This window comes from Paraburkholderia domus (assembly GCF_905220705.1).
GTDB lineage: Bacteria > Pseudomonadota > Gammaproteobacteria > Burkholderiales > Burkholderiaceae > Paraburkholderia > Paraburkholderia domus.
Genome location: NZ_CAJNAT010000024.1, coordinates 1 through 56,430 on the forward strand (window position 1 = coordinate 1; position 56,430 = coordinate 56,430).

Below are 56,430 nucleotides of genomic sequence, written 5' to 3' on the forward strand. Positions count from 1 at the left end.
CCACCCGTCGTGAACGTCTGATCCGTGCGCATGATGCTCTCTCCTTTGAACAGGACTCGACACGCTGATTTTACGTATCAGTTCGTCGACGTCCCCTGCTCATAGGATCTGCCCGCCTTTCACAGCTCAGCCTGTTACAGATCAGATGCGGTGTTCGTCCACCGCAACAGGCAGCGAACGCCCCTCAACGACCCACTGCCGCCGGTCGAACCTTCGTCCCTCAAGGGCAACTTACTGGATGACAACGGTCATCCATGTCGGCGCATTGGCCGACAGGTACGCTCGAGGGTGGCTCGACGTGCACCCGTTGCGCGGGGTGGTGACCACGCAGGACGAATCCGGGACCATCCATTATCCACTGGAACAATAATTTTCTTGCGGCCTGGCGCGTTACCTCTACTCTGGAAAGGTGTGTTATTTGCTCATGGCCGCCAAACCATTCGCAAAGAGAGTTGTGACGAAATAAGGGGTGAGCATTTCAGAGTTGTCGGGATAAATCTCATCCGTTGTTGGAGCAACTGCCCGATGAGATGTGGATCGGAGGAATTCATGGCGTTGGTCAAATGCAAGGAATTCGGGAGCGAGGCTCGCAGCAAGCCGACGAAGTGCGTCAAGTATGGCGCGCCCGGGGTAAAGCAGCAGACCGGCGCGGGAAAGATAAGGGGCGGCTTAGGGATTCTTATAGTCGGATCGTTGATCAGCGGGTGTTGTGTTTCGACCTATGGCGCCAAAGATGGCCACGACCCGATGAATCAAGCCCAGTCGTGCTGCAAGGACGACCTCCAATGTCTCGCAGAGAAAGCGATCGTTGCGGCCGACACCTATTGCAAGGATCCGATCGAGCGACTTGCGACGCACGCTGTGAGATGGACTGAGGCACCCAACGAGATGAAATTCAGTTACTTTCGCTGGACCGATCAGCCGGGCGGTGCGATCACATACGTTGGCGATAAGGCCGAGTTCCGGAACGACGTCGGCACCTATACGCCGATCATTTACCAATGCGACCTTGCCAGTGATGGTCAGACAGTGCTTGCCGTCGGTGCGACCGCTGGCAGGTTGCCGCGCTGACGACGTCCGGATCCAACCAGCGAATTGAATCATCCCACTCGGTCGTACGTACACGCTTAACATCGTTCACTGCTGCGGAAAGCGCTATCGGGAACTGGATTAAGTATTGACTTGAATCGGTCATCCCGCATTCCGTACTCCCGGACGACACCACGGGCATAGTCAGAGCGCGAAGGTCCGCTTTCTCGTTCCGAATTGATAATCATCTGAAAGGCCTCCTGGCCGCCCCAGAGAAAGTGGTCGCACTGAGTCGGATGACGACCGACCCAGGTCGACCCACAACCGTCACTGGAACCGGCACTAGGTCAATGGCCGCTTCCGCGGTCCAACGGCCTTTCCATTTCCGTTTCTTCGGGCAGGTCCCCTTCAGGTTTATTCAACGCCTGCCCGCACGCGCCGTCGCGCGCCGCCGAACCAGCGGACATGGGGTGGCGTCGAACAAACCTCAAGACAACGTGCCGGCTACCGCAAACGTGCGGATGGCTTTGGCAGAGTATTGCGGAGCTACGAGCGGTCATGCTGCCGGGTGTCTGGAACATTGTTGGCGTTATGCTGACGGGCCGAAGAATAACTAAGCGATCTTGTTTTGCTATTTCGGTCAGGTATGGGCAGCGCGGAATCTCTCTTGAACTCACGCGCTTCCCGATTGGTAGCGCGCCGCGTTTTGAGCGCGTACGGTTATCCCGGCTTCAGATTAAACCTCGCGCAAGAGCTCCGCTATAGGACTTTGGTCTCATATGCCCACGGGCAGCGGGATCATTTGGCCCGTCACCCGTCGGCTACGCCCCACATATCGGCCTCGACCAGCCTGTGTCGCAGTCCTGGTTCGGTCGCGGCAATTCTCGACACCTTCTTGAATACATCGGAGCTAACGAATCTGACATTTAGTCTTCGTATTTAATCGCATGGCATGTTGGCACGCGGCAACAACGTGCTGTTTGTATTGTTCGTTTGAATTGGAAAGGGTCAATAATTGATTGCATCTTGAGATGAATAAAACGGTGAGCAGTTGGAGACGAATTTACGAAACAATTAAGGGTGCGAATCTATATGTGTACGAGTTCGAGGGAATGAATTGCACGACTATTTACTGGAGTTCGGTCATGAAAAAAACCCTTATCGCTGCTGCATTGGCGGGCGTGCTTGCAAGTACTGCACACGCGCAGAGCAGCGTCACGTTATACGGCCTGATCGATGTCGGCATTACCTACACGAACAGCCAGCTCACAAGCAAAGGCGGTCACAGCAACGTGCAGCTGACGAGCGGCTCGGTGGATGGCAGCCGTTGGGGCTTGCGCGGAGCTGAAGACCTGGGCGGCGGCCTCAAGGCAATTTTCACTTTGGAGAACGGCTTTAACGTGAACGACGGAACGCTGGGACAGGGTGGTCGTGAGTTTGGCCGTCAGGCTTTTGTCGGCCTGTCGAGCGTCGATTTTGGTACTGTCACGTTGGGCCGGCAGTACGACAGCATGGTGGATTATGTAGGGCCGCTGGCGCTGACTGGCACGCAGTATGGCGGGACGCACTTCGCCCACCCGTTCAATAACGACGATCTGAACAACAACTCTTTCTCCATCAACAATTCGATCAAGTACCAAAGTGCGAACTACGCTGGGTTCCAATTCGGGGGTCTGTACGGATTTTCCAATGACGCGGGCGCATTCGCAAATAACCGTGCATACAGTGTGGGCGCTTCCTACAGCTGGGGCCCCCTTAATTTTGCCGCCGGGTACCTGCATCTGAACAACAGCGCGGTTTCGCGACTATCGCCGAACTTCAATGCCAATGGAGCCGTGACGGATGACCAGCCGTTGGTCGCCGCCCGGCAGCAAACGTGGGGTGGTGGCGTGAACTATGCATTCGGCCCGGCAGTCGTCGGTTTCGTGTACACGCAGACCAACCTCACGGAGGTCTTCCAGACCGGGGTAGGCACACATTTCCAGAACTTTGAAGGCAACGCGCGTTATGCGTTGACACCGGCACTCACTTTGGCTGGCGCTTATACGTACTCGCGGGGAGGGAGTAGCGCCGGGAGCGGCACTCCGCACTGGAATCAGGTGAACCTGATGACCGATTACAACCTGTCCAAACGCACTGACGTATATCTGCAGGGCGTCTACCAGAATGTCAGTACGAGCCAAAACTCCGTTCTCGGCGTGGCTTTCATCAACGGACTCAGTGCGCCGTCATCCACCAACAACCAGGTCGAAGTAACGGTGGGGTTGCGACACCGCTTCTAAAGCCAGAAGCAAAAAAACCAACCGCCGAGCCTGCAAAGAGCCACTAATTCGACAGCGACAAATATGGCGAACTGAGCGGAGTCGGCGGAAACGGCTGCAAGACTGTCCGCTTGCTAAAGCTATACCTCACATACACCGTGACGAGCCACTCGCGGGGCACGTCAAAGTCATTCAGAATTGAAGTTGATGTGATTCGCGCCGCTCGCGTTTAGGTATGGGGGTCTTCGGGGGAAACATTTCGAGACGCGTCCGGTACGTGTGACCACACGTCACGTCGTCACATTGAAAGTCGATCATCCAAGACATGGCTGACTCTTTTTCCATCGCGCGAGCGATGCCGCGCGCGCCACAGTGCGGGCAGGCAATAGTGAACCTCACGCCGCGCTCGCCCGTGTCATCGTCGTGCGCGCGTTGACTGCGTCGCCAAGCGTCAGCGACGGCCGCACTTCGAGGCTCAACGAAGCGTTTGACTTCGTCCCACAGCGAGACCGGAAGATACCGGCTGACACGCGCGTAAGTAATTTTCGTTGGGCGACCGCGACGACGCGACGATGCGGCTGCGACCGTTTTCAAACGTCCTGAATGTGCGCGTTGCGTCCGCGTCGCGCGGCAGCCAGAAGTGTTCTTCGAGTGCTTTACGTGCAACCGCGCCGTCGACCTCGCGCCCGCTGATCGACAGCATGAAAATCACAACGCGTCCGTCCGGCGAGACGGCGGTTTCTGATCCAGCCAAGACCCGAACGGCCAGCTTCTTGCGCTCACTCCCAGGCAGCTCCGCTGCCGCGCCAGATGATCGACTCATGCACGCACCACGACTGAAAAAATGGGCTGCCATTATCGACCATCGCGACTTCATCCGGCGCCGCGCGTGTGACCCTCAACTGAACCACGCCGAGATTTGTCGTGCCCTTGTTCCAGCCTCAATCCCACCTCCAAACGGTCAGAAATGCGGAACACCGGCCGTCTCGCGGGGGCCTGACCGGCGCGGCCATGATGCTGGGACGCCCCCCCCAGAGCGCAACACAAGGTGCGAGGACGCCATGCTGCGACAGATTGTCACCCATTGCTTACCCAGTAATGCCCGAATCTGCTGCTGTTTTTGATTCCCGAACGGCTCGATGATCAATGCAACCCAGATCAACCGGAGCCGAACCATGGAATTCCTTCGCCTCACTCGCATCGTTCTTTCAAGCTTCTTCGGTGTGCGCAAGCGCGCATCGCATGAAGCCGACTTTGCCAATATCAACATTGTCCTACTGCCGTTTGTGGCCGTATTCCTGGCGGCCTGCATTGGCGCGATCATCTTCGGCGTGGTGCACCTCGTCGCGCATTCGGCCAGCACGATGCAAGGCCTCTGAACGCGGGAGCGCACTGTGTACGAATACGACAACATTGATCGGACGCTCGTTCTTGAGCGCGTCGAGCAGTTCCGCGATCAGGTCGCTCGGCGGATGTCCGGGGAGCTGAGCGAAGAAGAATTCTTGCCACTGCGTCTGCAGAATGGCCTCTACATGCAGAAGCACGCGTACATGCTGCGCGTCGCCATTCCCTATGGCACGCTGTCGGCCAATCAGCTCCGCAAGCTCGCCCACATCGCACGCACGTATGACAGAGGGTACGGCCACTTCACGACCCGGCAGAACATCCAGTTCAACTGGATCAAGCTCAAGGAGACGCCGACGATCCTCGAAGAGCTGGCGACGGTTAACATGCACGCGATCCAGACGTCCGGCAATTGCGTGCGCAACATTACCACCGAGCAGTTCGCCGGTGTCGCGGCTGACGAGATTCTCGACCCCCGGCCGCTCGCCGAAATCCTGCGACAGTGGTCAACGCTGAATCCCGAATTCGCCTACCTGCCACGCAAGTTCAAGATTGCGATTTCGTCATCCGCGAAGGACCGGGCCGCCGTGCGTATGCACGATATCGGCATCTATGTGTACCGTGACGCCGATGGTCAATTGATGCTGCGCGTTTTCGCCGGCGGTGGACTCGGGCGCACGCCAATCCTCAATTCGTTGCTGCGCGAAGACCTGCCGTGGCAGCACATGCTTACCTACGTCGAGTCGGTCCTGCGCGTGTACAACCGCTACGGCCGCCGCGACAACAAGTACAAGGCCCGCATCAAGATTCTCGTGCGCGAACTCGGTATTGAGCGCTTTGCGAGCGAGGTCGAAGAAGAATGGGCGCATGTCAAGGATGGGCCCGGCACACTGACGGTCGCGGAATACGAGCGCGTCACCACCCATTTCCGCGCGCCGGCATACGATCCGGAGGCAGGACGTGACGACTTGTTTCTCGACCATGTGTTGTCCACCGAGCCCGAGTTCGCACGATGGGCACGCCGCAATGTTCGGCCACACAAGGTCCCCGGCTATGCGTCCGTTGTCATCTCAACGAAGCCGGGACTTGCCATGCCACCGGGCGATGTCACGGCTGACCAGATGGACGTTATCGCGAACTGCTCGGAATGGTTCGGCCACCAGGAGGTCCGCGTCGCGCATGAACAGAACCTCATCCTGCCTGATGTGGAGATGTCGGATCTGTACCAGCTATGGCTCGCGCTCGATACCGTCGGGCTTGCAACACCGAACATCGGCCTGATCACCGACATCGTTTCGTGTCCCGGCGGCGACTACTGCTCGCTCGCGAATGCGAAATCCATTCCGATCGCGCAGGCGATCCAGCAGCGTTTTGACGACTTCGATTTCGTGCATGATCTCGGCGAGATCTCGTTGAATATTTCAGGCTGTATTAACGCTTGCGGCCACCACCACATGGGCAATATCGGCGTCCTCGGCGTCGACAAGCAGGGCGAGGAGTGGTATCAGGTGACGCTAGGCGGGGCACAGGGCAAGGATGCCGCAATCGGAACCGTGATCGGCCCGTCCTTCAAAGGCGAACAGATGCCAGACGTCGTGGAACGTATTGTCGAGGTCTTCCAGCACGCGCGCCACGCTGACGAATCGTTCAGTGAGGTAATCGCGCGCCTCGGCATCACACCGTTCAAGGAGCGCGTTTATGCAGACCACTGAAGTTACCGACTTCACGCGGCCTCGCGTCATTCACCTGTCCGGAAACACGCCGGTCGTCGTCGACGATCTGTGGACGATTGTGCGAGACGAGGCCGACGCACGGCAACGCATCCAGACGCGCGGCGAGGCATTGAAGCACGTGGTGCTGCCGGTGAATGTCTACCTGGAAGCCCAGCAGTTCGACGCCAGCACGCTCGCCGCGACCGGCGCATGGATTCCGCCGCACGCCGACTTCGAACTGTGGGCCCCCAACCTCCAGGGTGCGCCCATGATTGCGGTCGACTTCCCTTCGTTCCGGGACGGTCGCGGTTTCAGTATTGCCGTGATGCTCCGGACGCGCTATGGCTACCGCGGCGAACTCCGTGCGATCGGCGACGTGTTGCGCGACCAGCTTGAATACATGCGGCGCTGCGGATTCAATGCGTTTGGGGTGCGTCCAGACAAGAGCATCACTGATGCCCTTAAAGGCTTCAGCGAGATCACCGTGCGCTACCAGGGCGACGCTAACGATCCAACGCCGCTGTTCCGGCGCCGGTAACCGGACCGGTTGGCCTCGAGCTCGGCAGCCCTCCGCCAACGTCGCTTTTACGGTTGGCGACAGGTGGCCGGCTGGAGGATCAGATGCCGCCGCGCACGGCCGGGTCGTCGAGAATCTCGGCGAGAGCTCGTATGGCGTCATCAATCTGGACACTCCATGGATGCCCAAAGTTGATACGGACGCAATTCTGGAACGCGTGCGTGGCGGAGAAAATCGGGCCGGGCGCGATGCTGATGCCGTGACTGATCGCGAGCCGGTGAAGGGCCATCGCGTCGACGGCGTCAGGCAATTGCAGCCAGAGAAAGTAGCCGCCGGCTGGCGTCACCCAACGGACCTCACGCGGCAAGTGACGTCTGAGCGCCACTTCCATGGATGCCAGTTGGGTCTGCATCGCCGCCCGCAGTTTCCGCAAGTGGCGATCGTAGCCGCCGTGCTCAAGATAGTCCGCGATGCCTGCCTGCGCAGGACTGCTGGCCGACAGTGTGGTCATCAGCTTGAGCCGCTGCACGCGATCAGCGTACCGGCCCGCCGTCGCCCAGCCGATGCGGTACCCTGGCGCCAGCGTCTTCGAAAACGAACTGCAGTGCATAACCAGACCTTTCTTGTCGAAAGCCTTCGCTGGCAGGGGGCGGTCACGGCTGAAGTGCAACTCCTGATAGACGTCGTCCTCGATCAGCGGCACATCGCGTTCAGCGAGCATGTCGACGAGCGCCTTCTTTTTCTCGTTGGAAAGCGATACGCCGGTCGGATTCTGGAAGTTCGTCATGAACCAGCAGGCGCGGATCGGATGCTTGTCGAGCGCTGCGGCCAGCGCGTCGAGGTCGAGGCCTGTGACCGGGTGGACCGGAATCTCGACCGCCCGCAGATCGAGACGCTCGATTGCCTGCAGAGCCGCGTAGAACCCCGGAGATTCGACAGCCACAACATCGCCCGGTCGGGTTACCGCTGTCAGGCACAGGTTGAGCGCTTCGAGCGCGCCATTGGTGACGATGACCTCGTCGGCCGACACCGACATCCCGGTAGCAACGTACCGCAGGCCGATCTGGCGGCGCAGCTGATCGTTGCCGGGCGGAAGATCCGCGACCGTGCTCCATGGGCTGAGCGCGCGCGTGCCTTGGGCCAGCGATTTGAGCAGGCGCGCCGATGGGAACAGTAAAGGCGAGGGAAAGGCCGAACCGAGTGGCACGATTCCCGGGTGCTTGGCTGCGTCGAGCACCGAGAAAACCAGGTCGCTAATATCGACGCGCGTCGATTCAGCGGGCGCCGATGCGCTCTGCAAAGCACCAGGTTTGACCGACGCGCCCGGTGTGACGAAATAGCCCGAACGCTCCTCGGCGCGGACAAGTCCCCATTCCTCGAGCAGGTAGTAAGCGCGAAAAACGGTCGACTGGCTAACACCCCATTGCGCGATAATCTGGCGCAGCGATGGCAGTCGCGAACCGATGGGAATCTGGCCGGACCGTATGCCATCGGCCAGCGAGTTAGCGAGAGCCTCGTAGCGTTTCATGGTGGGTTTTCTTGAATGTTTGCCCCATGTTAGATCGACATCGCCGGCTAGCACGAAAATCGTCTCCTCCATTGCTGCCACTCACCACACTCGTGAGCACGCGCCAGAGTCGTTTCAACGGTGTATTCGACGATCCTGAACTGCTCTGCCGGGCAACTTCCGAAGTTACGCGAACACCCCGCCAACGTAACCGCGCCATGACCGATTGCAGTACTGCAGTCCTTCGCCTTCTCACACGCACCCAAGCGACAGTGCAGCACATTAACAAAGAACCACGCTTGAGCTTGAGCTTGAGCTTAACGGGAAAGCCCTTATAGTCGCCTCAGGCTGCGGCCGGGCCGTTCAGGCTACTGCGATTGCGGTGGACACGCTTAATCATCGCAGGGGGCCGGGGATGGCGTTGTTACATTAAGGTGTTCGCGTTGCAGTACCAGTGCAGCAAGCCGCTGCACGATGGTTTCCAGTGGCGTCCCTGGCCCAAACACGTCGGCCACACCTCGATGCCTCAGCCATCTTGCGTGTTCATCTGGCACGATTCCGCCGACCACCACTGTGGCTCCGGCACCGCGGTCGGCCAGTTCGCCGAGCAACTGCGACACGAGCTCCCGATGTGCACCGGATAGCGACGAAACGCCGATCACGTCCGGTTTCTGCGCAACCGCCAGATCCGCGGTGCTGCTGGGAGAGCTGAACATGTCCCCCAGAGATACCTCGAAACCCGCATCGGACAGCGCGGCCGCAACGACGTTAGCACCGCGATCGTGTCCGTCCTGCCCCAGTTTTGCAATCAGCACTCGTAGTTTCCGCCCGATCAACACAGATACCCGGTTCACTTCCTCGCACGCGGCACGCCATGCTGAATCACTTGCGCGTTCAGCACCGTACACGTCGTGATGGGTGTCATGCCGCATGACATAACGCGGCCAGACAACTTCGAGCGCCCGCGTACATTCACCCATTGTCGCACGCGCGCGGATGCATTCGATCGTGAGCGCCAGCAAGTTCGCGGTGCCGTCACGTGCGGCACGGGTCAGTTTCTCTAACGCACGCGAAACCGTCACACAATCGCGTTGCGCTTTCGCATTGGCGATACGTCTTGCCTGCTGGGCCTGCACGCGTCGGCCGTCGATTTCCAGAGACGCAGCGGGTGCGTCCGCATCCGGTGACACAAAGCGGTTCACGCCGACCACCACCCGCTCTCCCGCATCGATGTGTGCCTGAGTTCTGGTTGCGGACTGATGAATGCGGCGATGCACCCAGCCCGAGCGAATCGCAGCGAGCACCCCGCCCTGAGCTTCGATGTCGACAAGCAACGCATGTGTCCGCTTCGCCACATCGGCCGTCAACGCCTCCATCATGTAAGAGCCTGCCCAAGGATCGACTACGTCACACAACCCCATCTCATGCTGCAGGATCAACTGCGTATCGCGAGCCAATCGCGCCGCCGGAGCGGACGGCAGGGACAGCGCCTCGTCATGCGCGTTAGTGTGCAGGGACTGCGTCCCACCGAATACAGCTGCCATCGCTTCGACGGTGGTACGCACAACATTGTTGTCCGGCTGACGCGCGCTCAGTGACCAGCCCGAAGTCTGACAATGCATCCGTAAGGCGCAGGCCTTGGCTGACCGGGCGCCGCACGAGGCGGCTATGTGCGACCACACGAGACGCGCTGCGCGCAACTTCGCAACTTCAACGAAAAAATCCGCGCCCACGCCGAAGAAAAAGCTAAGTCGTTCGCAAACCTCGTCGGCGCTCATACCCCGCGAGCACAGTGTCTCTACATACTTGCGCGCGTTCGCGAACGTCAGAGCGAGTTCAAGCACCGGGTCCGCACCTGCCTCCTGGAAGTGGTAACCCGATACAGACAGCGCATTGAAACGGGGCATGTGGACGGCCAGAAATTCGGCCACATCGCCCACGATCCGCAACGAGGGTTCCGGCGCGAAGATCCACGTGTTGCGCACCATGTATTCCTTCAGAATGTCATTCTGAATGGTTCCGGTCAGTTGTCCCGCCGGAACGCCGTGCTCCTCGGCGGCAACGATGAACGCAGCGAGGACCGGCAGCACTGCACCGTTCATCGTCATCGAAACCGACACCCTCTCCAGCGCAATGCCCTCGAAAAGACGCGCCATGTCGTCCACGGTGTCAATGGCGACGCCCGCCATCCCTACGTCGGCGAGAGCCTCTGGTTCGTCTGAGTCGTAGCCTCGCTGCGTCGGCAAGTCGAATGCAACCGAAAGGCCTTGCGCTCCCTGCTCCAACGCGGTCCGGAACGCCAGATTCGATCCGGCGGCATCCGCATATCCCGTGTATTGGCGGATCGTCCACGGCTTTTGGGTGTACATCGATGCATACGGTCCGCGTACGAACGGCGCCTGGCCCGGCAGAGAGTCCGTGTGCACGAGGTTTTCCGCGTCGGCCGCGGTATAGAGAGGCTTCAGCGGAATGGGCCGTCGCTGGCGCTGCAAGCCGTCCTCGGAATCCTGTTCCTGAAGCGACACCGTCTTATGCAACATGGTCGTTGAGTTCCGCGCGCTCATACCTGTCTCCAGCGCTTTTCCGTCACGATGTCCGCTATCTTCTGCCCATCGCTGCCGCGACGCACTTCGCTCCAGTGGGCAATGCCGCGCTCATCGCGCCGTTCGCCGACGACCTGCACCTCAAGCGTATCGCCGACGTTCAGATTGCCGTAGTAGAACAGGTCGCGACTGGCGATGACAGGCGGCTCGTCGAAGCGGTGCAGCTGCCACTCAGCGCGATCGACAAAAGCCTGAAAGCTCGCAAAGTACAGAAAGTCCGCGCCGTTGAAGTCGTTATTGGGGCAAGGCAGAAAATCGACGGACCGGTTGGTCGAGCGTACATCTGCGACAGGTGGGATGCACGCCGCCATATCGCCGGCGCGCAACTGCTTGCCCAGTTGCACCATCTGAGCCGCTTCGTCGGGCATCGTGCTAACGTCCCCGCCAAGCGACGCGAGCGTGGCGCGCGCGACCGAGCGGTTGTTACGTGCCTCGCGGCGCCGCACGAAAGTCGACGACATCGACAACGTGCTGACCGTCAAGTCGCCGCGTACAATCCGATGCGTGCTGAAGTGCCGGACCGCGCCGATGCGGCACAGCCCAGTGTGGATCTGGAACGCTTCGTTCTCTTCGATTGCATTGAATACATGAGTACGCAGCCGGATCGCCGTGAATGCCGCGTACGACTTGCCACCATCGTCGTCGATGAAATCGGGCACACTTCTGCCCGTGTGTGCCGCCAGTACTTCCCAGTGACGATGGCCGCACTCCTTGAGAAGCCAGTTTTCGGACAGGCCGGTAAAACTCAGTTGAGGCATGCCGGCGCGGTAGAGCCCATTCGACGCATGCATGACTTTATGCGGCCATGGTTTCAACACTTGCCACGGGCTGCGCACAAGCCGCACGAATCGCGTCGACGATAAACTGCGCGTCGCGGGCGACACCGGAAAAACGGCCGGATCCCCATGTGTGCAGCCATGGCAGCCCCACGAAATACAGACCGGACAACGGCGTGACGCCACGCGTGTGCGCCGGGTAGCCACGGCCGCTGAACACCGGTACGTCCAGCCAGTTGAAATCAGGCGTGAATCCAATGCACCATACGATCGACGCGATGCCGCTGGCGGCCAGATCGAGTGCCGTACGCTCGCCGTCCGGGCGCCAGACCGGCTCGTAGGGTGCGCCCGGTGGCGCATCAATGCCGCTTTTCTCAATGAATCGATCGATGCTTAAGTTGATGCGGTTATACGTGTCATCCGCATCATCGAGGTTCACTTGCAGGTTCGGCGCAAATTGCAGCGCGCCGGCCTGGAGGTCGTCGAGGCGTCCGTACAATTCCATGCCCTCGGCTGCAAATCGGCGCAGATCGATGTCCCGACCGCCATCGCGTCCGGTCACATAGTGGTTGGTGTTGTCACGCACGCCTTCACGCAACGGATGCTGTTCGACGGGCATCTCGTAGTAACACATGTCAGCGAGCCAGTCGACCACGTCGCGGCCGCGGTAGAAGCGTGCGCAGCGCGGCGCTTCGCCTACGGCCAGATACACTTTCTTGCCGGCCAGATGCAGATCTTCCGCGATCTGCGCACCGGACTGCCCGGAACCGACGACAAGCACCGCTCCGTCCGGCAACGCCTGTGGATTGCGGTATTCCGACGACTGCAACTGCACGATATGAGCCGGCAGGCGCTCGGCCATGCGTGGCACGATGGGCGTGTGATAGCCGCCCGAAGCAACGACAACGTGATCGGCCGTGAATTCCCCCTGTGACGTGCTCACCGAGTATCGCCCGTCCGCGGCGCGCTTGACGCGCTGGACCGCGGTGTGTTCGAGCACGGGTGCATCGACCTTCGCAATGAAGCCGTCCAGATACGCGACGATCTCGTCTTTTTTCATGAAGCCATGCGGATCGGAACCGCTGTATGGATGGCCGGGCAACGCACACTGCCAGTTCGGCGTCACGAGACAGAACGCGTCCCAGCGCTGGCTTCGCCACGTATGGGTGACCGTGTGCTTTTCGAACACGAGATGATCGATATTCGCCTGTTGCAGAAAGTAGCTAATAGATAGCCCGGCCTGCCCACCACCGACGACGAGCACGCTGTAGTGGCCACCGTCGGGCCGCGATTCATTCTGCGTGGTAAGTGTGTTCGACATGATTGGATCCTCAATGAAAAATTCGCTGACGAAACGCGGCAGTGCGGCGGTGCAGTGCGCGCTGCTGGAATCGCCTGTTTCAGCCAAGCTCGATGACCGTCACAGCTGCGCCCGGCTCGTCCATGAAGCGCTCGGCATCCGCCTCGATCTTCGACAGTTGATCCATCGCCGCTGAGCAGGCGAAGCCATACTTTTCTCGTACCCGCTCCGATCCTATGTGCAGCGCCTTGCGCGACCGCTCGAGAAAGTCTTCGACGGCGTAACGTTCGCCGGGTGTGAAAAATTCGCTAACGACCGTCGACGGCGAATAGCAGTTCGCTTCGCTGCCGTCGGGCCATTGAATCCGGAAGTTCATGACTGGCATAGTTTCTCCTTAGTGCAGGGCGAGTGGCTGGGTCGCCAGCCACTGCAGGTAAATGTCGAGATGACGGCGCGCGCTCGCCGCCCATCCGAAGCGGTCCAGCAGCGCCGGCACGGCGTGAACGAAGTCGAGGCCGCCACGCGAGTCCAGTGCGCGGCTCAGCGCAGCTGCGATGGATCGCGCGTCGTCCGGCTGTGCCCAGCAGCACACGCTTGTATCCAGGTATTCGGTGAATGGCGCGATCTGCGACACGACGACAGGTTTGCCGCTCGCGAGCGCTTCCAGCACGACGAGGCCGAAACCCTCGCGCAGCGATACCATCGACACGGCATCGGCGCTACGAAAGAGCGCGGGAATGACTTCGTCCCGAACCGGCCCGGTCACGACGACCGGTTGACCGTGGCCTATGGCGAATCCGTGCTGGGCGGCGCGTGTCGCAAAACGCTGACTGTAGGTGTCGTGATCGAGCAGACTTGCGCCACCGGCAATCACGAGTTGCGCATCGGGCCGTGTCTCGCGCAGCAGAGCGAACGCGTCGAGCAGCATCAGCGTGTTCTTGCGCTCCTCGACGCCGCCGACTGCGAGTACGACGGGCGTGCCGACGATGCCCAACTGCTGCCGCAGCGCTGTGTCGTCGGACGATGCGCGTTCGCCATAGCGGTCAAGGTCGACGCCGTTCGATACGGTCCGCGGCTCGGCCCCGAAGGTCTCGCGCATGTAAGTGGTCCAGGTATCGCTGACACACATCAAGACATCGGCGTCGTGCCAGGCGCGGCGTTGCCAGCGCTCGAGTTGCGGATTGTCGAACCGGTCCAGATGATGAACCGTGCGCAAAAAGCCGCGAATGGCCCGCTCCTGCTTCAGCTCGGCGAGCGCATTGCCGCTAATACTGTCCTGCGCGTGCAGCACATCGAAGGCATTGGCGTCGTGTCGCAGCACAGCCGCCTTCAAGGCGCGGATCCGCGTGTCGATCATGGCGACGGTACCGACCTGCGAGCCTGTCAAACGTGCGAGCACGACGCGGCAAGGAGACTCGCGAAACATCGTTTCCCCGTCAGCCGCCGGTGCGAAAATGGTCACATCATGACCTTGCTGGTGTAGCGCACGCGCGAGTTCGAGCGTATGCACCACGCCGCCGCGCGGGTTGACCGAGTGAGTGAGCAGCGCGATGCGCAGCCTGGAGGTGTTCATCGCGAGCCCCCCGAAGGCGCGCCGATGAATGGCGCATCGCGAAAATTCCACAACGATGCCGCGTCGCCGCGTTGATGAAGCACCACCTCGCGTGAGGCATCCACGCTGCCGATTGCCGCGCACGTCAGCGACCGGACGGCAAAGCGCTCGATCACTTCTTCAACGTGCTGTTCGCGGACCGACAATAAAAATCCGAAGCTTGGGAACGCACTGACCCAACGTTCGAAATCGACGCCGTCAGGGTGCGGAATCGCGTCCAGATCGATACGCGCGCCGACCTGTGAGCATTCGAGCAGCATCAACGCAGTACCGAGTGCGCCTGCCATGCTGATATCTTTCGCCGCGTCGCACAGGCCCGCTTCAGCAAGCGATGGCAACAACTCAAGATCGGCACGTAGCCTCGCAGACGGCGCGCCAACCGACGCGTTCCAGAACGGATACGGGTCTTCGAATCGGCCGCGCGTATCGACGGCCATCAGAAGCCGGTCGCCGGGCATGGCATTAAAGCTCGACAGCAGCGCCTGTGCGCGTCCGATGATCGCCACGGCCAGTTGCGATTGCGCGCTACGCACGTTGCTATGGCCGCCGACGATGGGCACGCCATACGCGACAGACGCGGCCGCCATACCCGCGAGCACCGGCTCAGCGCCGGCGCGTCGCTCCATAGCGCATCGACGACGGCCAGTGGCCGGCCGCCCATCGCGTAGATATCGCTGACGTTGACCATTACGCTGCTGTAGCCGGCGAACCACGGCATCGCGTCGACGAAGTCGCTTACCAACCCTTCGATCGCGAAGAGCAGGTAGCCGGCGCCGTCAGCGATGGCCGCACAGTCGTCGCCGACGGCGACAGCCTGCGCGAGATCGCCTGTGCCCCGCGGCAGCCGGTTGGCCAGCGACTCGACGACACCCGCGATATCGGTCTTGTGACAAAAGCCACGGCTCGCCCGGAGCCTCTCCACTAGTGCCGCGACACTCATGACGCTCTCCGGCTCAGCGCAACGAAGCCGCTCTCAGGCGTCGCGCACGGCGGATAGGCGTCGAGTTGCGCCTGCATCAGATGATGAGGCCGGCCAAACAGCATCTCCTCCTGTCGGGTTTCCCAGCGCAGGCGTCGAAAAAGCGACACATTCTGACTCTGCACATGCGCGAGAAAAGTCTCGCAACCGAGAGCATGCGCACTACTGACTGCAAGCCGGATCAATGTCGCTCCGATCTTGCCTTGCCGCCGGAACGCAGCATGAACGGCCAGACGCGAACCGAGCCACACGCCAGGCTCCGTTTCGTGAATACGCACGGTCCCGACCACCTGCTCGGGCGTTCCGGCCACACAACTCAGTGCGACCAGCAGCCGCGCATGCTCGTCGATCTCGTCGCGGTCATCGCCGACGAAAAGGCCCTGCTCGATGCAGAACACTGCACGCCTCAGTTTGTACGCTTCGGACGCTTCCCACGGCAGCGTCGCCCATTTGACGCGGTACTCGCTTGGCGTATAAGCGACGTCTGAGGCAACCCGATCGATCGCGTCGCAGAACATGATTACACCTCGTATGACGACAGTGACGAACAAGCACCGCACTTGCCGCAGCCCGCCTTGATATCGGTCGAGCGCATGCCCGCGTCGCCAAGCATGGCCGCGAGCGGCGCCAGGACCGATCGCATGAACGCCGGCGACGGCGCCGGATGATCCTCAAGCGGCGTGCCGCTGATCGGCACGAAGGGCACAACAAACGGATAGACGCCCAGCGCGATCAGTTCGCGCGACATGTCGAGAATCGCCTCTGCGCTGTCGCCCAGCCCGGCAAGAATGTAGGTGCTGACCTGAGCGCGCCCGAACACCTCGACGGCGGCCTTGAACGCCGTCATATAGCGCGCAATGGGTACGCTCGCCTTGCCTGGCATGATGCGTTCGCGCACTTCGGGCGTGACCGCTTCGAGATGCATGCCAAGCGTATCGATGCCGCTCGACTTCATCCGCTCGAACCAGATGTCGTCATCGGGCGGTTCGCATTGCGCCTGGATCGGCAAATCGACCGCCGCCTTGATCGCGAACGCGCTATCGCAAAGAATTTGCGCGCCGCGATCCGGCGTCGCCGGCGTGCCCGTCGTCAGCACCATATGCTTGACGCCATCGAGCTGCACGGCCGCACGCGCCACCTCGGCAAGCTGCTCGGGCGTCTTGCGCGCAATCGTGCGGCCGGCCGCAAGCGACTGGCCGATCGCGCAGAACTTGCACGACTTGCGGCGGCTTTCGTAGCGGATGCAGGTTTGCAGCACGGTCGTCGCCAGCACGTCCGCGCTGTGCAGTGTCGCGATGTGCGAGTACGGCACGCCGTCGCGCGTCTGCAGATCGTAGAAACGCGGCGCCTTCGGAAAGCTGATGTTCGCGATCGGAATCGTGCCGCGCGACAGCGTACTGATGCCGCCCCCATCGGGCTGCGATGCGACGAACGGCGAATTCCACGCGGTGCTCGTATGCACGGGCACCATGATCGTCACGCCGTCGACCGTCACGGCCTTGTGATCGGACGGACCCGCGCCGCCGCGCCGGCTGGCGGCACCTGCGCGAGGATCGACGAGACGCAGACCTGAGGACTGCAACTCAGTCATCAATTGCCGGCTCGCTGCCGACAGGTTCCCGCTGGCGCTCATAGAAAGATCCTCCAATTGCATTGATATCGGTGTCCGAATGAACCATCGAGGTGACTGGCACTGCGGGGCGGTCGTTGAGCGCGAGGCTCAGGAGCTCTGGCCGCGCGTAATGGCCGACCGAATCCATCATCCGTTTGCGCTTCGTGATCAACGACATGTCGAGATCCGCGACCACCATGCCCTCGCCTTCCGTCAGCGGCTCGGCGAGATGCTGGCCTTCAGGCGACACAATCGCCGTATGACAGCCGCCACGCAGCGCCTTTTGCAGCTTGGGATCGGTCGTCACCGCTTCGATCTGCGCATCGGTTAGCCAGCCCGTCGAGTTGACGACAAAGCAGCCCGATTCGAGCGCGTGATGGCGGATCGTCACTTCGATCTGTTCGGCAAAGATCGGTCCGACGAGGGATCCTGGAAACTGGCTGCAATGGATCTCCTCGTGCTGTGCCATCAAGGCATACCGGGCGAGCGGGTTGTAGTGCTCCCAGCACGCGAGTGCGCCGACCCGCGCGATTCCCGTCTGCGCGACCTTCAACCCGGCGCCGTCTCCCTGCCCCCAGATCATGCGTTCGTGGAACGTCGGCGTGATCTTGCGGCGCTTCAGCACGAGGCGGCCGTCGACATCGAAGATCAGCTGCGCGTTGTACAGACTGCCGTGGTCGCGCTCGTTGATGCCGAGCACGACCACCATCCGATGCATCCGCGCCCGCTCCGCCACAGCCTGCGTGACAGGCCCCGGAACGACGACGGCCTCCTCATAAAGCCGCATGTGATCCGCGCCCGATGCCACAGGTGCGCGCACAAACGAGAAATACGGGTAGTACGGCACGAAGGTCTCGGGAAAGACGATCAGCTGCACGCCCTTGCCGGCGGCTTCGTCGATGGCCGCGCAGACCTTGTCGAGGGTGCCGCCGGGGCGGTCGAAATCCGGCGAGATCTGCACGGCGGCCGCGCGAATGATGCGTTTATCGGACATGATTGGCCTCTACGCGCCTCAGACGGTCCACGTATGGATGACGAGCGCGTCCTCCTTACGATGCAAAAGCTGGATGTCGAGTACGTCGAGCGGGCTGATCGGCCGGATGCCTTCGATCAGCGACGCTTCGCCGTGGCCGTACAGCGCCTGCAGCGCGAAGCGGCACGCGTAGACCTTGCCGCCTTCTTCCATGAATTTGACAAGCTGCTTGTTGAAGTTCAGATGGCCTGGGAACGCTTCGTCGCCGAGCGTTGGGAAACCGCGTTGCAGACCGAGCGTGACGCCGGGACCGTAGAGCAGCACCGAAGTTTCGAAGCCCTTGCGTTGCAGGCGGGTCGCCTGCAACAGGTTGACGAAGCCAATCGAGCCTTCGAACGCGACGGTGTGGAAAGTGACGAGCGCCTTCTCACCCGGTTCCGCCTTCACGTCCTCAAATACCTTTTCTTCGTAGTCGACCAGGAAATCGCCGCTTTTATGACGGGGAAGATTGACAGCAGGCATAACGCACTCCAATTGATCGCATTAGTTGAATGAAATTGCCGATCAGTCAATCTGTCGGCGCTCCCCTTAATGCAACGGGTATGCCAATGATCGGCCCGACAAATGCGATCACTTTCCAATCAATCAAACTGAGATTATCCGCAGGACCCGAAAAATATTTTGCGGACCGCCATCCGGCGGGCGCTTCGCCAAAATGGGGCAGCACGGCCTCGCACCAGGGAGGCGCCGTCTGTGAGCATGCACCGCTCGCCAATGGTGCGCCCCACACCGAAATCGTGCATTGATCCAATCAATGCGATAAATATTTCATCCGAAATGCGATCGCATTTATTTTTAATGGTGGACGCGTGGTATCGTGAATTACGGATTCTGAAACGGAACGTGCAATGGATAGACTGACGCATCACTGGTTTAAAAGGCTCGAGGAGAGCCGCAAGCCCGCCTATCTGGTGATTCCCGATCTGATAGAAGAAGATCTCGCCAGTGGCCGTCTGCGCCCGCGCGACCGCCTGCCCGGTCTGCGCGATCTTGCGAGTTCGCTGCAATTGAATTACACGACGGTGGCGCGTGCGTATGCCGAGGCTCGCAAGCGAGGGCTCCTCGACGCACGCGCCGGCAGCGGCACGTTCGTGCGCGGCCGAACACAGACGTTACCGCCCACGGCGGGCAGCAGCGTCGAAATGTCGATGAACATGCCACCCGAACCGCCTGAGCTGGCAGCGCGTCTGCGCGAGTCCGCTGCGAGCCTGTTGCGAAGCGCCGATCCGTACCGCTTGCTGCGTTATCAGGACTTCGGCGGCACTGCGGCGGATCGCGCGGCGGGCCGTAGCTGGCTCAGGCAGGTTCTGCCGGACTGCGAGGACGACCGGATTCTGGTCTGCCCGGGCATTCATAGCGCGCTGGTCGCACTGGTGTCGCAACTCGCGCGGCCCGGCGAAACGATCTGCCTCGACGCGCTCGCGTATCCGGGCATCAAGGCGATTGCGTCCCAGCTCGGCGTGAGGCTGCAGGCGCTGCCACGCGACGATGAAGGGCCGCTGCCGCACGCGTTCGAAGCACTGTGCAAATCGGAAAAACCTGGCGCGCTCTATTGCAATCCGACCTTGCAGAATCCCAGCACGCTCACGCTTTCGTCGCAGCGGCGCGAAGCGCTTGCGGACGTCGCTTTACGGTATAGCGTCCCGATCATCGAGGACGATGCATACGGGATGTTGCCGCAGAACGCCCCAGTGCCACTGGCTACCCTCGCGCCCGAGCTGACCTACTATGTCACCGGCCTGTCCAAGACCTTCGGCGCGGGTCTACGGGTTGCCTATCTGAGTGCGCCGTCGGCGCGGCAGGCGCAGCGCGTGGCCGGTGCGCTGCGCGCGACCACCGTTATGCCCAGCCCGTTCACGGTCTTGCTCGCTACGCAGTGGATCAACGACGGCACCGCGACCGACATGCTCCGTGCGATCCGCGCCGAAGCAAACGCGAGGCAGGACATTGCGGCACAGGAACTCGCCGACTGGCAATACGACGCGAATCCCCACGGCTTTCATCTGTGGCTGAAAATCCCGTCGCAATGCGACTGGAGCGCATCGGAACTCGCCTTGCAATTGCGCAACCAGGGCATCGGCGCAGTAGCGGGTGCTGCGTTTTCCACGGACGGTAATCCGCCGAATGCGATCCGCGTGTGTCTGGGCGGACCGCAAAATCGTGACGACTGCCGTGATGCATTGCTGCGAATCGCCGACACGCTCAGCGATCCGCATCATCTTCACATGCCGATGATGTGACCTTGCCACGTGTCAGCATCCGGATCGTCGATACAAACAGCGGCTCGAACCAGGCAGTAAGGCTGTGCTCTTCCCGATCACGAGCATAAGCTGCATTAGCGCATCAGATTTGCACGCGCGCGTCCAACTCGGAGACCACGCCAACGCGGGGCTCTACGCCGCGATATGGTGAGCGCTGTTGTTGGCTTCGAGCGCCGGATACCATCGCTCGAAGCACGGTCGCAGTTGCTCATTCAGGACGGCCGTCCTCACCTGCAAAAGGCCATGTGTGAGAGCTGGCCGCCCGCCATGCCATCTGTTACCGCTTCACAAAGCGCTTGCTGACCACCCGGTGACCGCCGACTCGACGAAACTTGACGTGTTCAGCTCGCCGTGGCGGCAGCGGTCTCCGTAGTTCACGATAAAGTTCCGGTTGTTCTCGAGGTAGCCGGTGAACCCCTCCAGTCTGGCGAGCAGCCTGGCTGCCGCCGGCAAAACCCCGGCGCGAGAAGTATCCAGCCCGGATCGCCGTATCGAAGCGGGCGGCGCTGAATGGCACTTTGTTTGTGTCGTCGGATGGCGCTTCGCGCCGCCCGACGTCTTCAGAATGGGTTTGGCGCGTGGCAGAACGTCGTATATGAGGTAAGAGAACGTCGCCTGACTGCGCTGCGTGCGTGCAAACTCCGCTTCGGCGGCTGCTCGAGCTTCAGCTTCAGTCGCATAGTCCTCGGGCAGCACTTTCACGTTCTTGTTGTTGTCGCCGCCGCCGATGACAGACTTGCGCTTTCCCCTGGTGTTTGAGTAGTAGTGCGTCCGCACGACCGAATAGCTCTCACGCTGCGCGACGTGGTAACGGTGCGTGTCGGTCTGCACGCGTCAGGTTCAACACCGTGAGCGCTTTCCCGCTCACCAGTCAAGGGCTTATCAACAGAGCGAATGCCCCGTGCCACTTCAATGTCCGACGCAACTCGGATACGGTGGCTGCTCCCCGGGTATGAGCGAGCAAAGCTTCAAAGGCATGAGACTTTTCATCTTTCCGGCCCACATGTTCACGTCGATATCCATTGGAGTCGACGTTGCATCGCCTCTCTGGGACCATTGCAAAGTATAGAAATCCTTTTCTCCTTTGATCACGGCAATCACAGCTGTCTCACTGTGCCCAGCGCTCGCCGCTGCATTACCGCAACTGACAACCATGATGAACGCGTCCCGCGCGTTCAACTGCCCGTCAAAAATTCCCTTCGCGGCGAAGGACGACGGACAGGCGCGTTGAAACCCGTTGGCGATGCCGCTTACAAATGCTTTAGGAGAAGCGTCGGGATGTTTTGCACTGACATCTTGCGCCCCTGTGACCGTCAGCATCTGTGTCCAGTTCGAAACGCTCTCGCCTGGCAAAACCCACTCATGGATGTAGTGATCACCAAGCGTGTTTTCGAACACCGAGACAAAGTTAGCCGGCGCATGGAAATAGACAAGCTGACTGAAAATCGGTGCGATTACGCCAACTGAATGTGCCCCGCTAACACCTGCAGGAGAATTGTCCGCCTGCGCAAATACGCCCATTGAAAGTGAAAGCGCAACGAAAGAACTCGCAAACGCGACGGCGGATCGTGAAAGGCGCATGTTTTCCTCTTTGTAATAGCGCGGAAGGTCTAGTTCGTTTGATCTGCTAGGCATTCTGTCCCAGTGCATCGCATGCTTGCAAGGGTGAATGTCTTCTATGGGGCGGACTACCCTCTTTCGGCGCCGCGCAATAACTTGCGCCGTTGCGCATTGCAGTTCCCGCAACGCCGCCATTTGCGCTGCAGCCTCTTCCAGTTGTCATCGCGCTTAATACCACTTCGCAGCCCAACATAAACGCCGCTCTCGCATTAAACTCGGCTGTGTTAGATTTCGCTGACTAATGACCGGCACCAACGACCGACAACAAAAACCCGCAACAAAAAATAAAAATGAAAGCTTTGACCAGGCTTAACAAGTTTTTTCTGATTACATGCGCGAGCGCATTTTTCGCCCTTTCAGCGTGTGCCCCGGTTGGGCAAGACGCAGGGCACGCAAGCGGCCAACCCGCAACTTCGACATTTGCCGACGCTCTGGCTCCGCCAGGGGGCGTCCCTTGTCGCTTCAAGCGACCGAACTACACGGCGCTGCAACGTCAGTTGGGAATCCGTGGCAGCGTTCACGTCACCTATGTGGTCAACACGGTCGGGCGGATCGATCTTGCCATCGTAGACAAGAGCAGCGGTAACCAGGAGCTGGATAATGCTGCCCGCGATTCTGTCGTGCAGGGAACCTGTGCGCCGTATATTGCGGATGGCGTTGCACACCGGGTTGTGCAAAACACGACCTTCACTTTCGGGCCGGCGCTAACGGTTAAACCGGCACGCCAGGAAGCTGCGCAGACGGTCATCGACTCATCCTCTGCGGTGACGCCGAATCACCTGTCACAACAGGCTGCGCCCGCCAATCCGGTCAGTCGGGCCACACCGGCAACCAGCGTGCCATCGGCAGCCGTAGCGCTGCCATCGTCGTCGACAACGGCGCCGCAGTCGCTGGAGCAGGCGATCCAGGCCGCCATATTGCAACGAATGGGAATCGCACCAGATTCGGCCAGGGCCGCCTTGATCAAGCACTGGGGCGAACGCATGCGTGACGACCCCGATGTCAGCCGCCTCCTTGGAAACGGGCCGAATCACGGCAGTGTTTTTTCGCTTAGCCCGTCATTGCGTGCGCAGTTCTTCGCCGATGCCGTGTTGCGGATGTCACCGGAGGATCGCAGCAAGCTTCTGGAGATAACGTCGAAAGCGCTGGACAATGCGCCGGCGGATTGCGGTGGGGTCAAGAACGCGGCGATCGTGATGCAACGCTACATGCCGCTGGCATCGATGTCGGATGCCGAAATCGACGCCTACTTTGGCGTCACTTTCGCGATGTTCAAACAATCGGCGCTGCAGGCTCCCGTCGCTCACGTGACTGAGGAACAACGTGCCCAAGCGCTGCATGCCGTCCTGAACACGCTTAAAGACATGCTGAAGAACGACGCCGAAGGCACCCGCGATGTTGCTGCGGCGGTGGCCGATCCGGCCGGCGTTTCCCCCGAAGTCTGGTGCAAGAACGCGCGCCTTTATAACCGTGCTGTGCTGGCGACACCGCAGCCCTTGCGCGATTGGTCCATCGTGGCCGCCGACACCGATGCAAAAGCCAGAATCAACTCGTTAGGCGAGATAGGGATGCCGGGAGCCACACAGCCGAGCCTCGCTCCGCAAGACTATGCAACCCAGGTGCAACGGCGTGTGCGGCCCAACGTCATCTGGGCGGGCCCAGTACTCGATTCTGAAACGGCGATAACGGTGCATTGTTTGCCGAATGGGACGCTACTTTCAGCGACTGTGACCCGCAGCAGCGGCAACGCAGCATGGGATACGGCGGCGCTACACGCGGTTCAGCGGAGCGATCCGATGCCGTTAGATGCCAGCGGGCAAACACCGCGAGAGTTCGTTATCGTGCTGCGGTCCGCCGGTTAGTGTCCGTTTCTTTTCAAACTGGCGGCGTTACGTGGACTGCCGTCCCGTAACACAGCACCTCTGTAACGCCTCTGGCGATCTCGGTTGCGTCATACCGCATGCCGATGATGCCATTGGCACCGAGGTCCGCAGCCTGCGCAATCATGCGCTCGTATGCATCCTGCCGTGCTCGCTCACATAGCGACGTGTATAGCGTGATGTTGCCCCCGAAGATCGTCTGCAGCGATGCGCCAAGCGCGCCAACGATCGATCGGGACCGCACGATGATCCCACGAGCGAGTCCTAAGGAACGCTCTATCCGGTGCCCCGGGAGTTCAAACGCCGTCGTAACCATATGTCGTTCTATCATCGTCTTCTCAACCTTAAGTAACCGGCTACGAGGGACCACGGGCTGCCATGCAGCGCGATGCCAACGCGTCGAACCCAACCCATCGCTCAGCCTTGAAGCATGACCCCGCTTCGATCGAAACCTCGCCGTCCGCGCACTTAATAATCTGCCCAGCCGTCTTCGCCGATAAGCGGCACGAAACTCACTTCGCCTAGCCAGTGCTCGTGATAATCGTGTTCGCCGTGGCGGACCAGTTTGATCAATCGCTGATGGTGATGCTCGCGCCCTACCGGCATGACGATCCGGCCACCGAGCGAGAGTTGCGAATGCCATGCCCGCGGGACACGCGGACCGCCAGCACCCGCGATAATCGCATCATACGGCGCATAGGCGAACAAACCGACCGTGCCGTCGCCGAGATGAACGGTCACGTTTGAAATGCCCAACCGCGCCAGCGTCTCGCGAGCGGTGTCGGCGAGCAACGGATCGCGCTCGACGGAATGGACGTGCGCCACGATTGCCGCCGCAATTGCGGCGGCATACCCCGATCCTGTACCGATGTCGAGAACCCGGTCACGCGGACCCAGTTCGGCCGCCTCCATCATCTGCGCGACGATGACGGGCTGCGAAATCGCTTGCTGACTTGCGATGGGCAACGCACTATCGTCGTACGCGTATTCACGGAGTTGCGCAGGTACGAATTCCTCGCGAGGCACACGGCGCATCGCGGAGAGCACGTTGGAATCGCGGACGCCCCGCCCCGCGATCTGCCGTACGACCATCCACTCCCGGGCTTCCCTGAAATCGATCATTGCGGCCTCCCTCATGATCTGGCTCGCCGATGCGGTGCTCGTCATGCACGCGCTGATCGCGTTTTTTATCGTGGGCGGACTCGCTGCGATCTGGATTGGCTCGAGCCTCGGTTGGGAATGGGTACGCTATCGGCTATTCCGGCTCGCTCATTTGTTCGCGATCGGCATCGTGTCGAGCTTATCACTGCTGGGGGTGGCCTGCCCCTTGACTACGCTCGAAGACTGGCTGCGCAACGGCTCTGTTGGGACGCAAGGCTTCATCCAGCGCTGGGTAAGCCGCCTGCTCTATTACGATGTTCCGGCCTGGGTGTTTACGCTCTCATACGTGGCATTCGCTCTGGCGGTGCTACTGACCTGGCTCAGGGTTCCTCCCCGGCAACAGAGGTAGCGCAAAGGCGATTTGGCGTACGATCTGCGGCGCCTCAGTCGTGTCAGGAAAACAGGCTGTTCTGCGCCGCGTTCGATATTGGCGAACGCGGACGTGAGAACTGGATGACGACGTCGTATGGCACACGGGTCCGTTTTCGCCAATAATGGCCCCACATCCACTATCGGACGAGGGCGACCATGCGTTACAGTCCCGACGCCATCCGCACCATCGCTCTGATCGGGCATGCCGGATGCGGCAAGACCTCGCTTGTCGAAGCCCTGCTCCACCAGGGCGGCGCGTTACACGCGCCCGGCAGCGTGGAGCGCGGCACCACGGTCTGCGATTTCGACCCCCTCGAGCGCAAATATCACCACTCTCTGAACTCCGCCGTCGCCCACCTGCACTACCGGGATACACGCATTTATCTGCTGGATACGCCCGGCTATCCGGACTTTTCCGGGCTGTCGATCAGCGCCCTGCCCGCTGTCGAGACTGCCGCCATCGTCATCAATGCCCAGACCGGCATCGAAATGACCACCCGGCGCATGATGGCGTGGGCGGAGAAACGCAAGCTCTGCAGAATGCTCATCGTGAATGGTATCGACGGTGAAAAGGTCGACCTCCCTGCGCTTTTGACACAAATCCAGGAGGCCTTCGGCAAGGAATGCCTGCCCATCAACCTGCCGGCGCAAGGCGGCCGCCAGGTGGTCGATTGCTTTTTTAATCCCGCCGGCGACGCCGATTTCCTGTCCGTTGCGGCGGCGCACAATGCGCTGGTCGATCAGGTGGTCGAGATCGATCCCGCCTTGATGGAGCTCTATCTGGAGCAAGGCGAGGCCATCACCCCGGAGCAGTTGCACGAGCCCTTCGAGCGGGCGCTGCGCGAAGCGCATCTGGTACCGATCTGCTTCACGTCGGCGGCCAATGGCGCCGGCATCGCGGAATTACTCGACGTGTTCGTCCGGCTCCTGCCCAATCCCATGGAAGGCAACCCGCCGCTCTTCTATCGCGATGCCGGCGGCCGCCAGGAAGTCGTGCGCGCCGAACCGGTCGCCGACAAGCACGTATTGGCCCACGCCTTCAAGATCGTCGTGGACCCTTACATCGGCAAGATGGCTGTGTTTCGCATCCATCAGGGCACGATCAGGCGCGATAGCCAGCTCTATATCGGCGACGGCCGCCAGCCGTTCAGAGTCACGCATCTGATGATGTTGCAGGGCAAGGAACACGTGGATGTCCCGCAAGCCGGCCCTGGCGATATCTGCGCCACAGCGAAGATCGATGAAATCGGCTTCGATTCCGTACTGCATGACGCCCCCGAGGACGGCAACATCCACCTGACGCCGCTCGACTTCCCCACGTCAATCTACGGATTGGCGATCGAACCTGCGCGCCCCGGCAACGAGCAGCGCCTCTGGGAGATTCTGCAAAAGCTGAGCGCGGAAGACCCGTGTTTGCGCATCGAACACCCGGTCGGCACCAACGAGACGGTAGTGCGCGGTCTGGGCGAGTTGCACTTGCGCCTCATGCTGGAGCGACTATCCGAGCAATACAAGCTCGAGGTCGTGACGCGGCCTCCGAAGATTGCCTATCGGGAAACCATCGGCGCCAAAGCCGAGGGGCACCATCGCCACAAGAAGCAAACCGGCGGCGCCGGGCAATTCGGCGAAGTGATGCTGCGCGTGGAGCCACTGCCGCGAGGCACGGGTTTCGAGTTCGTCGACGCCGTCAAGGGTGGCGCCATCCCCGGGCAGTTCATGCCCGCCGTGGAAAAAGGCATCCTGCAGGTCATCGACAGCGGGCCGCTTGCCGGCTTCCCGATGCAGGACGTGCGAGTCACCGTCTTCGACGGCAAGAGCCATTCAGTCGACTCCAAGGAGGTGGCATTCGTTTCCGCCGGGCGCAAGGCATTCATCGATGCGGTGCTGAAAGCTCAGCCTATCCTGCTCGAGCCTATCGTGGACATCGAGGTGATGACGCCGGAAGCCGCGATGGGTGACATCATCGGCGACCTGTCCGCCAAGCGCGGGCAGGTCCATGGCACACGCACGGCCGCCGGCAACGCCGTGGTCGTCGCTGGACAGGTGCCATTGTCCGAACTCAACGACTATCAATCGCGTCTGAACGCCATCGCCGGCGGGCACGGCAACTACACCATCCAGCTCAGCCACTACGATCCAGCCCCCGCCGCCCAGCAGGAGCGGATGGCGTCGCAGCACAAAAAACAGGGCGACGGCACGGCGCAATGACCGGCCGCGCGTGCCCTGCCACGTGTTTCTGCGCAACCTGTCCGCCAGCCCTATGAAGGAACCGCCGCCATGCTGAATTACCCCGCCGCCTACCAATCCACCAAGGGTTCCGCACTCGACGTCGACAAGGCGTTTTATCAACGCATCGCCTCCGGGCACGACACCCGCACGCTGGTCGAATCGATCGTCGTGCCAATCAGGTCAGGTCAAGCCTGGACTGTGCCAGCCGGCCATGTGTTCCGTATCGTCACGATCGAAGGTCCGCAGGTGGCCGACCTGAACATGTGGAACCTGCATAACCCGCGCGAGCGCATGTGGGCCTCGCGCACGCGGCAGTTGCAGCAGGCGCACGTGAGCACCTTCGACCGCTTATGGTCCACGCTGCCCTTCCTGCGGCCCATGGTGACGATCACCGACGACAGCCTCGCAGACTACGGGGTGGACGAACACGGTGGCCGCGTTCACGATCTGCTCGGCACCCGCTGCGACCCGTACGTCAACCGCATGCTGACCGGCGAGGATTTTCATTTCCACTGCCACTCCAATCTCACGCGAGCGATCGCCCCGTTTGGCCTGACCGAATACGATGTGCACGACGTGCTCAACGTGTTCCAGTGCACCGGCCTGAATCTCGACGACAAATACTTCATGAAGGCATGCCCCGCCAAGAAGGGGGACCACCTTGAATTTTTCGCGGAAATCGATCTGCTTTGCGCGCTGTCGACCTGTCCGGGCGGTGATCTCTCGCTGCCGATGTGGGGACCAGATGCGCGCGATCCGCTGGAGGTGTGCCGCCCGCTTGGCATCGAGGTCTACCGGCTCGCACCGCAGATGCTGGACGGCTGGACGCCGCCGGAGGTCGCCGCGTACAAGGGGCAGCACGGGATGACGCTGCAGCAGCCGGAATGGAAAATATGAGCGTCGGGCGCGGTTCGCGCTGGCGTGTTCGGGTGCGCTGCGATGGTAATTCCGGCATCAGAACGCAATGCGCCGGTCACAGCGCAAACAACCTCCCGCGCTGAGGCTCGCGGTCTTCCACACCCGCGAGTCGCAACGCGTGCCAGGCCATCGCAAAGTTGCTCGATATCACCGGCTTGCCGATCCTCGATTCGAGTTCCGGCACGAGTTCGGCAATCCGCAAGCTCGTGCATGACACGAAAACGGCGTCCACGTCCGGGTGCAATGCAAGGCGCTCGACAGCAGATCGCAGCGACGCCGTGTCGATCCGTGCCACTTCGTTATCGTTTGCATGCTCGAACGACGCCATGCGCGTCACGCCGACGCCACGCGCCTCGATGTAGTCACGCATGTAGTCGTTAATCGTGCGCACATAGGGCGTCAACAGAGCAACGCGCTGGGCACCCAGTGCGCGTAGCGCAGCAAGCGCAGCGGTAATCGGCGTGGTGCACGCCACGCCCGGACGCGCTTCGCGGATGCGCGCGAACACGTTTTCTTCGCCGATCACCATCGAGGCCGAGGTGCAGCCAAACGCCACGACATCGATCCGCTCTGCCGGCCGAATCAACGCGACCGCCGACGCGATGCGCGCCTCCATTTCCGCGAGGCGTTCGGGCGTAATGTCCGGCGAGTTGAGCACGCGGCTTTCATAGAACGCCACACCATCCTGAGTCAGCAGCTTGCGCCACTCGTGTTCGATCGTATGATCGGTGGCGAGTACCACCAGTCCGATGGCGGCGCGCCGGCAGATGCCGTCGTCCAGCGCGAATTCGAGCCTGACGTAGGCATCGTCCTGCCGTGGAATCGTGCTCATTTCAATGTCATCCCTGTCATGTCGAGTTCGGGCTGGCGACCGGCCATGATGTCGGCCAGCAGTTTTGCCGTGCCACACGACATCGTCCATCCCATGTGTCCGTGGCCCGTGTTCAGGTACAGGTTGCGGTGTCGGGTGCGGCCGATCAGCGGCGTCCCCTCGGGCGTCATCGGCCGCAGACCGGCCCAGTAGGACGCGCGGCTATAGTCGGCGCCGTCAGGGAACAATTCGCGGGCGGCCTGCAGCATCTGCCTGAAGTCAGCGGGCGTGTGGCGGGTGTCGTAGCCGGCGAACTCGGCGGTCGCGGTAAAGCGTAGCCGTTGGCCAAAACGCGCCCACGCCACGAGATTGTTTTCGTCGACGCCCCCCAGATCCGGCGGACGATGCTCGGGCCCAACAGGAAACGTGGCGGAATAGCCTTTCACCGGGTACACCGGCAACCGGTAGCCCAGGCGGCGCGCCAGGATAGGCGACCAGGAACCGAGTGCAAGAACGAATTCGTCGCCTGGTACGAGTCCCACCGGCGTGCGCACGCCAACGATCCGATCGCCGGACGCCTCGATCGCGCTAATGGACGTGTCGAATTCGAAACGCACGCCGAGGCGCTCACACACCGCTTTCAGCGCGCGGGTGAACAAATGCGCGTCGCCGCTTTCATCGGTTGGACAATAAATCGCGCCTGCGATCTTGTCACACGCATGCGCGAGCGCCGGCTCGCGCGCGGCCACCTGCGCCGCATCGAGCGTTTTGAGCGGCAGCCCGTTGTCCGCGAGGATCGACATGTTCTGCGTGCCTCGCGCGAAAGAAGCTTCGTCGCGATACAGGTACAACAGCCCGCGGCTGAGGCGATCGTATTGCAGGTGTTCGGCGGCGGTCAGTTGCTGCAATTGACTCTGCGCGTAGCGGCAAAGCCGTACCTTACGCGTTGTGTTCTCACGTGAACGTTCCGCTGTGCAATTGCGCAGAAACTGGAAACACCAGGCCCACATGTGAGGGTCTGCGTTCAGCTTGAGGCGCAGCGCCTGCCCTTCGACGAAGAGCGATTTCAGCAGAATTTTCGGCGCACGCGGAGACGCCCACGTGTACGAATGTCCCGGCGCGACGAGACCGGCGTTAGCAAAGCTGGTTTCGAGCGCAACGCCGGGCTGGCGGTCGATCACGGTCACCTCGCGGCCCTCTCGCGCGAGGTAATAGGCGGCCGTGACGCCCGCAATTCCGCCCCCCAGCACAACGGTTTTCATGGATGACTCCCTTGTCGACCGGAGCTGGCGCTCTAGCGCATTACTCCGGTCCCATGCAGAGCACTTACTCCAGTCCCAGGCAAAGCTACTTACCGTTAGTCAATATAACGTCGCCGCTACCTTTTTGTATGGTGTCCTATACGCGGATACCCTATACCGCTTAAGTGTGCAGCGAGTTCTATCATGAATCAGACGCTTTCATGGTAGCGCTGCGATGAGACCGGTAGTCAGGCTGTTGATCTGACAGATTACAACTTGCATGCGATGTACGTTTCCATCCGTTTTCTGATGCCACCGGGATAGCCGTCTGGCGGATCGCTCCGATCCCTTTCACAATAAGGAGTCTCCAACATGAATGCTCAGAAGAATGGCAAGCCGGGCGCAGGTCGCGTCTTGCGGCGGACGACAATCGCGGCATCGGCCGCTCTGGCCGTGCTCGCCGGCATGGCTCCCGGTTCGGCCCAAAGCCAGACCATCAAGATCGGCGTGCCCGTGCCGCTGTCGGGCAGTTCCGCCAATGCCGGCACGGACATCCTCAATGGCGCCAAGCTTGCCGCCGCGAAGGTCAATGCGGCGGGTGGCGTGCTCGGCAAGCAGATCGAACTGGTGCCGGAGGACGACGCCTGCGACGCGCAGACGGCCGTGCAGGCCGCGCAGAAGCTGGTCGACGCGGGCGTCGTTGCCGTGGCTGGCGGGTACTGCTCCAGTGCAGCGCTGCCGGAGCTGACGACCTTTCATCGCGCCGGAATTCCCTATGTGCTGGACGCATCGACCAATCCCAAGCTGACCGAGATGGGCTACGACGGCGTGTTCCGCACGATTGGCCGTGACGACGAGCAGGGGCCGTTTGCAGCCAGTTTCATGAAAAACTCGCTACACGCGAAGCGTGCGGCAGTGATCAACGACAACACGACCTACGCCAAGGGCCTCGCCGACAACACCGTGGCAGCCCTGAAAAAGGACGGTGTCGATGTCGTCTACGACGACGCGATCACACCCGGTCAGATGGACTACTCGCCAACGCTGACCCATGTCGCCTCACTGAAGCCGGACGTGATCTACTACACCGGCTATTTCTCCGAAGCCGGCCTGCTGGTGAAGGAGGCGCGGCAACTCGGCCTAAAAATGACCTTGATGGGCGGCGACGGCACCAACGACCCGACCCTGATGAAGACAGCCGGCCCGGCGGCGAATGACATGATCATCACCACGGCGCCGCTGGCGCAGTTCCTGAGCGGCGCGCACAGTTTCGTCGACGACTATACGAAGGCCTACGGGCAGGGGCCAGGACCGTATTCGGTCTACGAATACGATGCTGTCGGCGTCACGGCGAAGGCGATCGCGGACGCAAAATCGGCGACGCCTGCCGCGATCACGGCCGCTCTCCACAAGATCTCGAACTACCAGGGCGCAACCGGGACGATCGGTTTCAACCCTAAGGGTGATCGCAGTGTGGCGGTGTACATCACGATCATCGTTCGCGGCGACAATTTCGCGCCCTACCAGAAGCAGGATGCCGCGGGACACTGGATGGCGATGAAATAGGCCCTGTCGCGCCTCGCGCCCCGCCATGAGCAACTTCTTCCAGTTCGTCATCGAAGGGCTGACGATCGGCTCGTTCTATGCCCTCGTCGCCCTCGGTTACACGATGGTCTACGGGATTATCCGGCTGATCAACTTCGCTCACGGCGACTTGTTCATGGTGGGTGCGTTTGTCGGCTGGACCGGGTTGACCGTGCTTGCTGCAGCGCACCTGCCGCTCGCGTTGGCGCTGCTGATTGCCTTGGTGGCCTCGATGGCGGTCACGGGCGCACTCGGCCTCGCCATCGAGCGCGTTGCCTACCAGCCGCTGTTGCGCGCGCCGCGGCTGTCCATCCTGATCACGGCACTCGGCGTCTCGCTGGCGCTGGAGAACGGCGTGCTGCTGCTTTACGGCGCCGGTTTCAACACCTATCCCCATGTCCTCAGCCAGGCAGGACTCGAATTCCAGGGCGTGCAGATCACGTTCGCACAGGTCAGCATCATCGCCGCCAGCTTTGCGCTGATGCTCGCGCTGTATTTCTTCGTTCACCGCACCTTCGTCGGCACCGCGATGCGCGCATTGGCGATCGATCAGGACGCGGCGCGTCTGATGGGTATCGATGTCGAGCGGCTGATCCAGCTCACCTTCTTCCTGGGCTCAGCGCTGGCCGCCGTGGCCGGCGTCATGGAAGGCCTTTTCTACACGCAGATCAATTTCTTCATGGGCTTCGTGCTGGGCCTGCGCGCCTTCACCGCGGCCGTGCTGGGTGGCATCGGCAACATTCCGGGCGCCATGGCGGGCGGCATCCTGATTGGCCTGCTGGAGTCCTTTAGCGCGGGCTATGTCTCATCGCGGTGGACCGATGTGCTCGTGTTCGGCGTCCTGATCGCCGTGCTCGTGATCAAACCGACCGGCTTGTTCGGTGAACGCGTCGTCGAGAGAATGTAGCCTATGAGCGCCACGCTGGGGTCATTGCGTCGGTCCCGTTCTGCCGGCGTCGCGCTTCTTGCCGCTGCCGTGGCGCTGCCCGCTGTCGCCAGCAACTATATCGTCGATGTCGGCCTGACCATCGCCACCTATTCGATCCTCGGCCTCGGGCTGAACATCGTGGTGGGGTATGCCGGCTTGCTGGATCTGGGCTATGCGGCCTTCTTCGCGATCGGCGCCTACACGACGGCGCTGCTGGAAACGCTGTTGCACTTCTCGTTCTGGGAAACGCTGCCGTTCAGCCTCGCGTTCGCCGGCGCTTCGGGTATCGTCATCGGCTACCCTACCCTGCGCCTGCGCAGCGACTATCTGGCCATCGTCACGCTCGGCTTCGGCGAGATCACGCGCATCGTTGCCACGAATCTCAACATCACGGGCGGCCCCAACGGGATCTACGGTATCGCCAGCCCAAGCCTGTTCGGTTATGAAATCAGCTCGCCGGGTGCGGTCTACGAACTGGGCATCGCGTTTCTCGTGGTGGTGCTGGTGTTCGCGATCCGGCTTGGCCAGTCGCGGCTCGGGCGCGCCTGGACCAGTATCCGCGAGGATGAGGCGGCTGCCGAGGCCGTCGGCGTGCCGACACTGCGCGTCAAAATGCTGGCGTACATCCTGGGCGCATTGATCGGCGGTCTCGCCGGCAGCCTGTTCGCCGCGCGCTTCGGGACCATCGACCCGACCGGCTTCACTTATCTGCAGTCCGTGACGATCCTGATCGTCGTCGTGCTGGGCGGCCGGGGCAGTATTCCGGGCGTGATACTCGGCGCAGTCATCGTCGCCGGCCTACCCGAGATGCTGCGTTTTCTGAACCTTTGGCGCATCTTCGCTTTCGCGATCGGGCTCGTGATCCTGATGCTGCTCAGACCGCAAGGGCTGTGGCCGGCGCCGCTGCGCCGGGTGGCGCCACCGCGCCAGGGTAAGGGCGATCCTGAAGCCCTCCCGCCGCGGGACAAGATCACCGATGCAGTCCTGCTCGAGGTGCGCAACATGCAGCGCCGCTTCGGCGGCGTGCAAGCGGTCGGCGGGATCAGCTTCACCGTACGCAACGGGGAAATCCTGAGCCTTATCGGCCCTAACGGTGCGGGTAAGACGACGGTGTTCAACTGCCTCACCGGCGTGATCCGCCCGACAGGTGGTCAGGTGCTGTGGCGTGGAACCTCGCTGGCCGGCGGCGCGCCGCATCGCATCGTTCACGCCGGAATGGCGCGCACCTTCCAGGGCATCCGCCTGTTCGCCAACATGACGGCCTTCGAGAACGTGCTGATCGGCATGGATCATCGCCTCCATACGCCGCTCGTCGCCGAACTGTTTGCGTTGCCCTCCGCTCGCGCCGAGGAAGCGGATCACGCAGCGGAAGGCCTGCGCTGGCTCACGTTCGTCGGGCTCGGGGCGCGCGCGGGCGAACGCGCGGCCGACCTGCCCTATGGCGATCAACGCCGGCTGGAGATCGCCCGCGCCCTCGCCAGCAACCCGCACCTGCTGTTGCTGGACGAGCCGGCAGCGGGGATGAACCCGACCGAGAAGCACGCGCTGATGGCGTTGATCCGGCGTATCCGGGATTACGGCGTGACCGTGCTTCTGATCGAACACGACATGATGCTGGTGATGAGCGTGTCAGACCGGATCATCGTCATGGACCACGGCGTCATCATCGCCGAGGGAACGCCCGCTGAGATTCAGACGGACCAGCGTGTGATCGACGCCTATCTCGGCACGGCCGAGGCTGACGAAGCGGCCGACGATGCCGCCGGGGAGAAATCGCTGTGGGACTCCTAGAAATACGCGATCTGCGCGTGGGCTATGGGAACGTAGAGGTTCTGCATGGCATCTCGCTGGACGTCGGAGAGGGCGAGATCGTGGCATTGCTCGGCAGCAATGGGGCGGGAAAAACCACGACACTGCGCGCCATTTCCGGCCTGATTCGCCCGCGCGCGGGACAGATCGTGATGGGCGGCCACGCGCTCACCGGACTGCGCGCACACCAGATCGTGGCACTGGGTCTCGGTCATGTGCCGGAAGGCCGTCGCATGTTCGGGGCGTTGACAGTCGAGGAAAATCTGCGTCTTGGCGGCTATCTGATCCGGCGCGACAGCGCAGTACTGGAGCAGCGAATAGCCGACGTCTATCAGACTTTCTCGCGGCTTGGCGAGCGGCGTAGCCAGTTGGCGGGAACGCTAAGCGGTGGCGAGCAGCAGATGCTGGCGATCGCACGCGCACTGATGCTGCGGCCACGCATCATCGTGCTCGACGAACCGTCGATGGGCCTCGCGCCGAAGCTGGTCCGGGCGATTTTCGGCATGATCGCCGACATCTGCAAGGAAGGCACGTCGATCCTCCTTGTCGAACAGAACGCGCGCCAGGCGCTGCGCATCGCGCAGCGAGCCTACGTGCTGGAGAGCGGCCGCATCGCTCTCGCCGGCCCGGCCCACGAATTGGCACAAGACACCCGGGTTCGCGCAGCGTATCTGGGCGGCAGTGCCGTCGCCACCGAGTGACGCCGGCCCAGATGCGCTGTTGCACCGTTACCCACAGCGCCTGGCTGACACGGCGTGTCTGACCTGCAGCCGCTGCCTCAGAACGAATGCCGCATCCCGATCCGTACATCGGACTGGGTATTCGACAACGAAGGTGTGAAGCTGTAGCCGATCACCGCATTCACGCCATCCGACGCACGCAGATAGTCGCCGGAAATGTACACATCAGTACGCTTGGACAACAGATAGTGCAGTCCGAGCGAGCCCTGGTTCCAGTGATTGCCTTCGAAGCTCGTGTGCTGATAGCCGCCGTACAGCGACAGCGCAGGCGTGAAGTTATACGATGCGCCCGCTTCATACACCTGCATGTGCGAGGTCTGCCCGAAGCCCTTGATCGTCGTGTAGGTGAAATCGCCGGAGAGCATCAGGTCGCCGATCGTATAGGCGGCACCGACTGCAAACGCGCCTTGCTTATCCACCGGGAATGCCGACGAGCTATACAGATCGGTCACCGCGCCGGTGGCCGGATCGACGGAAACGGTCGGCTGGCCGAGGAAGGTACGCGTGCCGATCATGGCGTACGGGTCGAAAGCATAGATGCCGAATGGATTGTTCAACTGCGTATACGCCACGCCCATGTTGAACGGGCCGTGGTCGTAATGCGCGCCCACGCTCCATGCGCTCTTCTGATGGAAGTCGCCGGCGGTGTTGCCGAACGAGTACATGCCGCCGAAGGTGAAGCCGGCGAAATCGTTCGACAGGAACTTCACCGAGTTCGGCAAGCGGTCGCCGTTCATCCGGTCGAAGTCACCCTGGTGAATCGCATAGCCGCTCGCCCATGCGGAGATGTTGTACATGAAGACAAACTCTTCGGTCATATCGAGCTGATTGCCGAATGAGAACGTCCCCCACCCATTCTTCAGGCCGACATAAGCCTGGCGTCCGAATTCAGCACCACCGAATGCATACTGCCCATTGCCGAGGTGAAAACCCGACTCGAGCACGAATACCGCTTGCAGGCCGCCGCCGAGATCTTCCACGCCTTTGAAGCCGATCCGGTTGCCGTACGAAACGCCGTCGTCGAATTTGAACTGGTGTGCGCCGCCCGCATTGTTCACATAGGTGATGCCGGCGTCCAGAATCCCGTAAAGGGTGACGCTGCTCTGTGCATACGCTGCCGTCGGTGCGCATACAGCGCTTGCCGCGAGGGCCAGCCCCGAAAGACTAACGGCATTTGTCTTCTTCATCTAATTATCCCCTGCTCTGTGCCTGCGTATTTCGTTGGATAAAGCGATCCCTGCCGCGTGTTGTCTTCCAACGCGCGACACTTCTCGCATGACGGGCAGTTCGAAACCGGCTGAGACTGATTGAAACGGATTGAAGCTCAATAAAACTGACCAAGCCGGCTAAAGCGGGCTAGGCCGAACAGGCTGATTGAAGCTATCGGCAATGCATACGATCATCTGTCATGCCTGCATCGATGCACCAAGAATAAGGGTCCAGATTTATGAAGATTCGACCGGATGCGACATAAATCTGTCGAGTAGCGACCTCGTAGTTAGGAATGCCTTTGTTATTTCACACCGAGTGCGGTTTGTACCGCTTGCAAGCCGTTCGAGCCACTGGCGGTGTTCACGCCGTCGAGCCACGATTTCAACAATTCGGGGTGGCGCTTGAGTGCTTCGGCCGCTGCGGCGTCGACGCCGGTTTTCTTCTCCAGCACCTCGGTGATCACACCGTTCTCCAGATCGACATTGAACGTGAGTTGCCTGAACAGGCGGCCCACATTCGGGCATTGCTCGGCGTACCCGCTACGTGCAACGGTATTGACCGTCGCGCCGCCGTAGTTCGGCCCGAAGTACTTGTCGCCGCCGTCCAGATAGGTCAGCTTGAACTTCGTGTTCATCAGATGCGGTTCCCATGCAAGAAACACGATCCACTTCTTCTCCCGCACCGCGCGGTCGACCTGGGTGAGCATGCCGGTCTCACTCGATTCGACGACCTTCCAGCTGCCGAGCCCGTACGCCTTGTCGTCGACCATCTTCTTGATGTTCTGATTGGCCGGTGCCCCCGGTTCGATGCCATAGATCTTGCTGTCGAACTTGTCGGCGTTCTTCGCGAGGTCCGCGAATGTATGGACGCCGGCAGCTGCCACGTAGTCCGGCACCGCGAGCGTGAACTTCGCGTTGCTCAGATTCGGATGCACGACCTCGATCGATTTTTCATCCTCGAACGGTTTCACCACCGGCGCCTGCGCCGGCATCCAGTTGCCGAGAAACACGTCGATCTGCCCTTTCTTCAGGCCTTGATAGGTGATCGGCACCGACAGGTTCGCCACGTTCTGATGGTAGCCGAGCGCCTTCAACAGTATGCCGGTCATCGCATTGGTGGCGTCGATGTCGGTCCAGCCGGGCCCCGCCATGTTGACCTGCGTACAAGACTGCGGCTCGGCCGCCGCGGCAAACGTGGCCGCCGCGCACAGCAGCGCAGCGCCGGATACAGCCTGTTTAAAGAGCTTTTTCATCATGTCGGCTTCCTGTAGGTGGGATGATTCGTCAGCAGAGGTATCAACGCTTCACAGCGGGAAAACGCGCCATCGCTTCGAGCGTGTCGAGATCGATGTGATTGCGCATATAGCGCTGGCTCGCATCGACATGCGGTTGCCAGTCCCATGACGCGACCGTGCCTTGCGTCGTCGCCTCGAAATGAAAACGGCGGCGGCGCTGGCTTCTCAGTACTTCGTTGTGCAGTGCCGCGAGGTTCCAGCGCCGTGCAATCTCCTCGCGCAGCGCCGCGACCTGGGACGCATAGTCGGGCCGAGCCGCAAGGTTCTCGCGTTCCAGCGGGTCCGCTGCCACGTCGTAGAGTTGGTCAGGATCAGCCGGTGTGTGAATGAACTTGAAGCGCCCGCGCCGCAGCATCACGATCGGCGCGATAGCGCCTTCCGCCAGGTATTCGCCGATCGCTTCGTCATGGCCGCTGCGGCCAACGTGAGTGTCTTGTGTGGCTTGTGTGGCTTGTGTGCCAAGCAGATGCGGCAAGAGACTTTGACCATCGAGCGAATCCGGCCAGACCACCGGTTGTTCGCCGCGCGCCATTTCCACCAGCGTGGGCAGCAGGTCGAGATGCGAGACCGACTCGCGCACGCGATGCGCGTCGAACTGCTGCGGCGCATGAACGATCAACGGTACCCGGCAGCCTCCTTCGAAGAACGTCATCTTGTACCAGAGACCACGCTCGCCGAGCATCTCTCCATGATCGGATGTCACGACGATAACGGTATCTTTCGCAAGCCCTGATTGTTCGAGCGCCTCGAGGATCGCGCCGAACTGGTCATCGACGTAGGAGATCGCACCGTAATAGGCGCGCCGTGCGTTGCGGATCTGCTGGTCGGTCGGCGGCGTGCGGTCGGTTTCGCACACATGCCGCAAGCGCTGCGAATGCGGATCGGATTCGTCGAACGAGTCGCGATGGGCGGGCATCTCGATGTCTTCGTCCGCATACATGTCCCAGTACTTTCGCGGGATCGCGTAAGGGTCGTGCGGATGCGTCAGCGAAGCGACCATGCAGAACGGCCGTCCATCTTTGCCGGCATGTCGTTCACGCGCGATATCGAAGAGCTTCTGGCGGGTGGTGAACGTGACTTCATCGTCGAAGTCCAGCTGGTTCGTGCGCACGCAGGGGCCAGCGTCGATCACCGAACTCATGTTGTGATACCACGATGGACGCGCTTCGAAATCGTCCCAGTTGGGTGTCCAGCCGAAATCCGCGGGATAGATGTCTGTGGTGAGCCGCTCTTCAAATCCGTGCAATTGATCGGCGCCGCAGAAATGCATTTTGCCGGACAGGATCGTGCGATACCCTTCGGCACGAAGATAATGCGCGAACGTCAGCGTTTGCGACGGAAACTCTGCTGCATTGTCATAGGCGCCAATGGCGGACGGCAGCTTGCCCGACAAAAATGAAAAACGCGACGGCGCGCACAGCGGACTGGCGCAATACGCCGATTCGAATACCACGCCCTGCTTCGCGAGGCGATCGAGATTGGGCGTCTTCGTTAGACGATGTCCGTAGGCGGCAAGCGCAAACGGCGTCATCTGGTCCGCCATCAGAATGAGAATATTCTTTTTCGTGTCAAGCATTGGGGCGCGCCTCGAATAGAATCGTAAGTGTTGCTGCGGGTGTCGTTGCAAGCGGGATACGGGTGTGCCAACCCCGCGTGAACACCACTATTGCCGTCCAATTCGCCGCTGTGAAGACGGCAAATCGTTATGTGCCTATAAGGGGGACTTATGTCGAGGCAGGACCGCTTGCCGCCGATGCAGGCGTTAACGATGTTCGAATCCGCGGCGCGTCTCGCGAGCTTCACGGCAGCTGCGCGCGAGCTGGGTTCAACGCAGCCGGCGGTCAGTCAGCGCGTGGTCCAACTCGAAGAAGCACTGGGTGCATCGCTTTTCGAGCGCGGCCATCGCGGCGTCACGCTCACGGAAGACGGCGTGTGCCTCTTCGAAGCGGTGCGCAACGCCCTCGACACCATTCGCGTCGCCACTGCCGAGATCCGCGCGCGGCGCACGCCGCAAACCCTCACGCTTTCCACTGACTTCGGTTTCGCAACCTACTGGCTGATGCCCCGCCTGTCGCAGTTCAAGGCATTGATGCCGGATGTCGACGTGAAGATCATCACGTCGCAGAACGTATTCGATCCATCGCACGATCAGGCGGACATTGCGATCGCGTTTGGCGACGAGGATGCGGACTGGACCGCGCGAGATGCGCTCAAGCTATTTCCCGAGCGGGTCAAACCGGTGTGCAGTCCGGCGTTTCTGGCAGCGCATCCGCAGTTGCGCGCGCCGTCAGATCTGCTGAGCTTGCCGCTGCTGCATCTTGAACCCACCCAGCCGGCACGCTGGTTGTCGTGGGCCGACTGGTTCGCGGCGCACGGTCTGGATGCGCCCGCCGCACATCGCGGCATCACGTTCAACAGTTTTACGCTCGTGATCCACGCAGCGATCATGGGCCAGGGCGTTGCGCTCGGCTGGGCGCCTCTGGTCGGCGAACTCCTCGCCACGGGGCAGCTCGTCGAACTGTTCGACACACCCGTGGTCACCGAGCGCGGCTATCTGCTCGTTACACAACGCGCGGCGACACCGGCGGTCAGCGCATTCCGCCGATGGCTGATCGATGAATGCGGACTCGAGGCTGAATGAGGAGGTCGCCTCAGAAAAGTGAGGATGAAATGTGAACCACAGTTGACACATGTGTAATCTATGGATTACACTTTCTGCATGTTGAATATCCGCACCACCGAGACATTTGATGCATGGTTCGACGGCTTGAAAGACCGGATCGCCAAGCGCCGCATTCAGGCTCGCATCGACCGCCTGGCGATGGGCAACCCCGGCGACACGAATTCCGCAGGCGCGCCGATTACCGAACTGCGGATCGATCACGGTCCCGGCTATCGCGTCTACTACGTGCAACGCGGCGCAGTGCTGGTGATCCTGCTGTGTGGTGGAGACAAGTCGACTCAACCCGCAGATATAAAAGCCGCACACAAGATGCTGGCGAACCTTGAATCGGAGTGAACGATGGAAAAGATCAAAACCCGGCAGTGGGATTCGGCCGAACACCTGAAAACCGAAACGGACATGGCTGAATACTTCGAGGCCTGTTTGCTTGAAGGTGGCGACGACCCTGCATTCCTCGCGCATGCGTTGGGCGTGATCGCGCGTGCGCGTGGCATGGCGCAGCTCGCCCGCGACACCGGAATCTCGCGCGAAGGTCTCTACAAGGCGCTGTCCGAAGATGGCAATCCCAGCTTCGCGACGATCATCAAGGTGATCCGCGCCCTCGGTCTGGAGCTGCACGCGGCGCCTTCCCACGCCTGAGATAGATTGATGCTTAGGGCGCGTGGTTCATTCGCCACCCCAACCTCCCCTGACGCTCCCATACCAGTGCGACGGCGGTTAGCTTCTATCCCCGTGCCCCGCTGATTTGCTCTACTGCGATGATGCATGCCGCGCCCCGCGGCGATGCCCTATCGCTTAAGTGGAGAGCGCATGTCCGCCGATTCCCGTCCCGATCAACTGGTTCTCACCGTCGCGTGTCCGAGCGCGGCGGGCCAGGTTGCCGCCGTCGTCGGCTTTCTCGACCGGCATCATTGCTATATCGACGAACTGACCGTTTTCGACGACGACCTCAGCGAACGCTTCTTCGTACGCTGCGTGTTTCATGGCGCCGACACCAACGAAACCCTGCACATCGCGGCACTCAAACGCGAATTCGAATCGATCGCTGAGCGCTTTCAGATGACATGGGCGATGCACGACGTCGGCACCCGGCCGAAGGTGTTGATCATGGTGTCGAAACTCGAACACTGTCTCGCCGATCTGCTGTTCCGCTGGCGCATGGGAGAGTTGAAGATGGATATCGTCGGCATCGCCTCGAACCATCGCGATCTCGAACCGCTCGCGCAACAGCATGGCTTGCCATTTCATCATCTACCCATCACTGCCGATACCAAGCCACAACAGGAAGCGCGTTTGCTCGATCTGTTCGAGACATCAGGCGCTGAACTGATGATCCTTGCACGCTACATGCAGATTCTTTCCGGCGAAACGAGCCGTGCGCTCGCGGCCCGCGCGATCAACATCCACCATTCGTTTCTGCCTGGATTCAAAGGAGCAAAGCCTTATCACCAGGCCCATGCGCGCGGCGTGAAACTGATCGGCGCAACCGCTCACTTCGTCACCGACGATCTCGACGAAGGTCCGATCATCGAGCAGGTCGTGGAGCGCGTCGATCACTCATACAGCCCGGAGCGGCTGCTTGCGACGGGACGCGACGTCGAATGCATCACGCTAGCGCGGGCAGTCAAGGCATTTATCGAGCGACGCGTGTTCATCAACGGCGATAGGACCGTCGTGTTGCAATAAACAAAAGCGCCGCTGGAAACGTTGATGCCGCAACTGCAACAAAGTTTGACATTTTTCGCCTGATGCTCACCTATATTGCCATTTTCAATACGGGGTTGAATATGGCAATTCCCTTGCATCTTTGGTTGAAGGATGAAGGCGGCGCGGATATCGTCGGGTCAAGCAATGTAGGCGGACGCGATAAGGGGGATAGGTCCGATCCCCAAGGGAACATACTTCATCGTTGACCGTCAATCGGGCGGGATGCTTGGTTTCCTTTATGATCTTTGGGGCGCGTATGGCTATGGCACAACGGATCACCGGAAATGGTTTTGCTTATGGAACCCGAACACAGGCGATTCGACCATCGTTGACGGGATCAAGCGGGGAAATTTCCGGTTGCATCCCATGGGTCCGCAACGCCTGAGCGAAGGTTGTATCACGATCGTCAGCCAGTACGATTTTGATCGGCTTGAACGATACCTTCGTTCGCATCCACCTGATTTGCCCGTGCCGGGAACAGCGCTAAAGGCATACGGAACAGTGGAAGTTCGATGAAAAAATCCATGCTTTACATCGGGAACCTTTTGCTGACAGTCGTCGGCGCATTTTTCCTTGTGCGACTCTTTTTGACGCTACCGTTCAACATGCCGGACGCGGTCGATTGGTTCCTTCGAGTCATCCTGGACATTTGCGGTCGTGACGATATGGCGAACCCTGATGACATGGAAGTTTTTTCGGTTTTGCTCTATTTCGTTATCGCGCTGATCATTGTCGGGTTTGCCGTCTTCGGTTTAAATGTTGTGCTCAGTCAGCGTCTGGCGAAGTGGCGCGGTCATCGCTAGTGCGGATCGGGCGGCGTTGCACCCACCAGCGAGGCGCGCCCTAGCCTTCCGATTTCGTTTAGCAATTCGGCGGCGGTCATGGGCGCGGGTCCGCCTTCGGCAAGCGTGACGATCAACGCAAGCACACCGGCCATGCGTTCATCTTCCGCTTCGAGGTGGTGCGCCTTGTGCTGTGAAAAAAGCGTCAGACGGGTCTGGGTAACAGGGTTCATGGCTGCATGAACTGACCTCTAAAAGTTGCCGCTTAGAAAAAGCGGCAACTCATTCACGCGAAGCAAGAAATCATTTCACCCAGCTATCCACACGGTCGCCATGCGCACTGATCCACGCATCGGCAGCGGCCGTCGGCTTCTCGCCGTTTTGTGTCGCCAGCATCACGCTGTCGATCTCGCCCGGTTTCCATTGAAACTTCTTGAGGAACGCCACCACCGGTGGTGCCTTCGTCTCCAGCTCAGGATTGACGACGCTATCCACGTGCTCGGCTTCGCCGAATACCTTCTTGGGATCGTCGAGGAATTTGAGTTTGTACTTCGCGAACATCCAGTGCGGCTTCCAGCCGGTCACGATGATCGGCTTACTCGCCGCTTCCGAACGCGCCAGTTCCGCGGTCATTGCGCTACCCGAGCTCGGCATCAGCTGATAGTCGAGCCCGTATGCCTTGATCGCTTCACTGGCTTTCTGCATCACGCCCGCGCCGGCATCGATACCGACGATACGCGAGCCGAATTCCGCCTTCTTAGCCTCCAGATCGCCGACGCTCTTCACGTCCGCACTGTCCGGCACGATCAGCCCGATCTTCGCATCGTTGAAGTTGGGGCCCAGGTCGACGACTTTATCCTTGAAGTTGTTCCAGTACGCGCCATGCGTGACCGGGAGCCACGCGGACAGCGTCGCGTCGAGGTCGCCGCGCGCCACGCCTTGCCACATCACACCGGCTGCGACCGGCACCAGCTGCACCTGATAGCCGAGGCGCTTTTCGATCACACGTGCCGCCACGTTCGACGTTGCGACACTGTCGTCCCAACCTTCCACGTAGCCGATCTTGATAGTCGGCTTGGCATCGGCCGACACCGTCACGCTGCTTGCGGCCAGCGCCGCGCTCAAAGCGGTCAACACAAATATCTTTCTGATCAGTCTCATCGCCATTCTCCCGTTCGCCGTCCAAACCACCCATTGAGCATTTAGAATCGCCAACCAGAATTGCCGGGTAGCGTTGTTTTCCGACATCCAGTTGTCCGCAGGCGACCTCGACTGAGAGTCCGCGCTGCGTTCTCGTCTTACTTATCGACCACGAGATCGCTTAACGGCTTGCTGCAGCACAGCAGCACCATGCCCTGATCAATTTCGCGCTGGCGGATGCCGCCTGCGTGCTTCATGGCGACTTCGCCGGACACCAGCTTCACCTTGCAGGTGCCGCACATGCCCTGCGTGCACGACGCGGCGAGCCGGACGCCGGCCTTCTTCGCCGCGTCGAGTACATGCTGGCCGCTGCCGCATTCGATCTCGCGGTTGCTTTTGGCGAAGCTCACCTTGAACTTTGTTTCCGTCTCGAGCGGCACCTGCGCGGGGGTGAAGCCAGCCGCCTGCTCACGCGTTTCAGCGAAGCTTTCCGCAGTGACTGTAGGCGCCAGCAACGCATCGGCGACATGCGCGGTGGTCAATTGCGCGGCCACCTCGCTGATCGTCTCGAACGAGAAGCTTTCCTCGTGATAGTGGCTGCGATCGAAGCCGCCTTCAGCCAGCAGGTTGCGGACTGCCTGCATGTATGGCGCAGGACCGCACGTGAAAATCTCACGGTCGAGAAAATCCGGCGCAATGAGCTTCAGCAAGGGCAAGGTCAGAAAACCGGTGACACCTGGCCAATTGGTCCGTGCACCAAGGCGCTCACATACAAACGCCGTGCGGAAATTGGCCTGATTCGACGCAATCAGATCGAGCTCGCGCGCGAAGATGATGTCGTCCGGCGTGCGGGCGCTGTGCACGAACACGATGTCGCTATCCTCGCCGAGTTCATAGTGCGCGCGGCTCATCGACATCAGTGGCGTAACGCCCGAACCAGCCGACAAAAACAGCAACTTACGCGCCGGATGCCGCGCACAGGTGAACTCGCCGGATGGCCCCAGCACACGAACCTGCGTACCCGCGTGCAGATTGTCGTGCAGCCAGTTCGACACCTTGCCGCCCGGCACGCGCTTCACCGTGATGGAGATGGTGTGCGGGCGCGTGGGCGGCGAAGAAATCGTATAGCAGCGATTCACCGCCTCGCCGTCGATCTCCAGTTCCAGCGTGATGAACTGCCCCGGCTCGAACACGAACGCCCGCTCGGACGGCGCACGAAAGAAAAAGCTCTTTACATCGTGGGTTTCCTGGCGGACCTGGCAGCACACCAGCGTGTCGTCGGTGTCGCTGTTCCAGCGCGCGGGCAACGTCTCCCAGAACCGCGGCTGCGTGACCCGGCTGGAAGCCTCATGGCCTGAAGTTTCGCGGCTTAATGTCTCGAGGTTCGAACCCGGCTCGGGGTTGAGCTGAAACGTCGCCTGATCGCGCATCATCATTTTCTCCCGCTCCTGGTTGCGGTATCGCGCTCAGCGCATGAAAGACACGACTTTTTCGCCGTGCGAAAGCGGCGCATCGCCGGCATCATGGGTTTGGGGCGCATTGCTGTAATCGGCAATACGGCCGATATACCACTCGCAGAACTTCTCGACGAGACCTTCGGTGAACGGCGAATACGGACCCGGTTCGTAGGCGCTGCTGGTCGCGCCGCGTTGCGAGTATTCGACAAGCGCGCGGTCCTGGTCATTGGTCGCACGCCACACGGCCGTGAGATTGTTGACGTCGTAATCGATGCCTTCACGTGCATCCTTGTGGACCAGCCACTTGGTGCGCACCAGTGTTTTGCCCGCCGACAACGGAATCACCGAAAAGCTGACGATATGGTCACTCATGAAGTGATGCCATGAGTTCGGCTGCGTCCAGAACGAGAGACCGCCGAGATCAGCCTGCTCGAATCCGCCGAGCAGTTTCTTCGATGCGACCTTCGCGTCCATGGTCTGCGATTCGCCGTCGCGATCGAGCGGCAGGCGTTGTGTGCGGAAACCCGTCACCAGATCCGCCAGACGGTCGATTTCCGCCGAGGGCAGTTTCATCGCTTCCCATTGCGCGGTACGGCGCGCCACCGTCTCTTCGAACGCCGCCATGCCTTCCTCGTTAGCGGGCGTGCGTTGATAGCCAAAACCGTATTCGTAAAGCGAAATCGTCAACTCGGGATGGTTCGCGACGCAGTGGTAGCACTCGCGATTGTTCTCCATCGTGAGCTTCCAATTGCCCTCTTCGATGATGTCGATCGAGGCCGCGATCTTGCAGCCGGCGAGCTCATGCGGCAACAGATACGGCTCCATCGCGGCGCGCATCACGGCGAAGTCGGTGGGCGGTTCGTCGGCGAGACAGATGAAGATCAGGCCGGCAAGATTCTCGACATGCACCGCTTTCAGGCTGTGCTTGCAGCGGTCGAACTGGTCGCCCATATGCTCGGCGAACATCAGATCGCCGTTCAGGTTATAGGTCCAGCTGTGATACGGACAAACGATATTGCCGAGCGAACCCTTGTCCGTATTGCACAAACGCGCACCGCGATGACGGCAGACGTTATGGAAGGCCCGCACCTGCATGTCGTCGTCGCGCACGATCAGAATCGAATCGCTACCGATTTCCACGGTGATGTAGTCGCCCGGCTCCGGCACATCCGGTTCCACCGCGACCTGAATCCAGTGCTTGCGGAAAATCGCCTCCATGTCGAGCGCGAAAATAGCCTCGCTCGTATAGAACGGCGCTTCCAGTGTGTGATTCTTTTTGCGGCGTTCGATCATTGCGCGAACGTCTGCCGAAACTTTCATTGTGTGCTCCGTTGCATGTCACGTCTGGCGCTGCACCAGGCCCTCCTGGTCGCATGCTGGCCCGAACCGGAAATCAGTAATCCACGAGTTGATGCTCGCGCAAATACGCGAGGATCACTTGTGCTTTTTCGACGGAACTCCCTTCAATTACGACGCTGCCGCCGCGGCTTTCGGTCGTCGTCGCCGAGAGCATGCGGGCGTGGCCCGAGCGCTTCTCGGCGGCGGCAAGGCGCACGGGTTTGGCGGTCGCGGGACGGGTCGTCCAGGCGAGGTCGTCGGGGTTGGCGGCGTCCGGGCTTCCGGCATCCGGGCTTCCGGCATCCGGGCTTCCGGCATCCGGGCTCCCGGCGTCCGGGCGTCCGGGCGCTTCTGTCGCGACCGGACGGATCGTGCCTTCGCGCAGCCTTGCATAGGCGTAGCTAGGCGCCGTGTTGGCCATCGGATGCACCGCGATCAAAGCCGGCAAGCGCACTTCGACGCGGCGGCGCAAGCCCTTGGGCATGAATTGCCTGACTTCGGCACAGCCGTCGCGGAGCGTCAGATCGACTGCGGCACCAACCAACGGCATGTCCAACGCACTAGCGATGCGATACGGCAGCATGCCGCTATCGAACGCGCCTTCCGCGCGAGTGCCGGTCAATACGAGGTCGTAACCGCGCAGACGTTTAGAGAGCGGCGCTATCGCATCACCTTGCGATTCAGGCGTTGCCAGCACTTCCAGCACCTCGACAGCGCGCGCACCGAGCGCGAGATATTCCTTCAGCGCCGGATTCGCCGGATCGCCCGCGTGCAACACGTCGAGCGTCGCGCCGTGCGTTTTGGCGAGCGAGAGCGCTATCGTCAGCGCGGCGGCGTCGTTGCGGCTGTAACGCGCCGTGCCGCTAACCGGGTGCCGCCCAACGGAAACCAGTACGGCGATCTTCATGCAAGCGCTCCTTCCGCAACAGCCGTTGAACTCAATAGCGCGGCTCCGGTACCGCGTGCCGTGCGTGCAGCCGCCGCGGCTTCGTTCAGTGCCGCGATGGTTTCCTGCGCGTCGGCGATAACGGTCAGATTTGCGCGTTTGGCAATCGGCGCGCTGGCGTCGAGATTCACGGCGATCACGTGCCGGCAATCCTTGATGCCCTGCAGATGCTGAACCGCGCCAGAAATACCGAACGCGATATAAACGCTCGCTTCGACGGTCTTGCCGGTGGCGCCGATCTGCTTGTCGCGGGTGAACTTGCCGTCGTCCACAGCGACGCGGCTTGCGCCGATCGCAGCGCCTAAAGTGGCCGCAAGACGCTCGAACGCTGGGACGTCGCTGACGCCATTGCCTGCCGAAACGATGAAGTCCGCCTCTTCGAGCGCAAGCTGGGCGGCGTCGATCTCCTCGATGCCAAGATCGCGGACGACACCTTTGGCGGAAGCCGGTTCGCCATCGAAACGCCACGCCACTCGCTCGCCTGCGCCGACAAACGGCAACTTTGGATCGACTGCATTCGGTGCAAGCAAAACAACCTCGGGCAGTGAGCGTATGGCGAACGCTGTATTCGTCTGGATATACGCGGCGACGTGTGCCGCATCGATCTCGACGACATGCGTCGCCACGCTCGCGTTCGCGGCTGCCGCATAACGGCGGCCGAGGTCGCCGTCACCGGTGGCATTGTCGGGCAGGAAAATGTGCACCGGCGCATAGGCCGCGACGCATGCGGCCAGTGCGTTCAATTCGTCCAGCGGCGCGAAAACACGGCGATCGAACATTGGCAACTCGATCAGCTTGTCGGCGCCGAGCGCGGCTGCGTCGCCGATGAACTCGCCGAATACGAGCAACACGACTTCGGTTGTCGCGTCCGCGATCAACGCGGCGGCGGCCAGGGTCTGGCGCGCGTGATCATCCAGCGCGCCGCGGTCCGCGTGAGCGGCCACCAGCAGCACGCGCTGCGGCGCGGCCGTCGTGCGGCGCGGTTTCGCGTGCTCGCGATGCGCTGACCCCGTCGGGCCATGCGCCGCGAATTGCATCGCGTCGGCGACACCCGTCAGACCGAGCGTAATCCGCTTGAGCCCATCGGCCGTAATCGTGAACGGCCGGCGCGGGTCGATTCGTTTGAGATTGTTCATCGCGTTACTCCAGCGCCGCTGCAACCAGTTCGGCGATGTCCAGCACTTCCGGACGCGGGCCGACCACGCCTTCGAGCATCGCCGTGCAATTCGGGCAACCCACCGCGACGATCTCCGCGCCGATCGCGCGCGCGTCGTCGATACGGATATCCGGAATGCGCCGCTTGCCCGGAATATCGGTCAGGGGTGCACCGCCGCCCCCTCCGCAACACCGTCCGCGCATGCCGTTGCGCTCCATCTCGACCACCTTGATGCCGATCGTTTTCAGCAAGCGGCGCGGCGCTTCCGTCTCACCGTTATAGCGGCCCAGATAGCACGGATCGTGATACGTGATCTTGCGGTCTGCGAACGCGGCGACCGCGCGCGGCGTCAGCTTGCCGCTCGCGACCAGCTCTTCGATCAACGCCGTGTGGTGCTGCACCTCATAGAAACCGCCGAGTGCGCGATATTCGTTGCGCAGGCTGTGCATCACGTGCGGATCGGCGGTAACGATCTTGCGGAACGAGTACTGTGACAGCGTGCCGATCAGCCGTTGCGCGAGTTGCTGGAACGTCGCCTCGTCGCCGAGACGGCGAGCGGTATCGCCGGTATCGGTTTCGACGCCACCGAGCACGGCATAGTCGATCCCTGCGCGGTTCAGCACCTTGATCAGCGCACGCAGCGTGCGCTGATAGCGCATATCGAAGGCGCCTTCGCCGGCGATCAACAGCACGTCCACCGGACGTCCCGGTTGCGCGACCTGCACTTGCAGATCGACCGCCCAGTCGTAACGCGCGCCGATGTCATAACCGTTCGAACTGCCGGTCTCACGCAGATTCGCGAGTGTGATCGGGCCTTTGCCGGGTACGCTGCCTTCGACCAACGTCTGGTTGCGGCGCATATCCACGATCGCGTCGACGTGTTCGATCAACATCGGGCATTCCTGCACGCAGGCACGGCAGGTGGTGCATGACCACAGCGTGTCAGCTTCGATCAGGCTCGACACGAGCGGTTTGCCCGGCGCGCCGCCGTGTTTGCCGACCGGAATGCCCGGCGTCGGACTGCCCGCATAAGCCTCGTCCGTGCCACCGACCATGCCCGTGACGAGATCCTGAATCAGCTTCTTCGGGTTAAGCGGCTGCCCGGCGGCGAACGCGGGGCAGGCCGCCTCACACTTGCCGCACTGCACGCAGGCGTCGAAGCTCAGCAACTGGTTCCAGCGAAACTCGACCGGCTTGCCGACGCCATACTCCTTCGCGTCAAGCAACGGCGCTTTCAGCGCGGTCGGCGGCACCACATCGTTGTCGTTCCGCTCGGCAAAGCGCTCCTGACGCGGATGAAACGCGAGGTGCAGCAGACCGGCGAGCGCATGCTTCATCGGACCACCACGTGCCGCGCCGAATGTCATGGTGAACGCGCCAACCGCGATTAGCAACGCGACGATAATCGCCAGCGCACCCGACATCGCCGCAGCAGGCAGCGCGATGAACAGCGCCAAACCGAGCGCGAACGAGCCAAGCAGTAGCGGCAGATGATCCCAAGGTCCACGCGAGAGTCGTGCCGGCACGGCCTTCGCACCATGCCGCCGACGCCAGACGAACACCGCGCCTACCAGCATCACCAGCGCTGCCAGAAAGATCAGCCTGTCGAGCCACGGTGAATAGATGGCGAGACCGTAGTTGACGAATACCAGCGCCATCGCGAGGATCGCACCGCCCGCCGTCGCTACGTGCGTCTTCGCGATGTACGGGTCACGCGCGACCACATGGTGCAGGTCGACAAAATAGCGCTTCGGGATCGCCAGCAGATTGGTCCAGCCGTACGCGCCCGCGGCCGTGGCGCGGCCTTCGCGCCAGTACGCAGCGCGTTTGGCGAGCGCGAATGCGAGACCGGCCACCGACAACCACAGCAGGATGGTGATGACAAACACGGGGCTCATCGTCAGAAATCCTTGCAAAGGCGCAGCGCGTCGTAGATCGCGCCGTGAATGTTGTGCATGGAAATACAGTCGCCGACGCGGAACAGCAGGAAGCGGCCGTTGCCGAGTTCTTCGCTGAGCGACGGTTGCGGTTCGGACGCGAAGAGCTTGTGCACGTCCACCTGGCCGTGATTCACCGACTCGGGCTTGAGCTTCCAGTAGAGTTCGTCGTTCGGCGTGCTGCCGTTCTCGATCACCACCTGATCGACCGCGCGTTCTTCCTGCTCTTCGGTGTACTCGTTGCGGATCACGGCGATCTTCTTGCCGTCTTCCTCGTAGACCTTGTCGAGCCAGTAGTTCGGCGTATGAATCACACCTTGCGCATAGAGACGCCGATAGAAAATCGGGAACGTGGTGCCGCCGACGTCATCGGCGACCTTCACGTCGGGCGTCACGATTTCGACGTTCGAGCCACGGCTCGACATGAAATCCGCGACGCCAGCGCCGGCGTGTGTGCTGACGCCGTCATAAACCAGCACGTTCTTGCCTGGCTCGACCTTGCCGGATAGCACATCCCATGAACTGACCGCGAGTCCTTCTTCCACGCCCCACGCCGCCACTTGCGATGTGAACGACGAACCGCCCGTGGCCAGCACGACGATGTCCGGCTTCTCGGCCATGATGGTTTTTTCGTCAGCGGCGACACCGAGACGGCGGTCAACGCCGAGGCGTTTCGTTTCCATATCGAACCAGCGCACGATGCCGGCCATCTGCTCGCGCTGCGGCGCTTTTGCGGCCAGCATGATCTGACCGCCGACGTAGTCGTTCTTCTCGAACAGCACCACGTCATGGCCGCGCGACTTCGCCACGCGCGCCGCTTCCAGTCCAGCCGGACCTGCGCCGACCACGACCACCTTGCGCTTCGGCCCACCTGTCTTCGCGATCACGTGCGGCATCGTTTCTTCTCGCGACGTCGCGGCGTTCTGTACGCACAGCACGTCCAACCCGTTGTACTGGCGGTCGATGCAATAGTTCGCGCCAACGCATTGCTTGATCTCGTCTTCGCGGCCGTCGCGGATCTTGATGACCATATGCGGATCGGCGATCTGCGCGCGCGTCATACCGACCAGATCGACCATGCCGCTCGCCAGCAGACGTTCTGCCTGACCCGCGTCGCGGATGCTTTGCGCATGCATCACCGGCAGCTTCACCACCGACTTGATACCGGCGGCGAGATGCACGAACGGTTCAGGCGGCAACGCCATCGGCGGCATGCAGTTTGCCAGCGTGTTGTGCGTGTCCGCGCCCGAACCGATTACACCCAGGTAGTCGATCAGGCCGGTTTCGCTCATCGCCTGGGCGATTTCTTTCAACTGTTCGTGATCGAGACCGTCTTCATGGAACTCGTCACCACACATACGCAGACCGACACAGAAATCCGCGCCGACCGCTTCGCGCACGGCCTTCAACACTTCCGTGCCGAAACGCAGGCGGTTTTCGAGCGAGCCGCCCCATTCGTCGGCGCGGAAATTCGTACGCGGGCTCCAGAACTGATCGATCAGATGCTGGTGGGCCGCCGAAATTTCGATGCCGTCCATGCCGGCATCCTTCACGCGCTTCGCTGCCGCGGCAAAGTCCGCGATGATGCGGCGAATCTCTTCCACTTCGATGATCTTCGCGTTGCCGCGGTGCACCGGCTCACGCACGCCCGACGGCGACATCAGATGCGGCCAGTGCTCGCCATGAAACGCCGAGCGGCGGCCCATGTGCGTGGCCTGGATCATGATCTTCGCGCCGTGCCGATGCATCGCTTCGGCGAGCCGCGCAAGCGGATCGATGATCTTGTCGCTCGAGAGATTCACCGACTTCCACCAGCCTTGCGGGCTGTCGATCGACACCGGGCTCGAGCCGCCGCACACGGCGAGGCCGACGCCGCCCTTGGCCTTCTCTTCGTAGTAACGGATATAACGGTCGCCGGGCAGACCGCCCGGTTCCGCATACACCTCAGCGTGCGCGGTGCTGACGATACGGTTGCGCAAAGTCAGCTTGTTCAGCGTGAGAGGCTTGAAAAGGTTCGGGTAACGCATCGCGATCGACCTCGGAATGAATAGGCTGTGTGCGGCTATGTGCGTCGCTGTTACGACGCGAGCGGCGACACTTCGAAGACGCAGTGATCGTGGCCTTCAGCCGCGCAGCGCGCTTCCTTCGAATGGGACGGCGGACCCTTGCGAGCAGAATCCGGCGCTGTGTCGTTGACCCAGTCCATCGCGCCCGCAAACCAGCCGGCGAACATGTAGCAAAGCTTGCCTTCCTTGCCCGGTTGCGCAAGCACGAAAGACGAGTGATGCAATTCGATGCGAGCATGCGAGCTGGACGGATCGGCTTCCGCGATCGTGAAGATGCCCCAGCCGCGTTGCGAGAGGCGTTTCAGGTAATGCTCGAACACCGCCATGCCGGAAAGGCCGTGCTGTTTCGCTTCCTTGTCGCACCAGAAATACGCGGACTTGTAGCCGGCCTTGTAGAGGATCTCGGCATACGTGTCGATGCCGAGCGCTTCCTCGACGGCCGTGTGGTTGTTCGTGAAGAAGTGACGCGGCACGTACAGCATCGGCAGCGCGTCGGTCGTCCAGACGCCGGTGTTCGGATCGACGTCGATAGGCAGTTGGGGTTGCATGTGGGAGGCTCCGTTTTTTATCGGTTCAGGTTAGGGGAATGAAGAATCAGACCTTCCAGACTTCGCCGAACACCCGTACCCAGTTTTCGCCCATGATCTTCTTGATGCGCGTCTCGCTCCAGCCGGCGCGTTCCATCGCGGCCGTCAGGTTCGGAAACTCGCCGATCGTGCGAATGCCTTCCGGATTCACCACCTTGCCGAAGTTCGTCAGCTGGCGATAACGGCCCTTGTCGTGCGTGATCCAGTCGAAGAACTCGGTGCTATAGCCTTGCGTGAAGTCGGTGCCGATGCCGACCTGATCCTCGCCGATCAGGTTCACCACGTAGTCGATGGCTTCGATATAGTCTTCGACCGTCGCGTCCGGGCCGCGCTTCAGGAACGGCGCGAACATCGTCACGCCGACGAAACCGCCTGCATCGGCGATCTCTTTCAGTTGCTCATCGCTCTTGTTGCGCGGATGCTCTTTGAGACCCGACGGGCAGCAATGCGAGTAGCACACCGGCTTGTTCGACGCCGCGATCGCTTCCGACGACGTCTTGCCGCCCACGTGCGAGAGATCGACCATGATGCCGACGCGGTTCATCTCCTGAATCACTTCACGGCCGTAACCCGACAGCCCCCCGTCGCGTTCATAGCACCCCGTGCCGACCAGGTTCTGCGTGTTGTAGCAAAGCTGGACCACGTTCACGCCGAGATCCTTGAAGGCCTCGATATAGCCGAGGTTGTCTTCGAACGCATGCGCGTTCTGGAAGCCGAAAATGATGCCGGTCTTGTTCTCTTTCTTCGCGCGCAGGATGTCGTCGGTGGTGCGCACGAGCGTCAGGATCTCGCCGTATTCGCGGATCTGCTGCTTCATCTCGGCGATGTTGTCGACGGTCTTCTGAAAGCTTTCCCAGACCGACACCGTGCAGTTCACCGCGGTCACGCCGCCCTTGCGCATGTCTTCGAATACCGAGCGCTCGAACTTCGAAATGTTCAGACCGTCGATGATGATGCTGTTGTCGTGCAGAGTGCTCATCGTTTGCTCCAGGCGTGCTTAGTAGAGTGCTTAGTAGATGGGAAAGCGTTCGCACAGCGCGAAAATCTCGCGGCGCACGCGTTGTTCGGTCGCGGCATGGCCTTCCGGGTGATCCCGTAGCGCGTCGAGCACCTCGACGATCAGCCGCCCGACTTCGCGGAATTCGCTCACGCCAAAGCCGCGCGTGGTGCCTGCCGGCGTGCCGAGGCGAACGCCGGACGTGACCGTCGGCTTCTCGGTGTCGAAAGGAATACCGTTCTTGTTGCAGGTGATGCCCGCGCGTTCCAGCGCCTGCTCGACCTGATTGCCTTTGAGGCCCTTCGGGCGAAGATCGACCAGCAGCAGATGGTTATCCGTGCCGCCCGTCACCAGATCGACGCCCCCCGCTTTCAGCACGTCGCCCAGTGCCTGCGCGTTGGCCAGCACGTTGTCGATGTAGGTCTTGAAGCCCGGTTGCAACGCCTCGCCGAACGCGACCGCCTTGCCGGCAATCACATGCATCAGCGGACCGCCCTGCAAGCCCGGGAAAACTGCGGAATTGATTTTCTTAGCGATGTCTTCGTCATTCGTCAGCACAAAGCCGCCGCGCGGACCGCGCAAGGTCTTATGCGTGGTCGACGTGACGACGTGCGCGTGCTCGACCGGATTCTGGTGACGCCCGGCCGCGATGATCCCGGCGATGTGCGCCATATCCACCATCAGCTTCGCGCCCACGCCATCGGCGATTGCGCGCAACCGTGCAAAGTCCAGTGCTCGCGGATAAGCCGAGAAGCCGGCGATCAGCAGCGCCGGTTTGTGCTGCTGCGCGAGTTCCTCAATCTGCTCGTAATCGATCAGCATCGTGTCGCGATTCACGCCGTATTGCACCGCGTTGAACCACTTGCCCGACATCGCCGGCTTGGCGCCGTGGGTCAGGTGACCACCCGCATCGAGCGACATGCCCAACACCGTGTCGCCCGGCTTTACCAGGGCGAGCATCACCGCGCCGTTCGCCTGCGCGCCGGAGTGCGGTTGCACGTTGGCGAATTTCGCGTTGAAGAGCTGCTTGATGCGATCGAGCGCCAGCGTTTCGATCACGTCGGCGTATTCGCAACCGCCGTAATAGCGCTTGCCCGGATACCCTTCCGCGTACTTGTTGGTCAGCACCGAGCCTTGCGCTTCAAGCACCGCGCGCGACACGATGTTTTCCGACGCGATCAATTCGACTTGCGACTGCTGGCGCTCCAGCTCTTTCAAAATGGCGCCGCGCACCGCCGCGTCACGCGTGGCGAGCGATTCTTCGAAGAAAGGATTCGGGTTCGACATGG

52 protein-coding genes and 4 pseudogenes (1 of these 56 only partly in view) are annotated in these 56,430 nt (G+C 61.3%); 22 read left to right on the forward strand and 34 right to left on the reverse strand.

Annotation, left to right across the window (positions count from 1 at the left end):
- Positions 1-549: 549 nt before the first annotated feature.
- On the forward strand, positions 550-1,071 hold the full coding sequence (locus tag KHO31_RS29165) for a zinc ribbon domain-containing protein (protein WP_201084469.1): 522 nt from the start codon (positions 550-552) through the stop codon (positions 1,069-1,071).
- A 1,103-nt stretch (positions 1,072-2,174) separates the two neighbouring features.
- Positions 2,175-3,311: a porin gene (locus KHO31_RS29170; protein WP_201080774.1), complete on the forward strand. Its 1,137-nt coding sequence runs from the start codon at positions 2,175-2,177 to the stop codon at positions 3,309-3,311.
- Positions 3,312-3,482: 171 nt separating this feature from the next.
- On the opposite strand, the gene KHO31_RS29175 is transcribed toward KHO31_RS29170, so the two are convergent.
- Together KHO31_RS29175 and KHO31_RS29180 are read right to left on the reverse strand one after the other, a co-directional pair.
- Complete coding sequence (locus KHO31_RS29175) at positions 3,483-3,689, reverse strand: ogr/Delta-like zinc finger family protein (protein ID WP_201139321.1); 207 nt, start codon at positions 3,687-3,689, stop codon at positions 3,483-3,485.
- Positions 3,690-3,765: 76 nt separating this feature from the next.
- Positions 3,766-4,167, reverse strand: a complete 402-nt coding sequence (locus KHO31_RS29180) for a DUF1488 family protein (RefSeq protein ID WP_236071521.1) — start codon at positions 4,165-4,167, stop codon at positions 3,766-3,768.
- Between the two features lie 298 nt (positions 4,168-4,465).
- On the opposite strand from KHO31_RS29180, the gene KHO31_RS29185 reads away from it, so the two are divergent.
- The 3 genes from KHO31_RS29185 to KHO31_RS29195 are packed head-to-tail and all read left to right on the forward strand — an operon-like array spanning position 4,466 to position 6,884.
- Positions 4,466-4,669 (forward strand): DUF2970 domain-containing protein, encoded by a 204-nt coding sequence (locus KHO31_RS29185; RefSeq protein WP_201080770.1) that lies wholly within the window; start codon positions 4,466-4,468, stop codon positions 4,667-4,669.
- Positions 4,670-4,684: 15 nt separating this feature from the next.
- Positions 4,685-6,346: a nitrite/sulfite reductase gene (locus KHO31_RS29190; RefSeq protein WP_211624703.1), complete on the forward strand. Its 1,662-nt coding sequence runs from the start codon at positions 4,685-4,687 to the stop codon at positions 6,344-6,346.
- On the forward strand, positions 6,333-6,884 hold the full coding sequence (locus KHO31_RS29195; RefSeq protein ID WP_201139319.1) for a DUF934 domain-containing protein: 552 nt from the start codon (positions 6,333-6,335) through the stop codon (positions 6,882-6,884). Before KHO31_RS29190 ends, KHO31_RS29195 begins: the two co-directional genes overlap by 14 nt.
- 79 nt (positions 6,885-6,963) lie before the next feature.
- Here the strand turns inward: KHO31_RS29195 and KHO31_RS29200 are convergent, their stop codons facing one another.
- The 11 genes and pseudogenes from KHO31_RS29200 to KHO31_RS29250 all read right to left on the reverse strand — a co-directional run bounded on the left by KHO31_RS29200 (position 6,964) and on the right by KHO31_RS29250 (position 18,747).
- Positions 6,964-8,391 carry an aminotransferase-like domain-containing protein gene (locus tag KHO31_RS29200; protein ID WP_201080764.1) on the reverse strand — a complete coding sequence of 476 codons (1,428 nt, stop codon included), beginning with the start codon at positions 8,389-8,391 and terminating at the stop codon, positions 6,964-6,966.
- Between the two features lie 371 nt (positions 8,392-8,762).
- Positions 8,763-10,910: a methylmalonyl-CoA mutase gene (gene scpA / locus KHO31_RS29205; protein WP_211624764.1), complete on the reverse strand. Its 2,148-nt coding sequence runs from the start codon at positions 10,908-10,910 to the stop codon at positions 8,763-8,765.
- A 20-nt stretch (positions 10,911-10,930) separates the two neighbouring features.
- Positions 10,931-11,764 (reverse strand): Pnap_2097 family protein, encoded by an 834-nt coding sequence (locus KHO31_RS29210; RefSeq protein ID WP_211624705.1) that lies wholly within the window; start codon positions 11,762-11,764, stop codon positions 10,931-10,933.
- Between the two features lie 4 nt (positions 11,765-11,768).
- On the reverse strand, positions 11,769-13,070 hold the full coding sequence (locus KHO31_RS29215) for an MSMEG_0569 family flavin-dependent oxidoreductase (RefSeq protein WP_211624707.1): 1,302 nt from the start codon (positions 13,068-13,070) through the stop codon (positions 11,769-11,771).
- Positions 13,071-13,149: 79 nt separating this feature from the next.
- Complete coding sequence (locus KHO31_RS29220; protein ID WP_201080758.1) at positions 13,150-13,434, reverse strand: MSMEG_0570 family nitrogen starvation response protein; 285 nt, start codon at positions 13,432-13,434, stop codon at positions 13,150-13,152.
- Between the two features lie 9 nt (positions 13,435-13,443).
- Positions 13,444-14,622 (reverse strand): MSMEG_0565 family glycosyltransferase, encoded by a 1,179-nt coding sequence (locus KHO31_RS29225; protein WP_211624709.1) that lies wholly within the window; start codon positions 14,620-14,622, stop codon positions 13,444-13,446.
- Positions 14,619-15,601: pseudogene (locus KHO31_RS29230) on the reverse strand (sll0787 family AIR synthase-like protein). Before KHO31_RS29230 ends, KHO31_RS29225 begins: the two are co-directional and overlap by 4 nt.
- Positions 15,598-16,158: an MSMEG_0567/Sll0786 family nitrogen starvation N-acetyltransferase gene (locus KHO31_RS29235; protein WP_211624711.1), complete on the reverse strand. Its 561-nt coding sequence runs from the start codon at positions 16,156-16,158 to the stop codon at positions 15,598-15,600. The pseudogene KHO31_RS29230 and the gene KHO31_RS29235 overlap by 4 nt, the downstream one beginning before the upstream one ends.
- A gap of 2 nt (positions 16,159-16,160) precedes the next feature.
- The gene (locus KHO31_RS29240; RefSeq protein WP_211624766.1) at positions 16,161-17,231 is read right to left on the reverse strand and encodes an MSMEG_0568 family radical SAM protein; all 1,071 of its coding nucleotides are present in this window, start codon (positions 17,229-17,231) and stop codon (positions 16,161-16,163) included.
- Entirely contained in the window at positions 17,224-18,246 is a 1,023-nt protein-coding gene (locus KHO31_RS29245; RefSeq protein WP_201080749.1) for a Nit6803 family nitrilase, read from the reverse strand. Before KHO31_RS29245 ends, KHO31_RS29240 begins: the two co-directional genes overlap by 8 nt.
- Positions 18,247-18,264: 18 nt before the next feature.
- Complete coding sequence (locus KHO31_RS29250; protein ID WP_201080747.1) at positions 18,265-18,747, reverse strand: MSMEG_0572/Sll0783 family nitrogen starvation response protein; 483 nt, start codon at positions 18,745-18,747, stop codon at positions 18,265-18,267.
- A 29-nt stretch (positions 18,748-18,776) separates the two neighbouring features.
- On the opposite strand from KHO31_RS29250, the gene KHO31_RS29255 reads away from it, so the two are divergent.
- Together KHO31_RS29255 and KHO31_RS29260 are read left to right on the forward strand one after the other, a co-directional pair.
- A complete protein-coding gene (locus KHO31_RS29255) occupies positions 18,777-19,031 on the forward strand; it encodes a hypothetical protein (protein ID WP_211624713.1) in 255 nt (84 codons plus the stop codon).
- Positions 19,032-19,133: 102 nt separating this feature from the next.
- Complete coding sequence (locus tag KHO31_RS29260; RefSeq protein WP_201080743.1) at positions 19,134-20,525, forward strand: aminotransferase-like domain-containing protein; 1,392 nt, start codon at positions 19,134-19,136, stop codon at positions 20,523-20,525.
- A 153-nt stretch (positions 20,526-20,678) separates the two neighbouring features.
- Here the strand turns inward: KHO31_RS29260 and KHO31_RS39510 are convergent.
- The 3 genes and pseudogenes from KHO31_RS39510 to KHO31_RS29275 all read right to left on the reverse strand — a co-directional run.
- Positions 20,679-20,996: pseudogene (locus KHO31_RS39510) on the reverse strand (ISKra4-like element ISBte1 family transposase); the annotation flags it as partial.
- Positions 20,997-21,140: 144 nt separating this feature from the next.
- Positions 21,141-21,411: pseudogene (locus KHO31_RS29270) on the reverse strand (phage late control D family protein); the annotation flags it as partial.
- Between the two features lie 44 nt (positions 21,412-21,455).
- Positions 21,456-22,127 (reverse strand): hypothetical protein, encoded by a 672-nt coding sequence (locus KHO31_RS29275; RefSeq protein WP_211624715.1) that lies wholly within the window; start codon positions 22,125-22,127, stop codon positions 21,456-21,458.
- Positions 22,128-22,456: 329 nt separating this feature from the next.
- Here KHO31_RS29275 and KHO31_RS29280 point away from each other — a divergent pair, with 329 nt between their 5' ends.
- Positions 22,457-24,028, forward strand: coding sequence for a TonB family protein (locus KHO31_RS29280; protein WP_268962507.1), 1,572 nt, complete (start codon positions 22,457-22,459; stop codon positions 24,026-24,028).
- A gap of 13 nt (positions 24,029-24,041) precedes the next feature.
- On the opposite strand, the gene KHO31_RS29285 is transcribed toward KHO31_RS29280, so the two are convergent.
- Both KHO31_RS29285 and KHO31_RS29290 read right to left on the reverse strand, forming a co-directional pair.
- A complete protein-coding gene (locus KHO31_RS29285; RefSeq protein ID WP_201080739.1) occupies positions 24,042-24,377 on the reverse strand; it encodes a YbjQ family protein in 336 nt (111 codons plus the stop codon).
- Between the two features lie 137 nt (positions 24,378-24,514).
- Positions 24,515-25,168 (reverse strand): protein-L-isoaspartate(D-aspartate) O-methyltransferase, encoded by a 654-nt coding sequence (locus KHO31_RS29290; protein ID WP_201080737.1) that lies wholly within the window; start codon positions 25,166-25,168, stop codon positions 24,515-24,517.
- A 13-nt stretch (positions 25,169-25,181) separates the two neighbouring features.
- Here KHO31_RS29290 and KHO31_RS29295 point away from each other — a divergent pair, with 13 nt between their 5' ends.
- From KHO31_RS29295 to KHO31_RS29305, 3 genes are all read left to right on the forward strand, one after another.
- Entirely contained in the window at positions 25,182-25,556 is a 375-nt protein-coding gene (locus KHO31_RS29295) for a DUF2784 domain-containing protein (protein WP_201080735.1), read from the forward strand.
- A gap of 179 nt (positions 25,557-25,735) precedes the next feature.
- Positions 25,736-27,787 carry an elongation factor G gene (gene fusA, locus KHO31_RS29300; RefSeq protein WP_201080733.1) on the forward strand — a complete coding sequence of 684 codons (2,052 nt, stop codon included), beginning with the start codon at positions 25,736-25,738 and terminating at the stop codon, positions 27,785-27,787.
- A 69-nt stretch (positions 27,788-27,856) separates the two neighbouring features.
- On the forward strand, positions 27,857-28,705 hold the full coding sequence (locus tag KHO31_RS29305) for an urea carboxylase-associated family protein (RefSeq protein ID WP_201080731.1): 849 nt from the start codon (positions 27,857-27,859) through the stop codon (positions 28,703-28,705).
- Between the two features lie 76 nt (positions 28,706-28,781).
- Here the strand turns inward: KHO31_RS29305 and KHO31_RS29310 are convergent, their stop codons facing one another.
- Both KHO31_RS29310 and KHO31_RS29315 read right to left on the reverse strand, forming a co-directional pair.
- Entirely contained in the window at positions 28,782-29,558 is a 777-nt protein-coding gene (locus tag KHO31_RS29310; RefSeq protein ID WP_201080729.1) for a maleate cis-trans isomerase family protein, read from the reverse strand.
- Complete coding sequence (locus tag KHO31_RS29315; RefSeq protein ID WP_201080727.1) at positions 29,555-30,799, reverse strand: D-amino acid dehydrogenase; 1,245 nt, start codon at positions 30,797-30,799, stop codon at positions 29,555-29,557. Before KHO31_RS29315 ends, KHO31_RS29310 begins: the two co-directional genes overlap by 4 nt.
- 351 nt (positions 30,800-31,150) lie before the next feature.
- Between KHO31_RS29315 and KHO31_RS29320 the strand changes: the two genes are divergently transcribed.
- Genes KHO31_RS29320 through KHO31_RS29335 form a run of 4 tightly spaced genes read left to right on the forward strand, consistent with a single transcriptional unit; the run spans position 31,151 to position 35,800 of the window.
- Complete coding sequence (locus KHO31_RS29320) at positions 31,151-32,344, forward strand: branched-chain amino acid ABC transporter substrate-binding protein (RefSeq protein ID WP_201080724.1); 1,194 nt, start codon at positions 31,151-31,153, stop codon at positions 32,342-32,344.
- A gap of 25 nt (positions 32,345-32,369) precedes the next feature.
- Positions 32,370-33,269 carry a branched-chain amino acid ABC transporter permease gene (locus KHO31_RS29325; RefSeq protein WP_201080722.1) on the forward strand — a complete coding sequence of 300 codons (900 nt, stop codon included), beginning with the start codon at positions 32,370-32,372 and terminating at the stop codon, positions 33,267-33,269.
- A 3-nt stretch (positions 33,270-33,272) separates the two neighbouring features.
- A complete protein-coding gene (locus KHO31_RS29330) occupies positions 33,273-35,081 on the forward strand; it encodes a branched-chain amino acid ABC transporter ATP-binding protein/permease (RefSeq protein ID WP_201086313.1) in 1,809 nt (602 codons plus the stop codon).
- Positions 35,069-35,800 carry an ABC transporter ATP-binding protein gene (locus tag KHO31_RS29335; protein ID WP_201086312.1) on the forward strand — a complete coding sequence of 244 codons (732 nt, stop codon included), beginning with the start codon at positions 35,069-35,071 and terminating at the stop codon, positions 35,798-35,800. Before KHO31_RS29330 ends, KHO31_RS29335 begins: the two co-directional genes overlap by 13 nt.
- A 77-nt stretch (positions 35,801-35,877) precedes the next feature.
- Here KHO31_RS29335 and KHO31_RS29340 read toward each other — a convergent pair whose 3' ends face one another.
- The 3 genes from KHO31_RS29340 to betC form a co-directional block, all read right to left on the reverse strand.
- Positions 35,878-37,026, reverse strand: coding sequence for a porin (locus KHO31_RS29340; RefSeq protein WP_201080716.1), 1,149 nt, complete (start codon positions 37,024-37,026; stop codon positions 35,878-35,880).
- Positions 37,027-37,352: 326 nt separating this feature from the next.
- Complete coding sequence (locus tag KHO31_RS29345; RefSeq protein WP_407945970.1) at positions 37,353-38,306, reverse strand: choline ABC transporter substrate-binding protein; 954 nt, start codon at positions 38,304-38,306, stop codon at positions 37,353-37,355.
- A 40-nt stretch (positions 38,307-38,346) separates the two neighbouring features.
- Positions 38,347-39,921, reverse strand: a complete 1,575-nt coding sequence (gene betC / locus KHO31_RS29350; RefSeq protein ID WP_201080714.1) for a choline-sulfatase — start codon at positions 39,919-39,921, stop codon at positions 38,347-38,349.
- 150 nt (positions 39,922-40,071) lie between these two features.
- Between betC and KHO31_RS29355 the strand changes: the two genes are divergently transcribed.
- The 6 genes and pseudogenes from KHO31_RS29355 (at position 40,072) to KHO31_RS29380 (ending at position 43,538) form a co-directional block, all read left to right on the forward strand.
- Entirely contained in the window at positions 40,072-40,986 is a 915-nt protein-coding gene (locus tag KHO31_RS29355) for a choline sulfate utilization transcriptional regulator (RefSeq protein ID WP_211624717.1), read from the forward strand.
- A gap of 60 nt (positions 40,987-41,046) precedes the next feature.
- Positions 41,047-41,364: a type II toxin-antitoxin system RelE/ParE family toxin gene (locus tag KHO31_RS29360; RefSeq protein ID WP_211610447.1), complete on the forward strand. Its 318-nt coding sequence runs from the start codon at positions 41,047-41,049 to the stop codon at positions 41,362-41,364.
- Positions 41,365-41,367: 3 nt separating this feature from the next.
- On the forward strand, positions 41,368-41,667 hold the full coding sequence (locus KHO31_RS29365; RefSeq protein ID WP_201086310.1) for an addiction module antidote protein: 300 nt from the start codon (positions 41,368-41,370) through the stop codon (positions 41,665-41,667).
- A 171-nt stretch (positions 41,668-41,838) separates the two neighbouring features.
- Positions 41,839-42,714 (forward strand): formyltetrahydrofolate deformylase, encoded by an 876-nt coding sequence (gene purU, locus KHO31_RS29370; RefSeq protein WP_201080706.1) that lies wholly within the window; start codon positions 41,839-41,841, stop codon positions 42,712-42,714.
- Between the two features lie 219 nt (positions 42,715-42,933).
- Positions 42,934-43,128 (forward strand): annotated as a pseudogene (locus KHO31_RS40100) (tlde1 domain-containing protein); the annotation flags it as partial.
- Positions 43,129-43,247: 119 nt separating this feature from the next.
- Positions 43,248-43,538, forward strand: coding sequence for a hypothetical protein (locus tag KHO31_RS29380; protein ID WP_201086309.1), 291 nt, complete (start codon positions 43,248-43,250; stop codon positions 43,536-43,538).
- Here the strand turns inward: KHO31_RS29380 and KHO31_RS29385 are convergent.
- The 11 genes from KHO31_RS29385 to KHO31_RS29435 form a co-directional block, all read right to left on the reverse strand.
- Positions 43,535-43,750, reverse strand: a complete 216-nt coding sequence (locus tag KHO31_RS29385) for a hypothetical protein (protein ID WP_201086308.1) — start codon at positions 43,748-43,750, stop codon at positions 43,535-43,537. The genes KHO31_RS29380 and KHO31_RS29385 overlap by 4 nt on opposite strands.
- Before the next feature lie 70 nt (positions 43,751-43,820).
- Positions 43,821-44,678: a glycine betaine ABC transporter substrate-binding protein gene (locus tag KHO31_RS29390; protein ID WP_201086307.1), complete on the reverse strand. Its 858-nt coding sequence runs from the start codon at positions 44,676-44,678 to the stop codon at positions 43,821-43,823.
- A 137-nt stretch (positions 44,679-44,815) separates the two neighbouring features.
- Positions 44,816-46,090, reverse strand: coding sequence for a hybrid-cluster NAD(P)-dependent oxidoreductase (locus KHO31_RS29395; RefSeq protein WP_201086316.1), 1,275 nt, complete (start codon positions 46,088-46,090; stop codon positions 44,816-44,818).
- 33 nt (positions 46,091-46,123) lie between these two features.
- A complete protein-coding gene (locus tag KHO31_RS29400) occupies positions 46,124-47,434 on the reverse strand; it encodes an aromatic ring-hydroxylating oxygenase subunit alpha (RefSeq protein WP_211624719.1) in 1,311 nt (436 codons plus the stop codon).
- A gap of 73 nt (positions 47,435-47,507) precedes the next feature.
- Entirely contained in the window at positions 47,508-48,359 is an 852-nt protein-coding gene (locus tag KHO31_RS29405; protein WP_211624721.1) for an adenine nucleotide alpha hydrolase family protein, read from the reverse strand.
- Complete coding sequence (locus KHO31_RS29410; RefSeq protein WP_211624723.1) at positions 48,356-49,534, reverse strand: electron transfer flavoprotein subunit alpha/FixB family protein; 1,179 nt, start codon at positions 49,532-49,534, stop codon at positions 48,356-48,358. The genes KHO31_RS29405 and KHO31_RS29410 overlap by 4 nt, the downstream gene beginning before the upstream one ends.
- Before the next feature lie 4 nt (positions 49,535-49,538).
- Positions 49,539-51,452, reverse strand: coding sequence for a (Fe-S)-binding protein (locus KHO31_RS29415; protein WP_201086306.1), 1,914 nt, complete (start codon positions 51,450-51,452; stop codon positions 49,539-49,541).
- A 2-nt stretch (positions 51,453-51,454) separates the two neighbouring features.
- On the reverse strand, positions 51,455-53,518 hold the full coding sequence (locus KHO31_RS29420; RefSeq protein ID WP_201086305.1) for an NADH:flavin oxidoreductase: 2,064 nt from the start codon (positions 53,516-53,518) through the stop codon (positions 51,455-51,457).
- Positions 53,519-53,568: 50 nt separating this feature from the next.
- Positions 53,569-54,105 (reverse strand): DUF5943 domain-containing protein, encoded by a 537-nt coding sequence (locus KHO31_RS29425; protein WP_201080688.1) that lies wholly within the window; start codon positions 54,103-54,105, stop codon positions 53,569-53,571.
- A 46-nt stretch (positions 54,106-54,151) separates the two neighbouring features.
- Positions 54,152-55,123 (reverse strand): dipeptidase, encoded by a 972-nt coding sequence (locus tag KHO31_RS29430; RefSeq protein ID WP_074287570.1) that lies wholly within the window; start codon positions 55,121-55,123, stop codon positions 54,152-54,154.
- Positions 55,124-55,153: 30 nt separating this feature from the next.
- Entirely contained in the window at positions 55,154-56,428 is a 1,275-nt protein-coding gene (locus KHO31_RS29435; RefSeq protein ID WP_201080686.1) for a serine hydroxymethyltransferase, read from the reverse strand.
- Here KHO31_RS29435 and KHO31_RS29440 point away from each other — a divergent pair.
- A protein-coding gene (locus KHO31_RS29440; protein ID WP_211624725.1) for a hypothetical protein crosses the window boundary here: on the forward strand, positions 56,427-56,430 show its beginning. 296 nt of this gene lie beyond the right edge of the window; only the first 4 of its 300 coding nucleotides appear in the window; it begins with the start codon at positions 56,427-56,429; its stop codon lies beyond the right edge, outside the window. The genes KHO31_RS29435 and KHO31_RS29440 overlap by 2 nt on opposite strands.

What these genes read in the sequence shown, in the direction of transcription:
- KHO31_RS29165 (WP_201084469.1), top strand. Translation starts at nt 550, where the DNA reads ATGGCGTTGGTCAAATGCAAGGAATTCGGGAGCGAGGCTCGCAGCAAG.
- KHO31_RS29170 (WP_201080774.1), top strand. Translation starts at nt 2,175, where the DNA reads ATGAAAAAAACCCTTATCGCTGCTGCATTGGCGGGCGTGCTTGCAAGT.
- KHO31_RS29180 (WP_236071521.1), bottom strand. Translation starts at nt 4,167, where the DNA reads ATGAAGTCGCGATGGTCGATAATGGCAGCCCATTTTTTCAGTCGTGGT.
- KHO31_RS29185 (WP_201080770.1), top strand. Translation starts at nt 4,466, where the DNA reads ATGGAATTCCTTCGCCTCACTCGCATCGTTCTTTCAAGCTTCTTCGGT.
- KHO31_RS29195 (WP_201139319.1), top strand. Translation starts at nt 6,333, where the DNA reads ATGCAGACCACTGAAGTTACCGACTTCACGCGGCCTCGCGTCATTCAC.
- KHO31_RS29200 (WP_201080764.1), bottom strand. Translation starts at nt 8,391, where the DNA reads ATGAAACGCTACGAGGCTCTCGCTAACTCGCTGGCCGATGGCATACGG.
- scpA (WP_211624764.1), bottom strand. Translation starts at nt 10,910, where the DNA reads ATGTTGCATAAGACGGTGTCGCTTCAGGAACAGGATTCCGAGGACGGC.
- KHO31_RS29210 (WP_211624705.1), bottom strand. Translation starts at nt 11,764, where the DNA reads ATGCATGCGTCGAATGGGCTCTACCGCGCCGGCATGCCTCAACTGAGT.
- KHO31_RS29215 (WP_211624707.1), bottom strand. Translation starts at nt 13,070, where the DNA reads ATGTCGAACACACTTACCACGCAGAATGAATCGCGGCCCGACGGTGGC.
- KHO31_RS29220 (WP_201080758.1), bottom strand. Translation starts at nt 13,434, where the DNA reads ATGCCAGTCATGAACTTCCGGATTCAATGGCCCGACGGCAGCGAAGCG.
- KHO31_RS29225 (WP_211624709.1), bottom strand. Translation starts at nt 14,622, where the DNA reads ATGAACACCTCCAGGCTGCGCATCGCGCTGCTCACTCACTCGGTCAAC.
- KHO31_RS29235 (WP_211624711.1), bottom strand. Translation starts at nt 16,158, where the DNA reads ATGTTCTGCGACGCGATCGATCGGGTTGCCTCAGACGTCGCTTATACG.
- KHO31_RS29240 (WP_211624766.1), bottom strand. Translation starts at nt 17,231, where the DNA reads ATGACTGAGTTGCAGTCCTCAGGTCTGCGTCTCGTCGATCCTCGCGCA.
- KHO31_RS29245 (WP_201080749.1), bottom strand. Translation starts at nt 18,246, where the DNA reads ATGTCCGATAAACGCATCATTCGCGCGGCCGCCGTGCAGATCTCGCCG.
- KHO31_RS29250 (WP_201080747.1), bottom strand. Translation starts at nt 18,747, where the DNA reads ATGCCTGCTGTCAATCTTCCCCGTCATAAAAGCGGCGATTTCCTGGTC.
- KHO31_RS29255 (WP_211624713.1), top strand. Translation starts at nt 18,777, where the DNA reads ATGAAATTGCCGATCAGTCAATCTGTCGGCGCTCCCCTTAATGCAACG.
- KHO31_RS29260 (WP_201080743.1), top strand. Translation starts at nt 19,134, where the DNA reads ATGGATAGACTGACGCATCACTGGTTTAAAAGGCTCGAGGAGAGCCGC.
- KHO31_RS29275 (WP_211624715.1), bottom strand. Translation starts at nt 22,127, where the DNA reads ATGCGCCTTTCACGATCCGCCGTCGCGTTTGCGAGTTCTTTCGTTGCG.
- KHO31_RS29280 (WP_268962507.1), top strand. Translation starts at nt 22,457, where the DNA reads ATGAAAGCTTTGACCAGGCTTAACAAGTTTTTTCTGATTACATGCGCG.
- KHO31_RS29285 (WP_201080739.1), bottom strand. Translation starts at nt 24,377, where the DNA reads ATGATAGAACGACATATGGTTACGACGGCGTTTGAACTCCCGGGGCAC.
- KHO31_RS29290 (WP_201080737.1), bottom strand. Translation starts at nt 25,168, where the DNA reads ATGATCGATTTCAGGGAAGCCCGGGAGTGGATGGTCGTACGGCAGATC.
- KHO31_RS29295 (WP_201080735.1), top strand. Translation starts at nt 25,182, where the DNA reads ATGATCTGGCTCGCCGATGCGGTGCTCGTCATGCACGCGCTGATCGCG.
- fusA (WP_201080733.1), top strand. Translation starts at nt 25,736, where the DNA reads ATGCGTTACAGTCCCGACGCCATCCGCACCATCGCTCTGATCGGGCAT.
- KHO31_RS29305 (WP_201080731.1), top strand. Translation starts at nt 27,857, where the DNA reads ATGCTGAATTACCCCGCCGCCTACCAATCCACCAAGGGTTCCGCACTC.
- KHO31_RS29310 (WP_201080729.1), bottom strand. Translation starts at nt 29,558, where the DNA reads ATGAGCACGATTCCACGGCAGGACGATGCCTACGTCAGGCTCGAATTC.
- KHO31_RS29315 (WP_201080727.1), bottom strand. Translation starts at nt 30,799, where the DNA reads ATGAAAACCGTTGTGCTGGGGGGCGGAATTGCGGGCGTCACGGCCGCC.
- KHO31_RS29320 (WP_201080724.1), top strand. Translation starts at nt 31,151, where the DNA reads ATGAATGCTCAGAAGAATGGCAAGCCGGGCGCAGGTCGCGTCTTGCGG.
- KHO31_RS29325 (WP_201080722.1), top strand. Translation starts at nt 32,370, where the DNA reads ATGAGCAACTTCTTCCAGTTCGTCATCGAAGGGCTGACGATCGGCTCG.
- KHO31_RS29330 (WP_201086313.1), top strand. Translation starts at nt 33,273, where the DNA reads ATGAGCGCCACGCTGGGGTCATTGCGTCGGTCCCGTTCTGCCGGCGTC.
- KHO31_RS29340 (WP_201080716.1), bottom strand. Translation starts at nt 37,026, where the DNA reads ATGAAGAAGACAAATGCCGTTAGTCTTTCGGGGCTGGCCCTCGCGGCA.
- KHO31_RS29345 (WP_407945970.1), bottom strand. Translation starts at nt 38,306, where the DNA reads ATGATGAAAAAGCTCTTTAAACAGGCTGTATCCGGCGCTGCGCTGCTG.
- betC (WP_201080714.1), bottom strand. Translation starts at nt 39,921, where the DNA reads ATGCTTGACACGAAAAAGAATATTCTCATTCTGATGGCGGACCAGATG.
- KHO31_RS29355 (WP_211624717.1), top strand. Translation starts at nt 40,072, where the DNA reads ATGTCGAGGCAGGACCGCTTGCCGCCGATGCAGGCGTTAACGATGTTC.
- KHO31_RS29360 (WP_211610447.1), top strand. Translation starts at nt 41,047, where the DNA reads ATGGATTACACTTTCTGCATGTTGAATATCCGCACCACCGAGACATTT.
- KHO31_RS29365 (WP_201086310.1), top strand. Translation starts at nt 41,368, where the DNA reads ATGGAAAAGATCAAAACCCGGCAGTGGGATTCGGCCGAACACCTGAAA.
- purU (WP_201080706.1), top strand. Translation starts at nt 41,839, where the DNA reads ATGTCCGCCGATTCCCGTCCCGATCAACTGGTTCTCACCGTCGCGTGT.
- KHO31_RS29380 (WP_201086309.1), top strand. Translation starts at nt 43,248, where the DNA reads ATGAAAAAATCCATGCTTTACATCGGGAACCTTTTGCTGACAGTCGTC.
- KHO31_RS29385 (WP_201086308.1), bottom strand. Translation starts at nt 43,750, where the DNA reads ATGAACCCTGTTACCCAGACCCGTCTGACGCTTTTTTCACAGCACAAG.
- KHO31_RS29390 (WP_201086307.1), bottom strand. Translation starts at nt 44,678, where the DNA reads ATGAGACTGATCAGAAAGATATTTGTGTTGACCGCTTTGAGCGCGGCG.
- KHO31_RS29395 (WP_201086316.1), bottom strand. Translation starts at nt 46,090, where the DNA reads ATGATGCGCGATCAGGCGACGTTTCAGCTCAACCCCGAGCCGGGTTCG.
- KHO31_RS29400 (WP_211624719.1), bottom strand. Translation starts at nt 47,434, where the DNA reads ATGAAAGTTTCGGCAGACGTTCGCGCAATGATCGAACGCCGCAAAAAG.
- KHO31_RS29405 (WP_211624721.1), bottom strand. Translation starts at nt 48,359, where the DNA reads ATGAAGATCGCCGTACTGGTTTCCGTTGGGCGGCACCCGGTTAGCGGC.
- KHO31_RS29410 (WP_211624723.1), bottom strand. Translation starts at nt 49,534, where the DNA reads ATGAACAATCTCAAACGAATCGACCCGCGCCGGCCGTTCACGATTACG.
- KHO31_RS29415 (WP_201086306.1), bottom strand. Translation starts at nt 51,452, where the DNA reads ATGAGCCCCGTGTTTGTCATCACCATCCTGCTGTGGTTGTCGGTGGCC.
- KHO31_RS29420 (WP_201086305.1), bottom strand. Translation starts at nt 53,518, where the DNA reads ATGCGTTACCCGAACCTTTTCAAGCCTCTCACGCTGAACAAGCTGACT.
- KHO31_RS29425 (WP_201080688.1), bottom strand. Translation starts at nt 54,105, where the DNA reads ATGCAACCCCAACTGCCTATCGACGTCGATCCGAACACCGGCGTCTGG.
- KHO31_RS29430 (WP_074287570.1), bottom strand. Translation starts at nt 55,123, where the DNA reads ATGAGCACTCTGCACGACAACAGCATCATCATCGACGGTCTGAACATT.
- KHO31_RS29435 (WP_201080686.1), bottom strand. Translation starts at nt 56,428, where the DNA reads ATGTCGAACCCGAATCCTTTCTTCGAAGAATCGCTCGCCACGCGTGAC.